54 protein-coding genes and 3 tRNA genes (2 of these 57 only partly in view) are annotated in these 56,633 nt (G+C 52.3%); 29 read left to right on the top strand and 28 right to left on the bottom strand.

All coding sequences use genetic code 11. The features are described from left to right. Positions 1 to 272: the 5' portion of a hypothetical protein gene (locus ACJJIE_RS12740; RefSeq protein WP_282931403.1), read on the bottom strand. Its footprint begins 1,090 nt before the window's first position; 272 of the gene's 1,362 nt are visible here — the first part of the coding sequence; it begins with the start codon at positions 270 to 272; its stop codon lies off the left edge, out of view. A 660-nt stretch (positions 273 to 932) separates the two neighbouring features. On the opposite strand from ACJJIE_RS12740, the gene ACJJIE_RS12735 reads away from it, so the two are divergent. After that, entirely contained in the window at positions 933 to 2,093 is a 1,161-nt protein-coding gene (locus ACJJIE_RS12735) for an NnrS family protein (RefSeq protein ID WP_444891933.1), read from the top strand. An 82-nt stretch (positions 2,094 to 2,175) separates the two neighbouring features. Here the strand turns inward: ACJJIE_RS12735 and ACJJIE_RS12730 are convergent, their stop codons facing one another. Continuing rightward, positions 2,176 to 2,598 (bottom strand): GFA family protein, encoded by a 423-nt coding sequence (locus tag ACJJIE_RS12730; protein ID WP_444891932.1) that lies wholly within the window; start codon positions 2,596 to 2,598, stop codon positions 2,176 to 2,178. 82 nt (positions 2,599 to 2,680) lie between these two features. After that, positions 2,681 to 3,472, bottom strand: a complete 792-nt coding sequence (locus ACJJIE_RS12725) for a PhzF family protein (protein ID WP_444891931.1) — start codon at positions 3,470 to 3,472, stop codon at positions 2,681 to 2,683. A gap of 195 nt (positions 3,473 to 3,667) precedes the next feature. Between ACJJIE_RS12725 and ubiM the strand changes: the two genes are divergently transcribed. The 14 genes from ubiM (at position 3,668) to ACJJIE_RS12655 (ending at position 16,955) form a co-directional block, all read left to right on the top strand. Continuing rightward, positions 3,668 to 4,834: a 5-demethoxyubiquinol-8 5-hydroxylase UbiM gene (gene ubiM / locus ACJJIE_RS12720; RefSeq protein WP_444891930.1), complete on the top strand. Its 1,167-nt coding sequence runs from the start codon at positions 3,668 to 3,670 to the stop codon at positions 4,832 to 4,834. 288 nt (positions 4,835 to 5,122) lie between these two features. Continuing rightward, positions 5,123 to 5,199: transfer RNA gene (locus ACJJIE_RS12715), tRNA-Met, on the top strand. A gap of 41 nt (positions 5,200 to 5,240) precedes the next feature. Then, positions 5,241 to 5,317 (top strand) — tRNA-Met (locus ACJJIE_RS12710). Positions 5,318 to 5,354: 37 nt separating this feature from the next. Continuing rightward, positions 5,355 to 5,431 (top strand) — tRNA-Met (locus ACJJIE_RS12705). 136 nt (positions 5,432 to 5,567) lie between these two features. Beyond that, positions 5,568 to 6,032 (top strand): ribosome maturation factor RimP, encoded by a 465-nt coding sequence (gene rimP, locus ACJJIE_RS12700; protein WP_108734364.1) that lies wholly within the window; start codon positions 5,568 to 5,570, stop codon positions 6,030 to 6,032. 42 nt (positions 6,033 to 6,074) lie between these two features. After that, positions 6,075 to 7,577 carry a transcription termination factor NusA gene (nusA, locus tag ACJJIE_RS12695; protein WP_413663186.1) on the top strand — a complete coding sequence of 501 codons (1,503 nt, stop codon included), beginning with the start codon at positions 6,075 to 6,077 and terminating at the stop codon, positions 7,575 to 7,577. A gap of 64 nt (positions 7,578 to 7,641) precedes the next feature. Further along, positions 7,642 to 10,536 carry a translation initiation factor IF-2 gene (gene infB, locus ACJJIE_RS12690; protein WP_444891929.1) on the top strand — a complete coding sequence of 965 codons (2,895 nt, stop codon included), beginning with the start codon at positions 7,642 to 7,644 and terminating at the stop codon, positions 10,534 to 10,536. 90 nt (positions 10,537 to 10,626) lie between these two features. Next, positions 10,627 to 11,025: a 30S ribosome-binding factor RbfA gene (gene rbfA / locus ACJJIE_RS12685; protein ID WP_108734361.1), complete on the top strand. Its 399-nt coding sequence runs from the start codon at positions 10,627 to 10,629 to the stop codon at positions 11,023 to 11,025. Between the two features lie 3 nt (positions 11,026 to 11,028). Further along, on the top strand, positions 11,029 to 11,970 hold the full coding sequence (gene truB, locus ACJJIE_RS12680; protein WP_444891928.1) for a tRNA pseudouridine(55) synthase TruB: 942 nt from the start codon (positions 11,029 to 11,031) through the stop codon (positions 11,968 to 11,970). 146 nt (positions 11,971 to 12,116) lie between these two features. Continuing rightward, positions 12,117 to 12,386, top strand: coding sequence for a 30S ribosomal protein S15 (rpsO, locus tag ACJJIE_RS12675; RefSeq protein WP_252083174.1), 270 nt, complete (start codon positions 12,117 to 12,119; stop codon positions 12,384 to 12,386). 263 nt (positions 12,387 to 12,649) lie between these two features. After that, positions 12,650 to 14,773, top strand: a complete 2,124-nt coding sequence (gene pnp / locus ACJJIE_RS12670; RefSeq protein ID WP_444891927.1) for a polyribonucleotide nucleotidyltransferase — start codon at positions 12,650 to 12,652, stop codon at positions 14,771 to 14,773. Positions 14,774 to 14,887: 114 nt separating this feature from the next. Next, complete coding sequence (locus tag ACJJIE_RS12665; RefSeq protein WP_444891926.1) at positions 14,888 to 15,538, top strand: hypothetical protein; 651 nt, start codon at positions 14,888 to 14,890, stop codon at positions 15,536 to 15,538. Continuing rightward, complete coding sequence (locus ACJJIE_RS12660) at positions 15,531 to 15,935, top strand: GFA family protein (RefSeq protein WP_413663182.1); 405 nt, start codon at positions 15,531 to 15,533, stop codon at positions 15,933 to 15,935. The genes ACJJIE_RS12665 and ACJJIE_RS12660 overlap by 8 nt, the downstream gene beginning before the upstream one ends. A gap of 51 nt (positions 15,936 to 15,986) precedes the next feature. Beyond that, positions 15,987 to 16,955 carry a zinc transporter ZntB gene (locus ACJJIE_RS12655; protein ID WP_444891925.1) on the top strand — a complete coding sequence of 323 codons (969 nt, stop codon included), beginning with the start codon at positions 15,987 to 15,989 and terminating at the stop codon, positions 16,953 to 16,955. 54 nt (positions 16,956 to 17,009) lie between these two features. Here ACJJIE_RS12655 and ACJJIE_RS12650 read toward each other — a convergent pair whose 3' ends face one another. The 7 genes from ACJJIE_RS12650 to pcnB all read right to left on the bottom strand — a co-directional run bounded on the left by ACJJIE_RS12650 (position 17,010) and on the right by pcnB (position 24,472). Next, a complete protein-coding gene (locus tag ACJJIE_RS12650; protein ID WP_444891924.1) occupies positions 17,010 to 18,572 on the bottom strand; it encodes a hypothetical protein in 1,563 nt (520 codons plus the stop codon). A 163-nt stretch (positions 18,573 to 18,735) separates the two neighbouring features. Then, positions 18,736 to 19,773 (bottom strand): endonuclease/exonuclease/phosphatase family protein, encoded by a 1,038-nt coding sequence (locus ACJJIE_RS12645; RefSeq protein ID WP_444891923.1) that lies wholly within the window; start codon positions 19,771 to 19,773, stop codon positions 18,736 to 18,738. A gap of 397 nt (positions 19,774 to 20,170) precedes the next feature. Next, positions 20,171 to 20,962: an acyl-CoA thioesterase gene (locus ACJJIE_RS12640; RefSeq protein WP_282931418.1), complete on the bottom strand. Its 792-nt coding sequence runs from the start codon at positions 20,960 to 20,962 to the stop codon at positions 20,171 to 20,173. A 78-nt stretch (positions 20,963 to 21,040) separates the two neighbouring features. Beyond that, on the bottom strand, positions 21,041 to 21,853 hold the full coding sequence (gene panB / locus ACJJIE_RS12635; protein ID WP_282931419.1) for a 3-methyl-2-oxobutanoate hydroxymethyltransferase: 813 nt from the start codon (positions 21,851 to 21,853) through the stop codon (positions 21,041 to 21,043). Between the two features lie 5 nt (positions 21,854 to 21,858). Beyond that, a complete protein-coding gene (locus ACJJIE_RS12630) occupies positions 21,859 to 22,545 on the bottom strand; it encodes a deoxynucleoside kinase (RefSeq protein WP_444891922.1) in 687 nt (228 codons plus the stop codon). A gap of 101 nt (positions 22,546 to 22,646) precedes the next feature. Beyond that, on the bottom strand, positions 22,647 to 23,123 hold the full coding sequence (gene folK, locus ACJJIE_RS12625; protein ID WP_282931421.1) for a 2-amino-4-hydroxy-6-hydroxymethyldihydropteridine diphosphokinase: 477 nt from the start codon (positions 23,121 to 23,123) through the stop codon (positions 22,647 to 22,649). Next, the gene (gene pcnB / locus ACJJIE_RS12620; RefSeq protein ID WP_444894766.1) at positions 23,123 to 24,472 is read right to left on the bottom strand and encodes a polynucleotide adenylyltransferase PcnB; all 1,350 of its coding nucleotides are present in this window, start codon (positions 24,470 to 24,472) and stop codon (positions 23,123 to 23,125) included. The genes folK and pcnB overlap by 1 nt, the downstream gene beginning before the upstream one ends. A 33-nt stretch (positions 24,473 to 24,505) precedes the next feature. On the opposite strand from pcnB, the gene ACJJIE_RS12615 reads away from it, so the two are divergent. Continuing rightward, positions 24,506 to 25,129: a hypothetical protein gene (locus ACJJIE_RS12615; RefSeq protein ID WP_282931422.1), complete on the top strand. Its 624-nt coding sequence runs from the start codon at positions 24,506 to 24,508 to the stop codon at positions 25,127 to 25,129. A gap of 183 nt (positions 25,130 to 25,312) precedes the next feature. Here ACJJIE_RS12615 and ACJJIE_RS12610 read toward each other — a convergent pair whose 3' ends face one another. The 5 genes from ACJJIE_RS12610 to dksA form a co-directional block, all read right to left on the bottom strand. Continuing rightward, positions 25,313 to 26,704 carry a sigma-54-dependent transcriptional regulator gene (locus ACJJIE_RS12610; protein WP_282931423.1) on the bottom strand — a complete coding sequence of 464 codons (1,392 nt, stop codon included), beginning with the start codon at positions 26,702 to 26,704 and terminating at the stop codon, positions 25,313 to 25,315. A gap of 129 nt (positions 26,705 to 26,833) precedes the next feature. Continuing rightward, positions 26,834 to 29,797 (bottom strand): ATP-binding protein, encoded by a 2,964-nt coding sequence (locus ACJJIE_RS12605; RefSeq protein ID WP_444891921.1) that lies wholly within the window; start codon positions 29,795 to 29,797, stop codon positions 26,834 to 26,836. Continuing rightward, complete coding sequence (locus ACJJIE_RS12600) at positions 29,787 to 29,963, bottom strand: hypothetical protein (RefSeq protein WP_169337099.1); 177 nt, start codon at positions 29,961 to 29,963, stop codon at positions 29,787 to 29,789. Before ACJJIE_RS12600 ends, ACJJIE_RS12605 begins: the two co-directional genes overlap by 11 nt. A gap of 142 nt (positions 29,964 to 30,105) precedes the next feature. After that, on the bottom strand, positions 30,106 to 30,978 hold the full coding sequence (gene gluQRS / locus ACJJIE_RS12595) for a tRNA glutamyl-Q(34) synthetase GluQRS (protein ID WP_444891920.1): 873 nt from the start codon (positions 30,976 to 30,978) through the stop codon (positions 30,106 to 30,108). An 80-nt stretch (positions 30,979 to 31,058) separates the two neighbouring features. Continuing rightward, a complete protein-coding gene (dksA, locus tag ACJJIE_RS12590; protein WP_108734345.1) occupies positions 31,059 to 31,496 on the bottom strand; it encodes an RNA polymerase-binding protein DksA in 438 nt (145 codons plus the stop codon). A gap of 258 nt (positions 31,497 to 31,754) precedes the next feature. Here dksA and sfsA point away from each other — a divergent pair, with 258 nt between their 5' ends. Further along, complete coding sequence (gene sfsA / locus ACJJIE_RS12585; protein WP_444891919.1) at positions 31,755 to 32,456, top strand: DNA/RNA nuclease SfsA; 702 nt, start codon at positions 31,755 to 31,757, stop codon at positions 32,454 to 32,456. Positions 32,457 to 32,474: 18 nt separating this feature from the next. On the opposite strand, the gene ACJJIE_RS12580 is transcribed toward sfsA, so the two are convergent. From ACJJIE_RS12580 to ACJJIE_RS12555, 6 genes are all read right to left on the bottom strand, one after another. Beyond that, on the bottom strand, positions 32,475 to 32,819 hold the full coding sequence (locus tag ACJJIE_RS12580) for a Rieske (2Fe-2S) protein (protein WP_444891918.1): 345 nt from the start codon (positions 32,817 to 32,819) through the stop codon (positions 32,475 to 32,477). Between the two features lie 48 nt (positions 32,820 to 32,867). Then, a complete protein-coding gene (locus ACJJIE_RS12575; RefSeq protein ID WP_444891917.1) occupies positions 32,868 to 33,923 on the bottom strand; it encodes a S1C family serine protease in 1,056 nt (351 codons plus the stop codon). Between the two features lie 371 nt (positions 33,924 to 34,294). Further along, positions 34,295 to 34,744 (bottom strand): hypothetical protein, encoded by a 450-nt coding sequence (locus ACJJIE_RS12570; RefSeq protein WP_444891916.1) that lies wholly within the window; start codon positions 34,742 to 34,744, stop codon positions 34,295 to 34,297. A gap of 7 nt (positions 34,745 to 34,751) precedes the next feature. Continuing rightward, complete coding sequence (locus tag ACJJIE_RS12565; protein WP_444891915.1) at positions 34,752 to 35,111, bottom strand: hypothetical protein; 360 nt, start codon at positions 35,109 to 35,111, stop codon at positions 34,752 to 34,754. 108 nt (positions 35,112 to 35,219) lie between these two features. After that, positions 35,220 to 36,104 (bottom strand): protease HtpX, encoded by an 885-nt coding sequence (gene htpX / locus ACJJIE_RS12560; protein ID WP_282931439.1) that lies wholly within the window; start codon positions 36,102 to 36,104, stop codon positions 35,220 to 35,222. Positions 36,105 to 36,278: 174 nt separating this feature from the next. Then, a complete protein-coding gene (locus ACJJIE_RS12555; protein WP_108735343.1) occupies positions 36,279 to 36,563 on the bottom strand; it encodes a TfoX/Sxy family protein in 285 nt (94 codons plus the stop codon). Between the two features lie 246 nt (positions 36,564 to 36,809). On the opposite strand from ACJJIE_RS12555, the gene ACJJIE_RS12550 reads away from it, so the two are divergent. The 3 genes from ACJJIE_RS12550 (at position 36,810) to ACJJIE_RS12540 (ending at position 38,987) form a co-directional block, all read left to right on the top strand. Continuing rightward, positions 36,810 to 37,529: a M15 family metallopeptidase gene (locus tag ACJJIE_RS12550; protein WP_444891914.1), complete on the top strand. Its 720-nt coding sequence runs from the start codon at positions 36,810 to 36,812 to the stop codon at positions 37,527 to 37,529. Between the two features lie 156 nt (positions 37,530 to 37,685). Beyond that, the gene (cysE, locus tag ACJJIE_RS12545) at positions 37,686 to 38,492 is read left to right on the top strand and encodes a serine O-acetyltransferase (protein ID WP_444891913.1); all 807 of its coding nucleotides are present in this window, start codon (positions 37,686 to 37,688) and stop codon (positions 38,490 to 38,492) included. 18 nt (positions 38,493 to 38,510) lie between these two features. Then, positions 38,511 to 38,987: a hypothetical protein gene (locus ACJJIE_RS12540; RefSeq protein WP_282931442.1), complete on the top strand. Its 477-nt coding sequence runs from the start codon at positions 38,511 to 38,513 to the stop codon at positions 38,985 to 38,987. Between the two features lie 81 nt (positions 38,988 to 39,068). On the opposite strand, the gene ppa is transcribed toward ACJJIE_RS12540, so the two are convergent. Then, positions 39,069 to 39,605: an inorganic diphosphatase gene (gene ppa / locus ACJJIE_RS12535; protein ID WP_282931443.1), complete on the bottom strand. Its 537-nt coding sequence runs from the start codon at positions 39,603 to 39,605 to the stop codon at positions 39,069 to 39,071. A gap of 162 nt (positions 39,606 to 39,767) precedes the next feature. On the opposite strand from ppa, the gene ACJJIE_RS12530 reads away from it, so the two are divergent. The 5 genes from ACJJIE_RS12530 (at position 39,768) to ACJJIE_RS12510 (ending at position 45,581) form a co-directional block, all read left to right on the top strand. Continuing rightward, on the top strand, positions 39,768 to 41,141 hold the full coding sequence (locus tag ACJJIE_RS12530; protein WP_444891912.1) for a glutamine synthetase family protein: 1,374 nt from the start codon (positions 39,768 to 39,770) through the stop codon (positions 41,139 to 41,141). Positions 41,142 to 41,159: 18 nt separating this feature from the next. Then, a complete protein-coding gene (locus ACJJIE_RS12525; protein ID WP_444891911.1) occupies positions 41,160 to 42,566 on the top strand; it encodes an aldehyde dehydrogenase family protein in 1,407 nt (468 codons plus the stop codon). Between the two features lie 105 nt (positions 42,567 to 42,671). Continuing rightward, complete coding sequence (locus ACJJIE_RS12520) at positions 42,672 to 43,856, top strand: iron-containing alcohol dehydrogenase (RefSeq protein WP_444891910.1); 1,185 nt, start codon at positions 42,672 to 42,674, stop codon at positions 43,854 to 43,856. Between the two features lie 62 nt (positions 43,857 to 43,918). Then, the gene (gene msrA / locus ACJJIE_RS12515; RefSeq protein ID WP_444891909.1) at positions 43,919 to 44,512 is read left to right on the top strand and encodes a peptide-methionine (S)-S-oxide reductase MsrA; all 594 of its coding nucleotides are present in this window, start codon (positions 43,919 to 43,921) and stop codon (positions 44,510 to 44,512) included. Between the two features lie 25 nt (positions 44,513 to 44,537). After that, positions 44,538 to 45,581 carry an alpha/beta fold hydrolase gene (locus ACJJIE_RS12510; protein ID WP_444891908.1) on the top strand — a complete coding sequence of 348 codons (1,044 nt, stop codon included), beginning with the start codon at positions 44,538 to 44,540 and terminating at the stop codon, positions 45,579 to 45,581. A 178-nt stretch (positions 45,582 to 45,759) separates the two neighbouring features. Here the strand turns inward: ACJJIE_RS12510 and ACJJIE_RS12505 are convergent, their stop codons facing one another. The 3 genes from ACJJIE_RS12505 to pdxR all read right to left on the bottom strand — a co-directional run bounded on the left by ACJJIE_RS12505 (position 45,760) and on the right by pdxR (position 49,417). Next, positions 45,760 to 46,692 (bottom strand): ADP-ribosylglycohydrolase family protein, encoded by a 933-nt coding sequence (locus ACJJIE_RS12505; RefSeq protein ID WP_444891907.1) that lies wholly within the window; start codon positions 46,690 to 46,692, stop codon positions 45,760 to 45,762. Between the two features lie 200 nt (positions 46,693 to 46,892). Beyond that, the gene (locus ACJJIE_RS12500; protein WP_444891906.1) at positions 46,893 to 47,702 is read right to left on the bottom strand and encodes a right-handed parallel beta-helix repeat-containing protein; all 810 of its coding nucleotides are present in this window, start codon (positions 47,700 to 47,702) and stop codon (positions 46,893 to 46,895) included. 260 nt (positions 47,703 to 47,962) lie between these two features. Next, positions 47,963 to 49,417, bottom strand: coding sequence for a MocR-like pyridoxine biosynthesis transcription factor PdxR (gene pdxR, locus ACJJIE_RS12495; protein ID WP_444891905.1), 1,455 nt, complete (start codon positions 49,415 to 49,417; stop codon positions 47,963 to 47,965). A gap of 103 nt (positions 49,418 to 49,520) precedes the next feature. Here pdxR and ACJJIE_RS12490 point away from each other — a divergent pair, with 103 nt between their 5' ends. After that, on the top strand, positions 49,521 to 50,120 hold the full coding sequence (locus ACJJIE_RS12490; protein ID WP_444891904.1) for a pyridoxamine 5'-phosphate oxidase family protein: 600 nt from the start codon (positions 49,521 to 49,523) through the stop codon (positions 50,118 to 50,120). Between the two features lie 28 nt (positions 50,121 to 50,148). Here ACJJIE_RS12490 and ACJJIE_RS12485 read toward each other — a convergent pair whose 3' ends face one another. Together ACJJIE_RS12485 and ACJJIE_RS12480 are read right to left on the bottom strand one after the other, a co-directional pair. Then, on the bottom strand, positions 50,149 to 51,123 hold the full coding sequence (locus ACJJIE_RS12485; protein WP_444891903.1) for a S41 family peptidase: 975 nt from the start codon (positions 51,121 to 51,123) through the stop codon (positions 50,149 to 50,151). Positions 51,124 to 51,125: 2 nt separating this feature from the next. Next, positions 51,126 to 51,596 carry a MarR family winged helix-turn-helix transcriptional regulator gene (locus ACJJIE_RS12480; RefSeq protein ID WP_282931454.1) on the bottom strand — a complete coding sequence of 157 codons (471 nt, stop codon included), beginning with the start codon at positions 51,594 to 51,596 and terminating at the stop codon, positions 51,126 to 51,128. A 264-nt stretch (positions 51,597 to 51,860) separates the two neighbouring features. Between ACJJIE_RS12480 and ACJJIE_RS12475 the strand changes: the two genes are divergently transcribed. The 3 genes from ACJJIE_RS12475 (at position 51,861) to ACJJIE_RS12465 (ending at position 56,198) form a co-directional block, all read left to right on the top strand. Further along, the gene (locus ACJJIE_RS12475) at positions 51,861 to 54,713 is read left to right on the top strand and encodes an ExeM/NucH family extracellular endonuclease (RefSeq protein ID WP_444891902.1); all 2,853 of its coding nucleotides are present in this window, start codon (positions 51,861 to 51,863) and stop codon (positions 54,711 to 54,713) included. A gap of 723 nt (positions 54,714 to 55,436) precedes the next feature. Further along, the gene (locus tag ACJJIE_RS12470) at positions 55,437 to 55,805 is read left to right on the top strand and encodes a hypothetical protein (protein ID WP_413663153.1); all 369 of its coding nucleotides are present in this window, start codon (positions 55,437 to 55,439) and stop codon (positions 55,803 to 55,805) included. A gap of 30 nt (positions 55,806 to 55,835) precedes the next feature. Continuing rightward, positions 55,836 to 56,198 (top strand): VOC family protein, encoded by a 363-nt coding sequence (locus ACJJIE_RS12465; protein ID WP_413663152.1) that lies wholly within the window; start codon positions 55,836 to 55,838, stop codon positions 56,196 to 56,198. A gap of 66 nt (positions 56,199 to 56,264) precedes the next feature. Here the strand turns inward: ACJJIE_RS12465 and ACJJIE_RS12460 are convergent, their stop codons facing one another. Further along, on the bottom strand, positions 56,265 to 56,633 hold the final stretch of the coding sequence (locus ACJJIE_RS12460) for a 6-phosphofructokinase (protein ID WP_444891901.1). The gene runs 894 nt beyond the window's last position; only the last 369 of its 1,263 coding nucleotides appear in the window; its start codon lies beyond the right edge, outside the window; it ends in the stop codon at positions 56,265 to 56,267.

The raw sequence follows: 56,633 nt of genomic DNA, 5'->3' as shown, positions 1-56,633 counted from the left end.
CTGGATTGGACTGACATTAGCTCGTTTGATACGCCTCTCTGCAACTGGATAATAGATCCTTCAGTATTGCCGTTGGATTGCTGAGCCACCACATTATTAAATTCACCATCTTGTGTTTGCATGATGAGATTGTTAATGATGGTTGGGTCGCTTTGGTCCCCTATAGCCCGATTGCCAATGCCCTGTTGTGACAGGATATAAGTGTTGGTTGCGAGGGCCTGGCAGCAGAATAGTAAGGTTGATGCCGCGATAAGATGGCCTGGTATGGGCATAATTCCTCCACTGCACAGGCTGGCGTAAATCTCTAACTTAGGCTGTATCTTACCGGCACTGGGCACGGTGTGATGATTGCCATATAAAATTATGGTGAAAACTTAATGGTTTGTATATGAGAGATAAGCACTGAATTACTAGGGAAATGGGTTCAAGCTTTATTCCTGGTTGAGTGTTTGTTTATTGGTGGCTCCGTGTATATTTCTGTAAATGGAAGTGCTTCCCAATCTGAGTAAACTTGTGAGATACTTCAAGTCCACTTCACCTTTGCCCAGTTTTTCCTGAAAATAGAAATAACCCTATAAAACGTGTGGTTTTTTTAGGTTAGCTACACAGAAAAAGATTCTTCACCCCAGTTAGATTAATTCACAGACTGCTCATTTTTTTGTTAACTATTTTTGTTAATTGAGTGAGAATAGGGTTCTTTCCCAATCCCTGGAAATGGAATCTCGGGCGATATCCCGCACTGATGCGGATGACTGAAAAGTCGGCGCTTTCGCTTAGGTTGCGGCGCCGCCGGACAGATAAACCCCTGTGTCCTGCTTTTTATAGGACGCCTTTGATTCTCCAAGCAAAGCAGGCCTGTCGGGGTGGTCTTGTACTGCGAATTATTTGTGTAGGGAGCCTGGTGTTCCCGTAGTTGGTAAGGAGAATGGATTTTGATACCTATCGTTGACCGCGCGCGCGCGGAGTCTATTGCACCTATTTGGCGTATGCCGTTTCGACCTTTTTTCTGGGGAGCTGCTCTGTGGAGTATGGTTGCCCTGGTTATCTGGCAGGGGCAGTTATCCGGTTGGCAGATGCCGGCTTTTCGTATGGGGGTAGTCTGGCACTCCCATGAGATGCTGTTTGGGTTCGCGGCTACCGTTGTTGTGGGTTTTCTGGGTACGGCTATGCAAACCTGGACTGGTATCCCCTCGCCAAAGGGCACTCAGCTTATTGCTTTGGTCGGCTTGTGGCTCTTAGCCCGTTTGGGCTATCTGTTGGCGGCGGTTCCTATTTGGATGCCGGTGATTGCTGAAGTGTCCTTTTTCCTGTTCTCAGCGTTCTTGCTCGGAGCCAGGGTGTTGCGAACCAAGCAGTGGCGAAATATGTTTGTATTGCCTGCGATGCTGATGTTTGCCGCATTGTCCGCTAGCCACTGGCTGCTGCCAGGGGCACAGAGTCGAATCGCCTTACTGGCTTTGCTGTTGGTGACGGCGATTATTCTGATAATCGGCGGGCGGGTTATACCCTTCTTTACGGCGCGCCGCTTCCACTTGAGCCCAAGGGATAAGATACCGGCTGTAGAGTGGGGTACCCATATTGCTGCGGTGGGCTTGTTACTGTCGGTAGCTGTTGGTTTGCCGCAAATGGTTTGGGCCTTTTTTGCGGTCTCTCTGGGTATTTTGCAGGTGATCCGGGTAGTGCGCTGGCACCCGACAAAAATATGGGCAGAACCGATGGTTTGGTCTCTGCATGTGAGCTACTGGTTGGTTATTTTGGGGTGTTTTCTCGCGGCTCTGGCCTGGAGCCAAATTGCCCCTTCCTGGCAGAGTCCCGCTTTACACGCATTTGCCGTTGGCGGTATCGGCGGATTGATCTTGTCTATGACCAGTCGCGTCAGTCTCGGCCACACAGGTCGGATATTGAAGGCGCCGCGCTTGATGCCCCTGGCTTTTATGGCTCTGGCGTTATCTGCTCTCGCACGTGTGTTTTGGGCACCCGCCCCGAGTGGTTTGCTCGCAGCAATTATTGCCTGGGTAGTCGGTTACACGCTTTTCTTACTGTATTACACCCCGGTGCTTTTCCAGCCGCGCGTTGACGGTCATCCCGGCTAATTCTCTCTATGTGACCTTCAGTTGCTGCGAGAAACCTTATCATCGCAGCAACTGTGGTCGAGTAAAGCCATCATTGACAGGTCTATTCAGAGTCCGCACTAGCCACCTGGGGTAGTTTGTCTACTTTAGGTACTGATTCCAGTTCCCGATCCCACTCGGCTTTACTGGCCATAAAGATATGGGCATTAGGCCTTACATCTATTGGGCGATCCAGACTCCCAGCGGGAACCGCTAAGAGGCCAACTTCAGGATCTTCTCGTGGCACTGCGGAACCGCATTGATTGCAAAAGCTTTTGCTGTGCCTCGTCCCTGCCAGCTTAAAGGTTTTGACTTGTTCTGCACCGGATAGCCATTCAAGTTTCGCTGATGCGAAGAATAGGTTTGCTGCATGGGCTGTACCGGTATCTTTGCGGCAGTAACTACAGTGGCAGAGAAAGAAGCCGCCAAAGTCACCTTCAATTTCGAAGTTAATAGTCCCACATAGGCACGATCCTTTTTGTTCCATTGCTCAATGCTCCTCTGTTTAGTTGTACTTATCGTAATTAGGGGAAACTGTGATTTATTTTGGAAATCCCGGCGTTGGGGTATCAAACCCGTATGGTCCCGCTCAAATAGGGTACTGCTTTGCCTGAGATAATGACCCTGTCCCCGGCGATGGTGCAATTCAGCAGGCCGCCGCGCTTGGAGGCTTGATAGGCGATCAGCTCTTTCTTATCCAGAATTTGTGACCAGTAAGGGGCGAGCCCTGTGTGAATAGAACCGGTCACCGGATCTTCGGCACCACCATTGGATGGCCAGAAGTATCGGGAGATAAAATCGTACTTGTCGGATTCTGCCGTAACGACCACATCGTAGGGGGCGAGCTTTCGCAGGCTGCTCGCATCCTGCTGCACATCCAAAACGTCTCGCTCACTATCGTAGATGGCAAAGTAAGCTTGGTTGTTAAGTAACACCTGGCTTGGTGTTATTGAAAGCCCGTCCAGTAATTCCGGCGGCATGCGATCTACGGGTTGTGGCTCCCTTCGTGGGAAGTCCATGGAAATAATTCCATTTTCCCCTCGGCTTATTGTCATTTTGTCCACGGCGGCCGCATGGAGCTGGAGTTGCTCGCATTGAGGGTTTTGAGAAAAAAGAACATGGGCTGACGCCAGGGTGGCATGACCACAAAAATCAATTTCCGTTAACGGTGAAAACCAGCGAATTCCATAACTGGTATCCGGGCGTTTTACCAGGAAAGCCGTTTCGGAAAGATTATTTTCTGCAGCGATGGACTGCATTAAATTTTCATCCAGCCAATCCTCAGTAACAACAACTCCCGCTGAATTTCCGTGAAAGACTTTGTCGGTAAAAGCGTTAATAAAATGAATTTTAAGTTCCATATTTGAACTCCATAGTGCTCCAGTTTTTTCGGAGGCGCTGGTGGCGAGCGTGATATTTTATACCCCTAAAGTTCACCAATTTATACCTCTGTAGAGCAGCTTGGGATTGGCTTTAACCTGATCTGGATCAGTTTATCCCGGATGTGAGTCTCTAGAGTGACTTGTATTTGTTGCGTGCAAATCAAGGGTGTGAAAATGACGGAGTCCGATGTAGCTATCGTAGGTGCTGGACCGGCGGGACTTTCCTTGGCGGTGATGCTCGCCCGCAAAGGGTGTCAGGTGGCAATTATTGAGCGCCAGGATAAGTCGGCGCTGTCCGCTCCCGTTGACGATGGTCGCGAGATTGCCCTGACACACAAATCCTACAAGCTGCTGCAAGAACTGGGGGCTTGGCAGAGATTATCCCCGGAAGAGATTAGCCCGCTAAATGCTGCCGAAGTAGTCGACGGCAATTCCCCTTCGACACTCCACTTTAGCCCGGGAGAGAGGGGGCCTCTGGGTTTTATTGTCTCCAACTCTGCAATCAGGCGAATCTTATATGAGACAGTTTTGGAGACCGAGAATATAACGCTGCTTGATAACTCGACCGTTACCGGGATGACATTGAGTGGTGCTGTGCGTCATCTTGAGTTGGCAGAGGGGGAGGGCGTGCGCGCTTCCCTGGTGGTTGCAGCCGACAGCCGTTTTTCTGAAGTGCGGCGCATGGCGGGCATTGGCGCCGATATGCGCGACTTTGGCCGAGTGGCGATTGTCGGCCCTGTACGCACCGAATTACCCCACGATGGTATTGCCCGGGAGTGTTTCCGCTACGGCTCGACACTGGCGCTGTTGCCTTTGCCCAAGGCAAATATTTCATCGGCCGTGGTTACTGTTCCCGCCAGTCTCTCTGCCCAGATTATGGCGATGGGTAATGAAGAGTTTGCCGGGCACGTATCCCGCGAAAGCGCGTCCCAGCTCGGCGGTGTCGAAGCTTTTGGTGAGCGCCACTGTTATCCATTGGTTGCGGTATATGCACATCACTTTTTCACTGAGCGCTTTGCCTTGGTGGGAGATGCCGCTGTGGGGATGCATCCAGTGACCGCACATGGATTTAATTTGGGCTTGGCCGGTGCGGATACTTTGGCCCGTCAACTGGATAGCGTTAGCCGTCTATATAACCCGGCCAAGCTGACTCGGGCCTTGGCCCGTTACCAGATGCTGCACCGGGTTGAATCCAAGCCGATTTACTCTGGAACTAATAGGGTGGTGGATTTGTTTACCGACGATCGCCTGCCGGCCAAGTTGCTGCGCAAAATGGTGTTGCGAGTCAGTGATCGCTTCCCTCCTATTCGAAAAGCAATAGTGCACCAGTTAACTCGCTAGCTTATTCAGAGGCGCCTTGAAAGAGTTTTACTCTTCGTTCTTTTTATAAAAAGTACATGTGCAAGAAAGAAGACGGTATATGGAAGTGGCCTGCTTGCGGGATTTTCTTCCTTTTCTATACTGATTTGCGAGATGGTAGAGACGGCTTTAACCCCCCGGTGAAAACAAATGCCAATTACGGCTTGACTCACCGGGTCAGCACCAATAGAATGCGCAGCCTCTTGAGTGGTTGGGCTGGTCCCGCCGCAGGGAAACAAAGATCAACCAGGCTTTGTTTCTTGGAGTTGTTGCGGGGTGGAGCAGCCTGGTAGCTCGTCGGGCTCATAACCCGAAGGTCGTAGGTTCAAATCCTGCCCCCGCTACCAATTTTACCTTCGGGTAAAATATTTGATTGCGCATTTGTTGTTGCGGGGTGGAGCAGCCTGGTAGCTCGTCGGGCTCATAACCCGAAGGTCGTAGGTTCAAATCCTGCCCCCGCTACCAACTTCCCTTAGGGGGACTTTGATTGCGCTTTCGTTGTTGCGGGGTGGAGCAGCCTGGTAGCTCGTCGGGCTCATAACCCGAAGGTCGTAGGTTCAAATCCTGCCCCCGCTACCAAATTTTGCATTCGTGCACACTGACTGCACGAATGTGCGGTCAAAGCCCCGTCAGGGGCTTTTTCGTATCTGCAAGAAAAGTTGCAGATATTTTTCGAAGTGGGCCGTAGGCCCATTTTTTGTATGTGGTGACGAGAATGGCGAGCAAACGCGAATTGCTGGAAGAGCTTCTGGCGCCGGTGGTGGCATCGCTGGGGTGTGAGTTGTGGGGTATTGAGTACCAAACCCACGGTCGCAACGCGCTGCTGCGCATTTATATCGACTCCGAAAACGGTATTTCCGTTGAGGATTGCGAGAAAGTGAGCCGCCAATCCAGTGCTGTACTGGATGTGGAAGATCCCATCAGTAGTAAGTACACACTTGAAGTCTCTTCCCCAGGGCTCGACCGCCCTCTTTATAAGCTGGCCCAGTACGAGCGCTTTATCGGCGCCCAGATTGAAGTTCGCCTGCGTATGCCTCTGGATGGGCAGCGTAAGTGGCGCGGACTGCTGGCCGGTGTAGAGGGTGATGAAGTGGTTCTGCGTGTAGATAGTGAAAACGAATACCTTTTGCCGATCGACAGTATCGAAAAAGCAAATATCATTCCCCAATTTACCAAATAACCTGTAGGAGCCTGAGCTCAGGCGATTTTGAGGCACAGTTGCATGAACAAAGAGATCTTGCTGGTAGCCGAGGCGGTATCCAACGAGAAGGGCGTTGACCAGGAGATTATTTTCCAGGCCATCGAAGCGGCATTGGCAACGGCCACGAAGAAGCGCTACGACGAAGATTCAACCATTGAGGTTATCATTGATCGTCGTTCAGGCGATTACGAGACTTTCCGCAGCTGGGAAGTGGTCGGTGATGAAGTCTTGGCTGAGTTGGGTACCCAGTTCACCCTGGAAGAAGCTCACGAAAAAGATGCTGACCTGAAAGCAGGTGATGTTTTCCGCGAGCAGGTGGAAAATGTAGAATTTGGCCGCATCGCTGCACAGACTGCAAAGCAGGTCATCGTACAAAAGGTACGTGAAGCCGAGCGCGCCAAGGTTGTAGACGAGTACCGCGATCGCGTCGGTGAGATGGTTAGCGGCACTGTGAAGAAGGTGACCCGCGACTTTATCGCTGTAGACCTGGGTAATAACGCCGAAGCGCGCCTGCCCCGCGATCAGCTGGTTGGTCGCGAAATTTTCCGACTCGGTGATCGCGTGCGCGCAATCCTGTTGGAAATCCAACCGGAAGCCCGCGGCCCCCAGCTGATGCTGAGCCGCTCCTGCCCGGAAATGATTGTCGAATTGTTCCGCATTGAGGTGCCGGAAATTTCCGAACAGGTAATCGAAATTAAAGGCGCGGCCCGCGATCCCGGTCTGCGTGCAAAAATCGCTGTAAATACCAACGACGGTCGCATCGACCCGGTGGGTGCCTGTGTGGGCATGCGCGGCGCGCGTGTTCAGGCGGTATCCAACGAACTGTCTGGTGAGCGTGTAGATATCGTTCTGTGGGACGAAAACCCTGCTCAGTTCGTTATCAATGCGATGGCGCCAGCAGAAATTGAATCCATCGTAGTGGACGAAGACACCGGTTCTATGGACGTAGCCGTAGCAGAGGAAAACCTCGCAATGGCTATCGGCCGCAGCGGTCAGAACGTGCGCTTGGCCTCAGAGCTGACCCAGTGGCAGATCAATGTCATGAGCAGTGATGAGTGGCAGAGCAAGCAGGAAGCCGAGTCCAGCTCCATCATGCAGGTGTTTATGGACCGCCTGGATATCGATGAAGACGTTGCCGGTGTGCTGGTTGAAGAGGGCTTTGCCTCTCTGGAAGAAGTAGCTTATGTACCCATCGAAGAGATGCTCGCAATTGAGGGCTTCGATGAGGATATCGCTGAGGAGCTGCGCGCCCGCGCCAAGGACACCCTGTTGACCCAAGCGCTGGCATCTGAAGAGAAGCTGGATGCATCTGAGCCCCAGGAAGACCTTTTGAATATGGACGGTATGGAGCGCCAGCTGGCATTCCAACTGGCCAGCCGTGGTATTTCCACAATGGAAGACCTGGCAGAGCAGGCTGTCGATGACCTGCTGGATATCGAAGGTCTCGACCAGGAGCGCGCTGCAGCGCTGATTATGAAGGCGCGTGAGCCCTGGTTTGCCGATGACAGCGGCGAAGAAGCTTAAATGCAGCGAAAAATAACTTACGTATAAGTAACCCCCTCCGACCAAGTGACTTTTAGGAGAGAGAATGGCCGAAGTAACAGTTAGTGAACTCGCCAAATCGGTTGGTGCCACCGAAGACCGTCTGCTCAAGCAGATGAAAGAAGCGGGTTTGCCTCACACTTCTGCAAACGCAGTCGTGTCAGACGAAGAAAAGCAGGTCTTGCTCAGTTTCCTGAAAAGCAGTCATGGGGAGCAGGGCGCCGCGCCGCGCAAGATCACCTTGAAGCGCAAAACCACAAGCACGCTGAAGACTGGCTCTGGCACCGGCCGCAAGACTGTGAATGTGGAAGTGCGCAAGAAGCGCACTTATGTGAAGCGCCCTCAAGCTGAGCTTGAAACCGTAGCAGCAGGCGAAGAATCGAGCAGCCCCGAGCAGGAAGCGGCAGTCGATGCCCTGCAAAATGAGCAGGAAAGACTGGAGGCCGAAGCCGAGCGCGCACGCGCAGAAGCTGAGGCAGAAGCTGCACGCCTAGCGGCGGAAGAAGAGGCGCTAGCCAAAGCCGAAGCCGAGGCGAAAGCCAAGGCTGAAGCAGAAGCGAAAGCCAAGGCCGAAGCAGAAGCGAAAGCCAAGGCTGAAGCCGAAGCGAAAGCAAAAAATGAAGTAAAAGCCGATCAAGATGCGGCTAAATCAGAGGATAAGACCGCGGAAAACGTAGTGAAAAAGGCAGAGCCCGCCGCACCAATCCGCTCAAGCTACTCCGACGATATCGAGGCAATGCGAATTGCCGCGATGGAGCGTCGCAAGCAGCAGGCTGAGCAGGAAAAGCGTGAACTTGAAGAGAAGAAAGCTAAAGTAGAAGCTGACCGACGCGCAGCCCAGGAAAAGAAAGAGAAAGCTGCACAGGCTGCACAAGCAGCCAAGGCTAAGCCAGCACCGGCAAAAAGTGCTGAGAAGACCTCTGAGGTCAAGCCAGCTCTGCGTCGCAAGCTGGAGGCAGCATCCACTGCTCCCGCTGAAGCTGATCGCTCTGAGGACGAGCCGCGCAAGCGTCGCGGTCGCCGCTCCAAGTCCGGCCCGAAAAAATCCAGCAAAACCGCTCTGTACGAACAGGCGCTGGAAGTATTTGAGGAAGACGAAGCATCCAAGCGCAGCACGCGCTCCCTGTCTCGTCCGACCTTGAAGGTTAAACCTACGCACGGCTTTAAAAGGCCCACGGAGAAACAGGTGTACGAAGTACAGTTGGGCGAAACCATCACTGTTGGCGAGCTGGCCAAACAGATGAATGTGAAAGCCGGTGACCTGATCAAGCGCCTGATGAAAATGGGCGAGATGGTTACTATCAACCAGAGCCTGGACCGTGAAACTGCACAGCTGATCATCGAAGAGATGGGCCACAAGGTGGTATTCCGCTCTGAGAGCGAGCTGGAGGAAGCGCTGGTTGCCGAGACCCAGGCCAGTGAAGGCACTGAGGTGTCCCGCGCACCGGTAGTTACCGTTATGGGTCACGTTGACCACGGTAAAACCTCCCTGCTGGACTACATCCGTAAGACCAAGGTGGCTTCCGGTGAGGCCGGTGGTATTACCCAGCACATCGGTGCATACCGTGTGAAAACCAGCCAGGGCGAGATCGCTTTCCTGGATACCCCGGGACACGCCGCCTTTACCGCAATGCGCGCCCGTGGCGCCCAGGCAACTGACGTAGTTATCCTGGTAGTGGCTGCTGACGACGGTGTGATGCCGCAGACTGAAGAAGCTGTGAACCACGCTCGCGCTGCCGGTGTACCGCTGGTTGTTGCAATCAACAAGTGCGACAAAGAAGCTGCCGATCCCGATCGTGTTAAAAACGAGCTGGCTGCGAAAGATGTAATTCCTGAAGACTGGGGCGGTGATACCCAGTTTATCAATGTGTCTGCACACACCGGTGAAGGCATCGATGACCTGCTGGAAGCGATTTCCCTGCAAGCAGAGATGCTGGAGCTGAAGGCCAAGGTCAAGGTACCGGCAACGGGTGTTGTAATCGAATCCCGCCTGGAAAAAGGTCGCGGTGTTGTGGCCACCCTGTTGGTACAGAACGGCGAGCTGAAGCGCGGCGATATCATACTGGCAGGTCAGAGCTACGGCCGTGTTCGCGCCATGACCAACGAGCTGGGCAAGCAGGTTAAAGAAGCTGGCCCCTCAACCCCGGTTGAGCTCCTGGGTCTGGACACCACACCCAACGCCGGTGACGAGTTCATGGTGGTTGCGGATGAGCGCAGAGCTCGTGAAGTAGCCGAACAGCGCGGTGACAAAGAGCGTCGCGAGCGCATGCAACGCCAGCAGGCGGCCAAGCTGGAAAACATGTTTGCGAACATGGAAGCCGGCGAGCGCAAAGTACTGCCGGTTGTTATCAAAGCGGACGTTCGCGGCTCCCTGGAAGCTATCCTGGGCGCACTGGCGGATATCGGCAACGAAGAAGTTTCTGTCAACGTCGTGTCCAGCGGTGTAGGTGGTATCGCCGAGAACGATATCAACCTGGCCCTGACCTCCGGCGCTATCGTACTGGGCTTCAACACCCGTGCTGATGTGGCTGCCCGAAAGGTTGCTGAGACAGAAGGCGTAGAGATTCGTTACTACAGCGTGATCTACAACCTGCTGGACGAAGTGAAGCAGGCGCTGTCCGGTATGCTTGATCCGGAAATACGCGAAGAAATCGTGGGTATTGCCCAGGTTCGCGATGTATTCCGCTCACCGAAGTTTGGCGCCATTGCCGGTTGTATGGTTACTGAAGGTACCGTCTACCGCAACAAGCCGATCCGCGTACTGCGCGACAACGTTGTGATCTACCAGGGCGAACTGGAATCCCTGCGTCGCTTCAAAGACGATGTGCAGGATGTGCGCAACGGCATGGAGTGTGGTATCGGGGTTAAGGACTACAACGACGTTAAGTCCGGTGACCAGATCGAAGTTTACGATATCGTTAAGGTTGCTCGCGAACTCTAAGGAGTTCCGCAGCGGATCGAGGATAAACCCGCGCGGTGCTAGCCGTGCGGGTTTTCCTGTCTTTAAACCGCCATTCTCAATAGGTAAACAATGGCAAGAGAATTTCATCGCGCAGACCGCGTCGCCGACGCCATGCGCCGCGAGCTGGCCCAGCTGATCCAACACGAGATTCGCGATCCTCGCCTGGGTATGATCAACGTCAATGATGTTGAAGTCAGCCGCGACTTAACCGTTGCTAAAGTTTTTGTCACCCTGGTGGGTGAGGATGATCGCAGCAAAATTAATACCTCTATCGAAGTGCTGAACAAAGCCGCCGGCTTTTTGCGCACGCAGCTCGCGCGCGCGATCCAGATTCGCACTATTCCCCGTTTGCACTTCCGCTACGACGAGACCTCGGTGCGCGGCCAGGCGCTGTCTGCCCTGATCGACAAGGCGGTTAAAGAAGATCGCAAACACCAAGACGACGATAGCGACTCCAACGAAGATTAATCCATGGGCCGCAGACCAAAATGGGGCCGGCCGGTTCATGGCGTGCTGTTATTGAACAAGCCCGCCGGGATTACCGCCAACGACGCCCTGCAAAAAGCCAAACGACTCTTTTTCGCCAATCGCGCCGGTCACACCGGAGCGCTGGACCCCCTGGCAACCGGTGTGTTGCCGATCTGTTTCGGCGAAGCGACCAAGTTTTCCCAGTACCTGCTCGATGCGGACAAGCGCTATCGCAGTACTTTTGTTTTCGGTATGACCACTGCTAGTGGCGATGCCGATGGCGATGTACTGGAAACTAAAGATGCTTCCGGTTTGACTGAAGAAGCCGTGCTGAAAGCGATGGAAGCCTTTCGCGGTCGCATCAAGCAAGTGCCGTCCATGTACTCGGCCCTCAAGCACAAGGGGCAGCCGCTGTATAAGTTGGCGCGCCAGGGCTTGGAGGTGGAGCGCGAGGCGCGGGAAGTAGAGATTTTTGAATTTGAACTGCTGAGCTTTACACCGGGCGCCCAGCCCCGTGCAGAAGTTGAGGTTCACTGCTCCAAGGGCACTTATATTCGCAGTATTGCCGAAGACCTGGGCCAGGCCCTGGGTGTCGGTGCCTATGTGGAAGAGTTGCACCGCAGCGCCGCCGGTCCCTACGTCGAGGCCGATTCAGTGACCCTGGATGAGCTCACAGAGGAGCGCGGTGAGGGAATGGCGGAGGAGTTGGATCACCACCTGTTATCGGTGGATTCTCCCGCCTCTTCGCTGCCCAAACTCACCCTTCCGGACGAGTCTGGTTACTATGTGCGTCAGGGGCAGCCGGTAATGGATTTGCAGGTCTACCGTATCGGTGAAGAAGGTGATATGGTGCGCCTCTTCCTGGAAAATGGCGATTTTCTGGGCGTAGGAGAAATTACTGACGACGGGTGCGTAGCGCCTCGGCGTCTGGTAAGCAGTACTTAAGCAGAAAACGCTATATTGGTGAGAGCCGATAGCGGTTGATGTGAGAGTATTGCAGTGGGCTATGTCCACAACAGTGAGTAGCTGGTCTGTAAATATGCACGGGCCAGCCGAATCTTTTAAAGCATATTACGACGAGGTTAATCGTTATGGCACTGTCTGCAGTAGAAAAAGCAGCAATCCTGAAAGAGCACGGCCAATCTGAAGGCGACACCGGTTCTCCGGAAGTCCAGGTAGCCCTGCTGACTGCCAACATCAACAAACTGCAGGGTCACTTCTCTGCGCACAAGCAGGATCACCACTCTCGCCGTGGTCTGATCCGCATGGTAAACCAGCGTCGCAAGCTGCTGGACTACCTGAAGCGCAAGGATCTGAACCGTTACGCACAGCTGATCGCTAAGCTCGGCCTGCGTCGCTAAGACCCTGGAATGCCCGCCTCTGGCGGGCTTTCTTCTTTAATGCTTGCTGAAAAGTGGCGCTGTTGTCACTTTTCGGCAGTTTCGCAACACAACCCCAGGGGCAAATATCCCGGCGGATGTGCTGCGTTTGCACCGGCCACCCGGGTCGGTAGCGGTACATCCCCGTATCGCTCTGGACTGAAGGTTTGGAACTTCTATCCAGGCAACCACTGTAGGGGTTACTGGAATGGGCCAGTAACCGTAAGGAAATAGGAAAAAAACTAGTGAATCCAGTAAGCAAAACTTTCCAATACGGACAACACCAAGTCACCATCGAGACCGGCCGTATCGCGCGCCAGGCTACCGGTGCTGCCCTGGTTAGCATGGGAGAGACTGTTGTCCTGTGTACTGTTGTCGGCGCTAAAGAAGCCAAGCCAGATCAGGGCTTCTTCCCGTTGTCCGTGCACTATCAAGAAAAAGCCTACGCGGCTGGCAAAATTCCCGGTGGTTTCTTCAAGCGTGAAGGCCGCCCGTCTGAAAAAGAAACCCTGACTTCCCGTCTGATCGATCGCCCGATCCGCCCGCTGTTCCCGAACGGCTTTATGAACGAAGTTCAGGTGATGTGTACTGTTCTCTCCGCTGAGAAGGACATGGACCCGGATATCGCTGCCATGATCGGCACTTCCGCAGCGCTGTCTGTTTCCGGTATTCCTTTCGCAGGCCCAATCGGTGCTGCGCGCGTGGGTTACACCCAGCAAGACGGCTACCTGCTGAACCCGGGCTACGAAGCTCTGAAGACCTCCGAGCTGGACATGGTCGTTGCCGGTACCAAAGACGCCGTACTGATGGTGGAGTCCGAAGCCCAGGAGCTGCCGGAAGACATCATGTTGGGTGCGGTACTCTACGCACACCAGGAAATGCAGGCCATTATCAAGGTTTGTGATGAGCTGAAAGCGGAAGCGGGCAAGCCCCAGTGGGACTGGCAGGCTCCGGCGGAAAACACCGAGCTGAAAGCTGCCCTGGACGCTCAGTTTGGCGAGAAGGTTGCCGAAGCCTACCGCATCACCAACAAGCAAGAGCGCAGCACCCGCCTGGCGGAACTGCGCAGCGAAGCCGCTGAAGCCCTGGCTAATGAAGAAATCAGCGCCGATCTGGTAAAAAGCTACTTCGGCAAGCTGGAGAAGAAGCTGGTACGCGGCGCTGTAGTGCGCGGCGAGCCCCGTATCGACGGTCGCGACAGCAAAACTGTACGTTCGATCGCTGTGGAAGTTGGCGCTCTGCCCAAGTCCCACGGCTCTGCGCTGTTCACCCGTGGTGAGACCCAGGCTCTGGTAGTGGCTACCCTCGGTTCCACTGGCGATGCACAGATCATCGACGCCCTGGAAGGTGAGCGCAAAGACTACTTTATGCTGCACTACAACTTCCCTCCCTACTCTGTAGGTGAAGCGGGTCGTGTAGGTGCTACCGGTCGCCGCGAAATCGGTCACGGCCGCCTCGCTCGTCGCGGTATCGCTGCAGTTCTGCCGAGCCCGGACAGCTTCCCCTACACTGTGCGTGTAGTTTCCGAGATCACTGAATCCAACGGTTCCAGCTCCATGGCTTCCGTATGTGGTTCCAGCCTGGCGCTGATGGATGCGGGTGTTCCGCTGAAGGCACCGGTAGCCGGTATCGCTATGGGTCTGGTGAAGGAAGAAGAAGGCTACGCGGTTCTGACCGATATCCTCGGTGACGAGGACCACCTCGGCGATATGGACTTCAAAGTAGCGGGTACCGCCTCTGGTGTGACCGCGCTGCAGATGGACATCAAGATCGAAGGTATTACCGAAGAGATCATGGAGACCGCTCTGGAGCAGGCTCTGCACGCGCGTCTGCACATCCTCGCGGAAATGAACAAGGTGATCGACTCTTCCCGTACCACCGTGAATGAGAACGCACCGCGCTACGCGACCCTGAAGATCCATCCGGACAAGATCCGCGACGTGATCGGTAAGGGCGGTGCGACTATCCGCTCCATCACTGAAGAGACCGGCGCCTCCATCGATATCGAAGATGACGGCACTATCAAAGTCTTCGGTGAAGACGGTGAGAGCCTGGAAGCGGCGGTAACCCGCATCGAGGAGATCACTGCGGAAGCTGAGATTGGCGCCATCTACGAAGGTACCGTGGTACGTATCGTAGACTTCGGTGCGTTCGTTAACTTCCTGCCGGGCAAAGACGGTCTGGTGCATATCTCCCAGATCGCTGAAGAGCGCGTAAATGCCGTAACTGATTACCTGAGTGAAGGTGAGAAGATTAAGGTTAAGGTACTCGACGTTGACCAGCGTGGACGTATCAAGCTTTCTATCAAGGAAGCCAAGGCCGATGCAGCTGCCGCTGAAGAAGCCAAGCAAGCTTCCGACGAAGCTTAAGTCTACGGACTGAAAAAACCCGGCTTTTAAGCCGGGTTTTTTTGTATCTGCCGAAGCGGAATTGTCGCTTATTACCGGTTTTCTATTAGAATTCTGGAAAAAAAGGGCAAAACATTGGACAACTTCTGGCTGATCGACATTCTCCTCACCCTCGCCGCACTGCTGATTGCCAATCAGTACTGGCGTCTTACCAATGCTCGCTTTCAATCAGCTGCACTCTTGGTGATGGCGGGCCTTCTATTTATCGCTGTCTCCGCGATTGTCGGTGCCTATCGCTACGGTATTGATCCCGGGGCAACCCAATTACACCGGGCTTTACTACAACTATCCGGGTTTAGTTCGCTGTTGCTAATTGGAATAGGGTTGGTTTGGGCACGTTTCGAGATAGGTATTGGACAGAGTACCCGGGGACCCGCTTATGTAGTGCTGGTGCTGGTATTGGCCTCGTCTATTGGCATCTCGGAAAGTGGCAGGTTATCGCCGCAGGAAGTGACAGAGGTATTTTCCGCCCTGGGGCTTCTATTGTGGTTGTGGGTTGCAATGATGGAATTGATGTCACCGCGACGACTATCGCCACCGGGTCCTTTGTTACTGGGGGCAGGGGCAGTAGTCATTGCAATGGATGGATTGTTTGTGGGTACCGGCGCTCCGCGAGTACTGGGCTTGGCGCGTACAAACTGGTTCCATCTGCTGCTGGGCCTTTCGCTGTTTTCACTGTTGGCTGCCCGCCCGTTATTTGAAAAGGAAAATAATTCAAATGAGTAAAGTTACTACTGAACTTCGCGGAGGTTGCCACTGTGGCGCTATTCGCTATCGGGCGCGGCACGAGCGCGACTCAGAGGAGAAACTGGTAGCCCATGCGTGCAATTGCTCGATGTGTGAGAAAGTGGGTTTTCTGCACGTCATTATTCCCGCTGAAAACTTTAAGCTGGAGTCTGGGGAAAAAGACCTGGATTGTTATACGTTTAATACGGGAGTGGCCAAGCACCTGTTTTGTCGCCATTGCGGCGTTAAGTCTTTTTATGTGCCGCGCTCAAACCCGGATGGCTATAGTCTTAATGCGCGCTGTTTTGATGAGAGACCCGGAGACTTGGAGGTGGAACCTTTCGATGGTCAAAACTGGGAGCAGAACGCCGCAGAGCTGGCCCATCTCAGTAAATAAGTCGCGCAAAGAAAGTAATACTCCAACCAATATCAGGTGATATGAGAGCCTATGGAAACTGGTCTGGTCTACGCTGTCTTACTCGATCGCAAAGGCTCGGGCCGGGAGCTTTCCTGGACCGAGGTGCAATCATGGCAGCCGAGCCAGGGGCTTCTCTGGTTGCACTTTGACTACGCCAATAGCAAGACCGTCGAGTGGCTCCAGCAGCACAGTGGGCTTACAACGACAGCGGTAGAGACCCTGTCAGCAAAGGCAGTTCGCCCCTGTGTAGCTACTGTGGAGGATGGGCTGATTTTGGCCATGTATGGTATTGAGAGAAAATCCAAACCTCGCTCAAAGGATATGATCGCCGTGCGAATTTGGGCTGAGAAAGACCGCATTATCAGTACTGGCCGACGAAAGTTACTTGCGGAGGATGATTTACTTTCCCGTTTGCGCAGTGGCTTTGGACCTCGTGGAACTGCAGCTCTGTTGATGTCGCTGGCTGATTTGCTGGTCTTGCGGATGTGTGAAAAAGCTGAGGATTTCGAAGAAAAAATTGATGAGTTGGAAAACCTGTTATTAGGTAAGGGGGGGGCGGAGCTATCTTCTTTATTAGTGCGTCTGCGCAAGAAAACTATCGTGTTACGGCGCTATTTATGCCTGCAAAGAGAGGTTCTGAGACGTCTACAACAGGAATCCTTACCCTGGTTTGATAAGCATAGTCACGCTCTTTTGGGTGAAGCAAATGATCGACTGCAAAGGCATATCGATGATATTGATACAGTGCGGGAGCGCGCCGCCATCGCCCAGGAAGAGTTGTTGAGCCTCACATCAGATCAGTTGAATAGCCGTATGTATGTGCTATCGGTGGTGGCTGCAGTTTTTCTGCCCCTGAGTTTTCTTACCGGGCTATTCGGGATCAATGTCGGTGGTATTCCCTGGGGGCAATCATCTCTGGGTTTTATTGCTTTTTGTATATTGCTGATCGTGGCATTGACTGGGCAGATCGCTTTTTTCTACTGGAAAAAGTGGTTGTAGTCATCTTTTCAAATATTCCAATTGAATAGTCTGTTTAAGCTAACTGGTTGCTAATCAGCCATTAAACCCTATAGACCTTACGATTCGATCAGCATTCGCCATAATGGTATAGGCGATGGTTGAACCTGCAATATCGGGAAAGTTGGCAGAATCCGTAATATGGACATTTTTAAAGTGTGCCGGCCTCCCTAAAAAGTCTGAACGGAATATTTCATGTTTTCCTCCCATCGGGAAACTGCCCCCAAGGTGGAAGCTTTTGCCTGGCGGTAGTACTGTGAGAAAGAAGGGGGGGACCATGCCAAGCCTTATCAGTGAGCGTCTTATTAAAGACTGCGTTCTTTGGGCGATTTCTCGAGCTCTCGTATTTTCAATTCCTCTTATTTCTATCGAAGAACTATCTGAGTGTTTATCGGTTAAGGTCAGCTCCAATGAATCAGAATCCTCAGAGGACATAAAACCCTGAATTACGTATAAGCGATCCAAGGCGACTTGCTTTGGGAAAAGGGTAGGAAGTAGAGATGTTAATTGTTCTTCAATAATTTGGCTTCGACCATAAAGTTGGAGGTGTATTTGTTCAGGGCTTATGTTTGGATTGTCAACTTCTAGAAAGATTTCTGCGAGGGTAAACTCAATCTCATAACGATACCCTTTGTAGAGAAAGAGGGGGAAGAAAAAATATTGGCTGTTTTTTATTTTGATTGGAGTATTTAATAGATTGAGGGATCTTGCCAGTATTGTAGTGGTGGCAAACTGGCCGGTTGCGAGAAAAACTTTCTGTGCGGTAATTTTTTTTATTTTGCTATTGGTTATATCAACTGCAATCACATCTACGCCTTGACTTGTTTCATGAATCTCCAAGACAAGAAGACCTTTATGTATGGTGAGTTTGTCTTTTTGTAGTTTTTCAAACAAGTATTTAGGGTTGAAAATAGATTGGTATGGGCATCCGTCAAAGCAGTGGCCGCAATATCTACATCCATACTCCCCCTTGCTTGCATCTACCGCTAAGCGGGCTCGACCAAATTCAATGCCATTCCTCTGGAGATTACTTTCAATAGCCTTCAATTTTTTCAATAAGAAATCTGTCGGCGCATTTCTTTTGATGGCAGTAAAGTTGTTAGGGAATAGTGGATACTTGTTGTTGAGGTTGTCTATCTCCGCACTTATAGGCATATAGCGGAGTACATTTTTGTAGGATGGCGTTAGTTCATTTAAGGAAATAGGCCAATTTGCTAGCTGACTTTCACTGTAGGGCATGATAGCTGCACCCCATACGTTCCCAAGCCCACCAAAGCCATGGGAAAATTCTGTATTACAGTTTTTTGTCGTAATGCTGAGAGGTTTTGGTACTCTGTATGGAAAGTCAGACCCAAATAGATATCTTCTTTCCAGGCCTTTTCGGGAGGCTGCTGGAGGTGGAAACAGTTTATCTTTGTCCTCCTGAGTCCATGCATCAACGTTTTTTTTGGATAAGATATTAACTTGGTATTTGATATCGTCTTCAAGGTCATATGAAACATCAACGACTTCAACTTCTTGCCCAATATCCTGCAATGCCTTGACCGTAGCGATACTCGCAGGACCACTCCCGATAACCAGATTCTTAATTCTGTCCACTGAAAGCCCTTCCCGCCAAGCATGTGTTTGTGCGTGGGTTAAAGTTCTCCTCAATAAGCAAAATTGTAGCTGGATTGTGTTTTCAGTCCGGTGTCGTTCACTTTGTCGGTAAATTGGTTAAGCCCCTTCCGATCCCCTGCGGAAGAGGCTGTGTGCCGCTCGTTTAGTGTTTAACCCATGAGAAGTCTACAAATACTGGGTCGTGGTCGCTCAGCCCTGTGTACTCTGCGGAGCCAATATAATAATTGGTTACGTCCAGCGTGTAATTGGGGTTGTTATTAATAACGACGGCATGATCGGTATCGTCCTGAAGTTCATCAGCACAGGCTTCCAAGCTGGTGTCGCTGCCAGATAGCATATATTGGCAGGCATGCTTGCCGCCGGTTTTGGCAAAAAATGCTTTCCAGGTTTGGTAGTTTGTACCGCGCCAGCCGTCGTCATTTTCATCAAACGCCATATTGAAATCACCGGCCAATATGACTGTGGCATTACTTGAGTGGGCGACGATCATATCGGCAATCTGGTCGAGTTGCTTGGCTTTGGCATTTAGGTCATCGTCTTGGTGTCCTGCATCCATATGGGTGTTGTACACATGGACATGGAAGTTTTTGGTTACTTCAACTTTTGCTACGGTAAAGCCTTTTTCGGTATCACAGTCATTACCTGCGCACTTATCAAAAGTTTCCTCCTCATAAGTGGCGAAGGTGTAGTCGTCGTCATCGCGATTATCTCGGTCAAACGGAAACTTGGAAAAGGTCAGCAGGCCATTGCCAAAGCTGGTACCAGTGCCTTTCCAGTGTTTGGAGCGATAGGGGACTGTATCGTTATCAAGCTTGTCGTTGTCGTCCAGATAGTTGGCTTTGGTTTTGCTCCAGGCCTCCTGCATCAACCAGAGGTCTTTGGGGTTGTTATCAAAAGTGTTAATAATCTGTTTGAAGTCAGATTTGCTGTTACCGCCAATACATTCCAAAAACCCATCCATGTTGTAGACGATCATGTCAAAGCTGCCTGAATTGGCATCGGCAAATTCAGTGTCACCGTATTCATAGCCGTCCAGGTCTTTTGAGCCGGTATCATCGACATCATCAATAAATTCAAACCAGTTACAGGAAGTAATTGCATCCCATACATCTTCAAAGTCTGCTGCTGCAGCGGGATAACTGAATAGAAACATGAAGGAAATAAATATTCTTTTTATCATTATTGCTCTCCAAATTTGTTATTACCGACGGTTTTGTAGTGGTGCCGAAAATTGGGGCGTTTCTCTGGCGGCCCCTTTGTTTTCGATGGAGGGGATGATGGATAGCGTAGATTACAAATTGGAGTAAAGGAGATTTTTTTTATTTTATTTTTCTGTAAGGGCGGCGCGATTTATTTTTTCATAAGGAAATAATAGAAATCACGAAAGTTGTATATTTTTATGCAGGTAATAATTGATTCGTTAGGCGGGTTAAGCAGGATCGGGAAGTATTATTTAGAGTGGTCTGAAGGCTGCAGAAAAGTTACAAAATTCTTTAGGACGGTTTAAATGGTTCCATCCGTGGAGCCAAGGTATCTAGTGAGCACAGGTAAAGGGATAGTTGATCGACGAGTGCTGGTTAACCAAAGATAGTGACCATTTGGCGGGAGAGGGCGGTTAAACGTCCATCGGCATCCCACAAGCGGGCCTGTATTACTGCGTAGCCATCCTCAGCCTGTTCCACTTCGGCCTCGTATTGCCACCAGTCAGAAGCGGTGCGCTCTGGGAGTGGCTCCATAAACTCCACTGTCCATGTTAATGAGCTGGCGGGAGCCGGCTCTTTCATCATCGGGAGTGTCGCCGGTGGCCAGGCATCGATCAGTGCGAGTAAGTGGCTGATACCAGTACGGCTCTCACTGCCATCCTTAAATCGTACCCAGCCACCTAAAACTCTCTCTTTCGCGCCGCTGAAAGGCAGGCCCCCACTAGCGATGCGGTAATCGAACTTCTGTGTGAACTCCGGCACTACACCTTCGATATAGGGCAGGGGCAGGCATTTATCCGGGGTGGGGTACTCCGGTGCTGAGGGACCTTTGGCGAGAACGGATGACTCCCTGCCGCGGCCAAAACTGGCGAGGCCCGCCAGCATAACGGCATCATCCTGATCGAGGTGCCCCTGCACCTGGGTGACAGAGCGGCCTGCGCGAAGGACATCCGCGCGGGTGTTAATCGCCCCTGGGGCAACAGGGCCTACGAATGAGGTGGTAAAAGAGCGCAAGCTGCTGTCAGAAGGCAGCTCTGAAGCCATCTGCTCATACAACATTGCGGCTACAAGGCCGCCAAATGTAGCCCGCCCCTGGGTCCAGCCTTCGGGCACAGAAGTGGCGCCATTGGTCGAGAGCCAATCCTGGATTAGTTGGTCGAAAGTCATAGTGTTACCGCTTGAGAGCGGCAGGTGGGACCTGCCGCAGAAAAATACCGGGTGAGAAGCACCCGGATGAGGGGAGTATTATTTAAATATGTGTTCCTCGCCGGGGAAAACGCCTTGTTTGACGTCCTCGGCGTATTTGCGCAGGGCCCCGGGAATATCCTCGGCCTCTACCAGGAAGTTTTTGGAAAACTTGGGGGGCTGTTGGGTGAGGCCCAGGATGTCATTGATTACCAGTACCTGGGCATCGCAGTCGCGGCCCGCGCCTATGCCGATGGTGGGCATGGATACGGCTTTGGTAATACGCTTTGCCAGGTCGGCGGGAACACATTCCAACACCAGCAGATCAGCTCCGGCTTCGTCGAGTTGTAGGGCGTCTTCGAGGATTTGCTTGGCGTGTTCTTCGTCGCGCCCCTGAACGCGATAGCCTCCCAGTTTGTGTACTGATTGAGGGGTGAGGCCCAGGTGGGCGCAAACGGGAATACCGCGATCAGTAAGGATCTTCACGGTATCGGCGAGCCAGGCGCCTCCCTCGATCTTCACCATATGTGCACCGGCCTGCATGATCCGGGTTGCATTCTGGAGTGCCTGCTCCGGGGTGGCGTAAGTCATAAACGGCATATCCCCCATAATCAGGGACTTCTTATTGCCGCGCGCGACCGCCTCGACGTGGTAAATCATTTGCTCCATCGTCACTGGCACGGTGCTGTCGTAACCGAGCACGGTCATGCCCAGGGAATCTCCGACGAGCAGTGTCTCAACCCCGGACTTTTGTGCCATCGCAGCCATAGGGGCATCGTAGAGAGCAACGGTAATAAACTTCTCACCATTCGCTTTCATTTTTCGCAGGGTTTGAACGGTTACGAGCTTTTCTAATTCAGAGGGTGCATACATAACAATTAACTTCCTGGGTTGTAATAGTGTCGGCCACTGGTGATCGTGAACAGATATTCGACCAGCTGTTGGTAGTCCTCTGGGCTATCGACAATGTCGATCTCCTCGGTATTGACGATGAGTAGAGGCGCCTCATCGTAAAAATGGAAAAAGCGGGTGTAGGCGTTGTTGAGGGTGGCGAGGTACTCATTGCTTATCGCCTGCTCAGCCGGGATTCCCCGATTGCGGATTCGGGCTTGCAGCACATCGAGGGGAGCTTGCAAATAGATCACCAGGTCCGGCTTGGGTGCTTCCAGGGTGAGATGTCTGTACACCTGCTGGTACAGGTGCAGCTCATCCTTATCCAGGGTGACCTCAGCAAACAGCTGGTCCTTTTCGATTAAAAAGTCCGACACCCGCACCGGCTCAAAGATATCGTCCTGCCGCAGTGCCTGGATTTGCTGTGATCGCTGGAGGAGAAAGTGCAGCTGGGTGGGCAGTGCGGCATTTTTGGGGTCCCGATAGAAGCGCTCCAAAAAGGGGTTCTCCTCGGGTAATTCCAACAGCGTGTCGTAATTGAATGTGGAGGCCAGCTTCTTTGCCAGTGTGGTTTTTCCCACACCAATATTGCCTTCCACCGCGATAAACTTAGGCGGTGTTTTATTAGACAGGTTGAGTTCAGCTGTGCTGGTCTCGGGTTTTTCGATAACCACTTGAGCGACTCCTCTTTGTCTGGGGTCTTCCCTGATGAGTTGCAAACGCAAAAGTACTATTGAGAGGGCCGCCCGTCGAGTAGTTGGGGAGCCTCAGTCGATCAAACCTTTTCCAGGCGGTTTTCCGGGCAGCCCTGTAAGAGTGCTGGAAGGGCTCCCAATCCGGGCAGTTCCATCGCGGGAGCCAGTTCAGAAAGGGGTAGCAGTACGAAGTTGCGCTCGGCCATGCGCGGGTGTGGGACCTGTAGGCGGGGCTCATCGATTTGAGATTCCCCAAACAACAGGATATCCAGGTCCAGGGTGCGGGCGCCCCAGCGGATGGAGCGCTCGCGCCCGTGGGACAGCTCGATAGATTGGAGCTGGTCCAGTAGTGCTAGCGGGGACAGTGCTGTTTTCAATGCTGCGACGGCATTGATGTAATCGGGTTGATCGCCGGGGCCGACCGGGGCGCTTCGGTAAAAGCTCGAACACCCCAATAATTCTGTACTGGGGATTCGTTCCATGGCCGATAGGGCGCTGCGCAGTTGTTTGCCGGGCTCTGCCAGGTTACTGCCCAGGCCGATGTATACCGTTTCCATTACTGTTCTGCTCTCGGCTTGCGACGGCGGCCGCGAGAGTTGCGGTTGCGGCGCCCACCGCTGCCTGTGCGCTGTAGCTTGCGCACCATTTGCTGGCGCTGCTCATCGTCAGCCTGTTGGAAGTCGGTCCACCATTTGCCCAGGCCCGCTTCAATCTCGCCACTTTCTTCCCGCAGCAACAGGAAGTCGTAGGCGGCGCGGAAACGGGGGTGTTCCAGCAAGCGCTGGGCCCGGCTGCCACCGCGCTGGGGCAGGCGCTGTTGCAGGTCCCAGATTTCCCGCATGGGGATTGAGAAGCGCTTGGGAATAGCGGTGTGGGCCAGCTGTGAACTGGTAACTTTTTGTGCCGCTTGGGCCAGCGCCGGCGCTGGCGGGGTACCCTTGGCAATCAGCTTTTGTTGCTCGGTGCTCACCGCAGGCCAGAGTAGGGCGGCGTAGAGGAACGCTGGGGTAACACGCATATCGGCGCGGATACGTTGGTCCGTGTTCCGCAGGGCTTGTTGGGATAGTTTCAGGGCCGCGTTGTTGGCCTCAATTTGTGCGGCGTTATCCGGGAACAGGTGTTGCCAGAGCTGGTACTGGCGCAGCAGCTCAAAGGTGCGCTCTCCGTGGCCACTCATCAGCAGCTTGAGAATCTCATCGAATAGGCGAGCCGGGGCAATATTGCGTAACAGTGGCGCCAGCTCGTGCAGGGGAGCTTCGGTCTTGCCTTCAATAGTGAAATCCAGCTTGGCGGCGAAGCGCACTGCGCGCAGCATGCGCACCGGGTCTTCCTTGTAGCGGACCTCCGGGGAGCCGATCATTCTAATCAGGCGCTTTTCAATATCCTCGACACCGCCGGTGTAGTCGTGGATTTCGAACCCTTTGGTGGTGTAGTAAAGCGCATTGACCGTGAAATCCCGACGCATGGCATCACTTTCCAGGTCGCCATAGACATTGTCACGCAGCAGCATGCCGTGTTCGGACTGCTTGGCCTCGTGGGTCTCGCCATCGCTGTGGTGACCGCGGAAGGTAGTCACTTCGATAACTTCACGGCCTATACGGGCGTGCAGGATGCGAAAGCGGCGACCGACAATGCGGGCGCCGCGAAACAGCACCTTGGCCTGCTCTGGAGTGGCGTCGGTGGCCACATCGAAATCCTTGGGGTGGCCGCCGAGCATCAGGTCGCGCACACCTCCACCTACGATATACGCCTGGTATCCGGCATCCTGAAGGCGCTTCATAACTGTTAAGGCCGCGCGGCTGATTTCTCGGCGCGAGATGCTGTGGTCGTTGCGGGCGATAACCCTGGGGCCTTTACTGGTCGGCTTGCGCCAGCGTTTGATACTACTAATCAGGTTGTTGAGCATACGGCTGTCTATGTTGACTGCTGCCATTTAGGGATGGCCGGGAAAGCCCCGCTGTGCTTGGCCACGCATTGGTTGGCGGCCTGTATAAGTGGTGGTCCCTCTGGGGAGATTCACGATGGCACTGCTGGAGCCTCTATACCTGGGCTACCCCAGGAGCGAGTCCGGAAAGGAGCCTCAGTGGCTGTTTATCCTCAGAGATCGGGACTCGCGGGCGCGATTCTAACACACGCAAAGGAATGCGCCCGCAATATGCGGGTGCCTGTAAGTTCGGGGGAAAAGAAATATGGGAATTATTATTACCAGTATGAAGGCAGCGGCTTCCTTGCGCTCTCAATTTGCTTTCAAGCAAACACCCTCTCCCAGGTACAGTTCAGTCAGTTTGCAACGCGCTTGTTGTTATTCTTATTCTTCTTGAGTTTTATTGTTATTGTTTATTGTTGTTCTTGCGGTTTTGGCCACTCATTGCTTTTATTGTCGGCCGCCCCATTATTTTTATTATGTTTCGCCCCACTTATTGTTAGTTGTTATAGGGCTTTTAACAGTCATTTATTTTTATTGTTGGCTGTTTTCAATTTTTGTACTAAGAGTAAAGCACTTAGTATGCCAACTTTTAAAAATCCTTATAAATCAATAGGTTGCGATCTTTACGAAATTTGACGGAACTTTTCCTGGAGCTATTGCGTTACGGAAGGTGCGAGATTTGTTACTTCTGGGTGGGTGTGGGTAACACTCTGGTTGGTAACCCCTGTGGGGGTGGGGTAACAAAGTAATGGAGGAGACTGGCAGGTGGGGGAGGAATGGGAGCAGGGGGCGGAAGCCCCCAGGGGATAGGGTTAGTTTTTACACTTCTGCGGCGGCGCTGCGGCGACTCTTCTTGCGGGGGATACCCAGCTTTTGGCGGCGTTCCCACAGGCATTTGCGGCTGACGCCGAGCTTCTTGGCCAGGTCCGTCTCACTCATGGTGTCCTGGTGTTCAATAACAAAGCGGGCGAAGTAGTCCTCCAGGGACAGGTCCTCGCGGGGGTCGGTGTGCAGGCTGCGTGGGCGAGGGATGCCATCGGCTTCTTCGATCGGTACCAGGTCCAGATCGATGTCCAGGGTTTTGTGGTCGATCTCACGGCTGTTCTTATCCGTCAGGATCACAGCGCGCTGAATGGCGTTTTCGAGTTCGCGCACGTTACCGGGCCAGGTGTAGGTGGTAACAGCCTGGATGGCTTCCGGTGACAAGCGCAATAAAGGACGCTCGATCTTGGTGCAGAACTTTTCCAACAGGTGCTCTGCCAGTGCTAGGACGTCTCTGCCTCGCTCGCGCAAGGGGGCAAGCGTCATTTGCACCACATTGATGCGGTAGTAGAGGTCTTCCCGAAATTTACGCTCCGCTGACAGCTGGCGCAGGTTGCGGTGGGTGGCTGTTACCAGGCGCACATCCACTTTGCGGGATTCGATCGAGCCAATTGGCCGCACTTCGCCCTCTTGCAATACACGCAGCAGGCGGGCCTGTGCCTCCAGGGGCAGCTCACCGATCTCGTCGAGGAACAGGGTTCCTCCATCGGCTGCCGCTACCAGTCCCTCGCGGGAACTCTGGGCACCGGTAAATGCGCCTTTCTCGTAGCCGAACAGCTCAGATTCAATCAGAGTGTCGGGAATTGCGGCACAGTTGACGGAGATCAGGGGTTTGTTGGCCCGGCGGCTCTCCTCGTGAATAGCCCGGGCAACCAGTTCCTTACCGGTACCGGTTTCACCGTGCACCAGGACGGTGGCGTCTGTGGGGGCAACTTTATGGATGCGACCGTAGAGCTCCCTCATCACTGGGCTGCTGCCAATCATGCCGGCAATAGTGCCGGTATTTTCTTTCTCGTTGACGGGCTGGGCGCGATTCTGCTCCGCTTTGCCTATGACCCGGCGGACGGTTGCGAGCATTTCGTCGTGATCAAAGGGCTTGGCGATATAGTCGGCGGCCCCCATACGCATGGAGTCCACCGCAGAGCGGAGGCTGGCGTAACTGGTCATGATCAGTACCGGAATATCACCGGCGTGCTTGAGCAGGTCGGTGCCCGGTGCGCCAGGCAGGCGCAGATCGGAGATAACCAGGTCAACTTCATTGAGGCGGTACTTGGTGAGCGCCTCCTTTACCGAACCCGCTTCACTGATTTTGTAGCGGTGCCGCTCTAAAAGCTTGCGCAGCGCCGTTCGGATAATGGCTTCATCTTCGACGATGAGGATGTGGCTCATATGTTACGCCTGGTTACAAAATGCTCAGTAAGCGCCTAGTTTTACCCGGGCGCCGTTTCGATGCAACTCAAAAACGGTTAATCGGGTTATTTTTGCACAAATAATGATCGATTTGGGTGTCCAACCATCTCAGTCTCCCAGGGGGAGTTGCACAATAAAGCGGGCGCCAGTCCCGGTTTCCGGGTTGGCGGGACTGACCAATTCCAGCTGGCCGCCGTGCTCCTCGACAATGCTGTAAACCATTGCCAGCCCCAGCCCCGTACCTTCGCCAGGCTCTTTCGTTGTGAAGAAGGGCTCCAGAATCCGTTCACGATGCTGAGCTGAAATTCCCGGTCCGCTGTCGGTGACAGAGACACAGGCGCTGCCGCTCTTGCGATAGCCCTCAATTACAATCTGGCCGCCATCGGGGCTGGCATCGCGGGCATTACTGAGCAGGTTGATAAACACCTGGATCAAGCGCTGGTTGTCTCCCGGGGCGATCAAGTCTTCAGGTACCCGATTCTCAAACTGGACCTCGGTCTTATCCCGTTGCAGGGACAGCAGGTTGACCGCCTCCTGTACGCAGGCATAGAGATCTACCGGGGCCCGCTCGCTGTCTTCCTGGTTGCCGCTGTGAGAGAAGTTGACCAGGGAGTGGACGATACGGCTGATGCGCTGGGTCTGGCTCAGGATCTGGTCGGCGGTTTCCAGGACTTCCGGATTGTCACAGTCGTACTGGAGGTTTTGCGCCAGGCAGGCGATCCCCGTGACCGGATTACCCACTTCGTGGGCTACGCCGGCGGCTAGGCGGCCCACAGAGGCCAGGCGCTCGCTGTGGATAAGTTCCTGTTCCAAGACCTGCGTTTCGGTAATGTCCTCCAGCAACAACATTTGTGCATCGCCGCGCTCGTCGCGGGAGCGGTCGCTGCGGCTGCGTTTTTGCCGCGCCTTGTGCAGGTTGAGCCAGTGGCTATTGCCGTCGAGGCTCACCTGTTGCTTAAAGCGGCTGGCATCGGTGGATAGGGCGAATTCCCCCAGCAGGCTGCGCCAGGGCTCCGCCAAGTATTCCAGTTTCGAGCCGATTACCTCGCTGGCACTGATACCGGTGAGGTCCTGCATGGCGTAATTCCACAGCAGGACTTCTCCGTCGCGCCCCAGGGAGCAAGCGGCCATCGGCAGCTCTTCCAGCATTTGGCGGTGATACAGACGCAGGTTATTGAGTTCTGCGGCCAAGCCGGTGAGCTGGTGCTTATAACGGCCCAATCGGGTCTCGATCAGGTGAATGTCTTTGTTTGCCGGCTGATCGCTGTTCTGGAACGGGAAGTGTCGATCAATAATTTGCACCGCCAGAACACGCCCCAGCAGGCCGGAGAGATTGGACTCCAACTTGTTGCGCAGTTGACGCAGGGCGTAGGGGCGGCGCTCGTTGTCCGGCAGATTGAGGGCGGCGAGAGCGCGTTTAACTTCTTTATTCGCAGTAGCGGCTCCGAGGCTTTCAGCCAAGCGCAGGCGAAAATCTGCGGCGGATTCCACATCCAGTCCCAGGCGCAGAGCCTGGGCGATGGTGTCGTCGCTACACAGGTCAGCGGCGTACTGCTCCAGGCTGCTGGTGCGGGTGAACAGAGATAGGCCGACAAATAACAGGACATTGACCCCCAGTGACAGGGTGGTGATCTGTGTCCAGATAGACATTCCCAGGGGAATTTGGAGGGAAGTGCCGGGCAGGGTGATGCCGGTAATCCCAAAAATTGACGGAATTAACAGGCCGCCCCCCCAAAGTAACATGCCCGCCAGCAGACCACCGACAAATCCGCGTCGATTGCCTCGCGGCCAGTGGATTACAGCAAAAATCCCAGGCAGGAACTGGAGTGATCCGATAAATGCCAGCAGGGCCAGATCCGACAGGGAGAGTCGGTTGTTGAGTAACAGGTAAAAGGCAAAGCCGGCAATAAATAGAGCGGCGATCAGCGCGCGGCGCAGCCACACCAGCTGCCGGTACATATTGTCCTCAGAATGCCAGCGGGTGCCGGGCAGCAGCCAGTGGTTCATCACCATGGTGGCGAGGGCCAGGGTGATCATGATTAGCGCGCCAGTGGCTGCTGACAGGCCGCCGATAAAGGCCAGGGTGGTGAGCAGTGCCGAGCCACTGGCGCGGGGTACCGCCAGCGAGAAGTACTGCACCGGGCCGGCCACATCCAGGGCAAAGCCCGCCCACATGATGGGGAAGATGGGCAGGGCCATCAGCAGCAGGAACAGGGGGAAGCCCCAGCTGGCGGTGCGCATTGCCTGTCCGGTAGGGCGCTCGGCAATACTCAGGTAAAAAATATGTGGCATAGCCACGGCAGTGGCGATAAACACCAGTAGCAGGGTATGGGATGAGCCCTGCTTGATGGGGGTGTAGAGCAGCTGGTGCATATCGGGGTTCTTCAGCAGCCACTCATCCAGGCCGGAAAACCCACCGAAGACGCCGTAAATGGCATAGCCGCCCACAGCGGTGAGAGCCACCAGTTTTACCAGGGACTCCAGGGCCATGGCACTGGCCAGGCCCTCGCCACGCTCGCGGGTGGCGCCGTACATGCTGGTGAATACCGCTAGCAATACGCAGTAGAAAAATGCGATTAAATTTTTGCTCGATACACCGCTGTCCGGCAGTGCCAGGGCAGCCACACTATCCCGCGATAAAAGGGCCAGGGTCTCAGATACTGCCTGGATTTGCAGGGCGATCAGGGGGAGCAGCGCCAACAGCATAAACAGGGTGGCGAGAGTCCCCGCCTGGCGGCTGTGATAGCGGAACACCAGAAGATCTGCCGGGGAGTACAGCTGGTAGCGCTGTGCCAGGCGCGCCAGTGGTTCCAGGGCTACTGGCGCAAACAGGAACATGGCGCCGGTGCCCAGATAGTAGGCGAGTACCCCGTAACCATATTGCCAGGCCAGGTCGACGATACCGTAGAAGGTCCAGGCCGATAACGATACGCCCAGGGAGAGCACATAAACCAGTGGATGCCGCACCCAGCGGGAAGGCAGCCAGCCCTTGGAGGTGGCGAAGGCGACAAAAAACAGGGTGGCGATATAGGCCACTCCCACCAGGGCAATGTGGGCAATATCAAAGCTCATTCGATTTGCGCCTCCACTGGATAAAAATCGCCAGCAGGATCAGCACGAACCAGAGGATAAAAGGCCGGTACCAGGCGCCGACGGGATTGATCATCCAGGTGAAGATGGTGGGGGAGAATACATAACCCACCAACACCAGCAGAATTAATAGTGTGCGGTTACTCATAGATCGCCTTGAAAACCCGCTAGAGAAATTTGTTGCCCGCGCACTGTACCGGTGAGAAGTCATCCCTGTGTAATCGTCAACGCGGGTTATCAGCCGGACCCCTAAGGGCGGCTGGCGCGGAAATGGTAAGTGCAGCTTGGAATCAGTGCAATTGGCGGTTGCGCATATCTATCTGGTGGCGGCGCCAGCGTGCGGTAGCCCACTTGAGAATATGCTCGGGGGATTCTGTTGGGGCAGTGTTTGGCAGTTTGAAGCCGAGGAACTGTAAAGCCTTACAGAGGTTACCGGAAGCCATGTTGTCGTCGATAGCCGGCGCGTGATTTTGTTTGCTGAGTTTTTGCCTGTCGTCAGGGCCCATCACCAGCGGCAGATGGCCGAACTGGGGGGGAGTGGCGCCGAGGATTTTATGCAAGCGCTGTTGTGCACCGGTGGTATCCAATAGGTCTGAGCCGCGCACCACCTGGTTGACCTGTTGGTCGATATCGTCGACAACGACTGCCAGTTGGTAGGCATAGAGGCCGTCGCGGCGCTTGAGAATCGTGTCTTCGCGGATGAGCTGCCGTTGCTCTCCATGCCAAATATCCACAAAGCCTTCCTCGCCGCCTGCGCATTGCAACCGCAGCGCTGAGGGTTCGCTCACATCGTATTTAAGGCGACAGAAGTCGTTCGCATGTCCACCATTTTTCTTAATCTGGCTGCGTGAGCAGTCGCAGGGGTAAATAAGTTGCCGTTGGCGCAGTGTGGACAGGGTTTCCTCGTAGAGTGCGTAGCGCTTGCTCTGCCATTCGACGGGGCCGTGCCAGTGCAGTCCGTGGGCTTCCAGGGATTTCAGGATGCGGGTTGCCGCGCCGGGCTCTTCCCGGGGAGGGTCGAGGTCTTCCATGCGCAGGAGCCAGTGTCCACCATGGGCGAGGGCGTCGAGGTAGCTGCCGACGGCGCACACCAGTGAGCCGAAGTGGAGCGGTCCACTCGGGGAGGGTGCGAAGCGACCAATATAGGGAGTTGAGCTGTTCAAAATGAATAGGGGCGATACATTGATCGCCCCCTCCGAGCAGGGCGATCGCAAGCGAACGCCGTGCCGCTATCGGTTGTGGATCAGCCGGAGATCTGCCGTTCCTTGATTTCCGCGAGGGTTTTGCAGTCCACGCACAGAGTGGCGGTTGGACGGGCTTCCAGGCGGCGAATGCCGATATCAACACCACAGGCTTCGCAGAAACCGTAGTCATCCTGGTCGATAAGCTCCAGGGTGGCATCGATCTTCTTGATCAGCTTGCGCTCGCGATCGCGGGTGCGCAATTCCAGGCTAAATTCTTCTTCCTGGCTGGCGCGGTCTGCGGGATCGGGGAAGTTTGCGGCCTCGTCTTTCATGTGGGAAACGGTGCGGTCCACTTCCGCCATCAGCTCGGCCTTCCAGGCCAACAGCAAGTTGCGGAAATGCTCCTGCTGCTTCTCATTCATGTACTCTTCGCCCTGCGTCTCCTTGTAGGGCTCAAAGCCGTGCAGAGATTCGGTGCTCGCAGCAGTTTTGGGCATAGTCGTTGCCTCTCTTTCTATACGGGCCCCCCTTTATGGGGGCGATACCACCAAATTCAATCTAGCCTAGACCGGAATCTTTCTAAGTGATGCTTTTTTCACCTATCAAATTCGCTGCGGTGTCAGGCTAATCCTGTTCTCGGTACCGATACCCCTGGCGACCGAGAGCGAGGAAGCTATCAAATCTGCGCGATTCGCGCCACAAATAGTTGTCTGCTATTTTGTGGCGCCTGAAGTTACAGCCAAGTGGTCCAGCCCGTGAAATTTACCCCCCCGTTGCAAAAGGCAACACTTTTGCGCCGATACAAGCGCTTTCTCGCCGATGTGGAATCTGCCAGTGGCGAAGTGTTTACCATCCACTGCCCAAATACGGGGTCTATGAAGAATTGTTGGGTGGAGGGGGGAGACTGCTGGTACTCCGATTCTGGCAACCCTAAGCGCAAGTATCGCCACACCCTGGAAATCTGTACGACCCCGGATGGAGCCCTGGCGGGGGTTAATACAGGCCGCGCCAATGCTCTGGTTGAAGAAGCCATTCTGTCCGGCGTAGTCAGCGAGTTGCAGGGCTATGAATCCCTGCGCAGGGAAGTGCGCTATGGCGAGGAAAACAGCCGTATCGATCTGTTGTTGTCCGGCGCCGATGGGGACTGCTACGTAGAAGTGAAAAATGTGACCCTGGCAGATGGGGCGCAGGGTTACTTTCCCGATGCGGTAAGTACCCGGGGCGCCAAGCACCTGCGCGAACTGCAAAAGCTGGCTGAGAGCGGTGTGCGGGCGGTACTTTTTTACTGCGTCCAACACAGCGGTATTGAGACGGTGCAGGCGGCGCGGGAAATTGATCCCGCTTATGCTGAGGCCCTGGATTCCGCTGTCGATGCTGGTGTGCAAGTGCTTGCATACCGCGCGAAGCTCGGTGCTGAAGGTGTCGAGCTAGAGGAGGCCCTGCCTTTTCTCCCGTGAGGGAAAGGCAGGGGGCTGTCAGTCGGCCAGTAATGCGTAGAGACCGTCCTGTGCATATTCCAGCGGTACTGGGGTCAGGGCATCACCAGTGCAGGGCCCGGCGATACACTCCCCAGATTCAATCAGAAATAGCGCGCCGTGGGAGGCGCACTGAATAAGTGCGCCATCGGGATCGAGGAACTGGTCTTCCTGCCAGTCCAGATTGATGCCCCGGTGAGGGCAGGTGTTTTTGTAGGCGTAGACCTCGCCATCTTTCATCACAGCAAACACATTGTCAGTGCCGGCGGCAGTGTCTCCGAGGGAGAACCCTTTGGATTGACCTTCGCTTAATTCGTCATAGCGACACAGGAAGTACTTCTGCATAGATTATCGGCTCCCGGCCTAATTCTTGTTCAGGGCGCAAGCGCCTGCTTATTCGGGTGCCGCGAGTCTAATGGACGTGTAGCGAATTGTCCCGTCACGCAGTATGCCGATAGTGATTTCGTCACCGGCTCTGTGTTTTTCCAGGGCATTGAGCAGATCGTCGTAGCTGCGAATCGGCTGCTGTTCTATTTCTACAATCACATCGCCCAATTCCCAGCCCCCACCCCGGGTGCGGTGGATACCGCGCAAGCCGGCTTTCTCTGCGGGAAGCCCGGGAGCGGTACGCAATACGGCGACCCCTTCAAAGCCGTAGCGGCTACTCCACTGGTCCGGGGCGGATTCGATACCAATAATCGGGCGTACCAGGCGGCCGTGATTGATCAGTTCCGGCACAATTTTTTTGACCGTATCCACTGGAATCGCAAAGCCAATACCGACACTGGCGCCACTGGGACTGTAAATAGCGGTGTTGACCCCGATTAAACGCGCTTGGGAATCCAGCAACGGGCCGCCGGAGTTACCTGGATTAATAGCCGCATCTGTTTGGATAACATTGCGAATGGTGCGGTTGTTGGCGGCTTCAATTTCCCGCCCCAGGGCGCTGACCACCCCGGTGGTGAGAGTGGTATCCAGGCCGAACGGGTTGCCGATAGCCAGTACTTTGCGGCCTACCGCGAGATTGCTGGAGGTGCCCACAACCAGGGGTTTTAGCAACTCCCTGGGAGCGTTAATTTTCAGAACTGCCAGATCCTTTTCCGGTGCAGATCCCACCAATTCGGCCGGCCACTCGCTGCGATCCTGCAAAGTAATAGTGATTTGCCGCGCACCCTCAATGACGTGGAAATTGGTGACAATATGGCCCTGAGTGTCCCAGATAAATCCGCTGCCGGCGCCTTTGGGCACTGAGTGGAGGCGCAGGGTCCTGCGATCCCGCACCAGGGTTTCATTGGTGACATAGACCACTGACGGACTGGCAAAATTGAACACCTGCATGGTGTTGCGCTCGTCGTCGGTGGCAAAGGTTTCCGCCTGTGCAGATATTGCTGGCGTAAGCAGTAAAAAGACTGAGATTAAGCTGGTGCGTAGAGTTTTAAGTAGAGTCATTAATACAATCCTCCCTTTGAACTACCGGATTGGAAGAGACGTCTGTAACTGTCGTCTTCCTTTTTGTTTGTTGCTGTTTTGAAAGTGTATCTTGTTTGCAATCGTTATGCGGTGTTGGCTGTTTATTGGGGGCTGCTGGCGAGATTTAAAGCTGGGGGCTATGGATCTCGGAACTCACTTTGGCTGAGCGTCGCCGACTGCTGCTGGAGCAATGAAATTTCTGCGGTGGGATTAATGATGACATATGCGCTAGTTTTGTCTCGTAGTACAAAACCTGTTTCGGCCTGTCAGGTTGCCTCTCCATAGGCCTGGAGATTAAAAAACAGTACCAGATTCCGGACCGTTGTTACCTTGCCGTAATAGGGATTGCTTTAATAGTTCTCAAGACTTCGCTCGGTTCTTTGTGCAATTTCCTCAATAATTAAGTCCAGATCGAAATCATCTTCATCCAGTTTCAGGGTATTAAAGAAATCATCTGATGCTTGAATTGGGATCTGCTTTTTGGTGGGAAGTGCTGCTTGTACTTGCTCATACACCGCTCTAATAATCCATGTGTCTACAATTTTGCGATCAAACTCCCGGGCAAATTCACAAATGGATAAACCTTTGCGGTTGTTACATAGTCGTTGGAAATGCCTGTCAATTTTGCGCTGTTCGACAGTGCCCCAAATTATGGCCAATAATGCTAAGCCAGCTAAAGATAAAAAGAACATTGGCTGGTAAATAAGGAGAGCTAGCACTGCTGCGAGAAAAACAAACAACGTAGCTTTACTTGCTTTTTCAGTTTTGTATTTAGGCATAAATCTTGATGCTTTTCTCATGTTTTTATTATTGCTCCAGTTTTGGTAGTTTTAGCTTTTGTTCCAATTGAACAAAGGTTTTTTCTGTGTAGGGGCCAAAAACAAACTCGGAAGAATCTGCAAATTTGTGGTCTTGAAGTCGATCTATGTAATAGTAAGCGCAGGCACCCTCAGGGCAAGCGTAGACTGAGACGAACATCTCGTTTGCACTGATATGCTGTGGCTTATCGATACGGCGGATGTAGGCATCGTCCCCCAAATTAAAACCAAGGGCTTTTTCGCCATCTATCCAATAAATCTCGTAAGGGCCATCACTCCATGAAGGAGAACACCCAATTAAAAATATGGCAAAGAGCAGTGGGATGTACTTCAGGACACTTCTTTGCATAAATGCTTTTACTTTGCATCCGTCCACATAGAAAGTAACTACGTTTTAGTGGCAGCTCTGTGAGAAATTGAAACTACAGCTCTGATCACTTATCTATCCAATTAGACACTAATTACGGAAGTTTTGCAGGGCGAGAATACGATCATCCAGTGGTGGGTGCGTAGCCATAAGCGCTCCCATGCTACCGAATATACCGAAGGCTTTCATATTGCCGGGTAGGGGTTCCTCGTGGCCGCGATCGGACTCCACCTTGAGCCGTTGTAGTGCGGCAATCATGGATTGAGGACTGGCCAGTGTGGCACCGGCATGGTCGGCTCGATATTCACGGCGGCGACTGAACCAGGCGACAATCATCATGGCGAAGAAGCCGAATATGATGTCCATAACAATAGATGTGACAAAATAGCCGATGCCCAATCCCTCTTCGTTGCGCAAGATAACCCGGTCTACGAAGAACCCAACCAAGCGGGCGAGGAACATCACAAAGGTATTTACCACGCCCTGGATCAGTGCCAGCGTCACCATATCGCCATTGGCCACGTGACCAATTTCATGGCCAATAACGGCGCGGGCTTCCTCTCGGCTGAAGCGCTGCAACAGACCGGCACTGACAGAGACCAGGGCGCTGTTGCGATTCCAACCGGTGGCGAAGGCATTCGCCTGGGGCATTGGAAATATCCCCACATCTGGCATACCGATGCCCGCTTTGCGGGAGAGTTCCCGTACGGTTTCTACCAACCACTGTTCATCGGCACTGCGGGGCTGCTCGATAATTTGTGTGCGGGTACTGACCCGTGCGATGGTTTTCGATAAGAGCAGGGAAATAAAAGACCCGCCAAAACCAAAAATTGCGCACATCAGCAACAAGGCGCCGAGGTTGAGATCGACACCGTTTGCCTGAAGAATTCCCCCAATTCCAAAAATATTGAAAATAATGCCAACCAATACAAGGACAGCAAGGTTGGTCAGCAGGAATAGCCCAATGCGCAACATCGGATCTCTCCTTTGAGTGAGTGTCTTTACGGAATTATTCCGTGGCTCCACCGGTAAGTTTAGATAGGGTTGGCGCAACTTGCCTTACTGTAGACCGGCACAGCTTGGCCTGCTGTGCCGAGTCCGTCGAGTGCGTGTGTCTGCGACTCTTTCCGCGGTGTTTGAGGGGAATTGCTAGTCAGAGTTTTGGGTGGCAAGGAGGCGGTCGACCTCGCTGGTGAGGTGTTGTTTCAGCTCCGGCTCCAGGTCGTTCCAGTGCACATCCATCAGGGCGCCCTGAAGAGCGTAGAGCATTACTTTGGAGGCGTTAATCCCCCGGTTGCGAATACTGATAAAGGCCTCGACAGGCCCAACCCTGCGCAGATCATCGTGGGAGCGAATGCCAATAGAGTGGAGAATATTGACCGAGGCCAGGCCCAGGTTTTTTAGTTTTAATAGTTCTGATTGACTCGGGTGCATTCGGTTTTCCCTACCAGTTTGAGCGTCCGTTGTCGCAGCCAACCCCTCGACTGCGGCTTTGAACTTAACATAAATTAACAGGTGGCTAACAAACATTACCGCCAGATTATTGTGCGGCGCGCCTGCTTTTGGTGCCCCTGCTTTGGTGCCATAGTTAAGGGCGACTATCTGCGCTCTGTTAAAGTAGGCATAGCCTGTTGAATAATTTAGCCTGCCCTTTGGAGTTAGCCTAATAATGAGATGCAAATGTTATCGACACCGCTGAAGCGTATGTTGTTTGGACTCGGCGATGAGCATGTCATTGTCGACCCAGCTTCTGACCAGCTTTTACACCCCGAAGCCTTGATCGCCTTCCAGCGCTTGAGGCGGGATGCCCGTGAAGAGGGGTTTGCCCCTAAAATCGTTTCCGGTTTTCGCGCCTTTGACCGACAACTGTTGATTTGGAATGCCAAAGCACAAGGTCACCGCCCGGTTCTTGATAGTCACGGTACTCCCCTGGATATTGAACAGTTAAGCGAGCGGGGGCTGATCTTCGCCATTCTGCGCTGGTCCGCATTGCCGGGAGCATCCCGTCACCACTGGGGTACCGATTTCGATATTATCGATGCGGCGGCAGTCCCCGCTGACTATGCAGTCCAGCTCACTCCCCAGGAGGTGGCGGACGACGGAGTTTTTGGCGCCTTCCACCGCTGGCTGGATAACCAAATCAGCACGGGTAATAGTTATGGGCTGTTCCGGCCCTATGCAGAGGATCGCGGCGGAGTCGCACCGGAACGCTGGCACCTGAGCTATGCCCCCAGGGCCCGAGAGCTTCAGGAACTTCTCAGCGTGGAGCGCCTGTCCGAGTTGCTACAAGAGTCAGAACTATCCCTGGGCACTGCGGTTTGCGAGCACCTTCAGGAAATCTATACGCGCTATATCTGGGTTCCGGATCACTGCTACCCCCCATTTAATGGGCAACTATAGCGGCCTGTTGAGATAGGTTGGTTACAGTTTATTACCACCTCAATGGGGGGTGGCAAGAAAGCTACTTTGCAATGGAGGCTTCCTCTTGAAAGGGGCTAGTGATCCTGCCAAGCTGCGCCGCAGTGAATGCCCTGGGAAATATAAGGGAGATGAATTATGGGTGAGGAAGCGGCCGTTCAAGGGCAGCGGGATATTTGGCAGGCGATGCGGGCTGAAGCCTCAGAGGCGGCTGCTGGCGAAGCTATCCTGGCAAGTTATTTCCACAATACCATTTTGCGCCACAAGTCTCTGGGTGATGCTATGGCGGATCACCTGGCTTCGGTGTTGGAGCACAATGCCCTCACGGCAACCGCACTTCAGGAAGTGATTGCCACGGCTCTGGCTAATGATCCGAGTATTTCCCACTGTATGAGCGAGGATATTTGCGCTTGGTATGACCGGGACCCGGCTTGCGACCAGTACCTGACGCCTTTCCTGTATTTTAAGGGTTTTCACGCCCTGCAATCCCACCGGATAGCGCACTGGTTGTGGAATCAAGGCCGCCATACCTTGGCGCTCTATTTCCAGAGCCAGGTATCGGAACAGTTCTCGGTGGATATCCACCCAGCAGCGCGATTTGGCTGCGGGATTATGATCGATCACGCCACTGGATTAGTGGTGGGGGAGACCTGTGTGGTTGAGGACAATGTCTCGATTCTCCACTCGGTGACATTGGGCGGCAGTGGCAGCGGCAGCGGCGATCGTCATCCGAAAATTGGCCCCGGAGTGATGATTGGCGCCGGTGCTAAAGTATTGGGTCCGGTTAAGGTGGGAGAGGACGTCAAAATTGCCGCCGGTAGCCTGGTCTTGCACGATGTGCCGGCCCATACAACCGTCGCCGGTGTTCCCGCCCGCCAGGTAGGAGGGCGTGTAGAAGGGGCTCCGGCTTATACCATGGACCAGACTCTGGATTCGGAAGAGTAACTCAGGGAAATATTATTGATGTCGCAATCTGCCTACAGTTTGGTTTTTCGCGGTGATTTGGTGGCGGGTTTTACCGCCGGTGATGTAAAGGCCAGTATGGTGCGCCTGTTTAAAAGCAATCCCCAGGCGATAGAGAAATTATTCAGTGGGCGCCCGCTGGTACTGAAGAAAGGGTTATCTCTGCCCCAGGCACAGAAGTTTCGTGCAAACCTGGCCAAAATAGGCGCACAGGTCACTATTAAGGACGAAAGCAGCGGCGCAGCTGTTGCTGAGCAAACCAAGCCCAAGATGGAAGCTGCGGCTAGCCCGAAGTGGACCTTGGCGCCCATGGAGGGAAACTTGGTTAAGGAGCACGAACGCAAGTCGGTGGAACCGGTCAGCGTTGAGGTAGAGCACCTCAGTTTACGTGCAGCGGAAGGCCAGCTTCTGGATGAGAGTGAGCGCAAAGGGGAGGAGCTATCTCCTGTCTCTGTTCCCAATTGGGAAGTTAACTGACAGGGTCTCTCCTAACAGGCAATAAAAAACCGGCACTAGGCCGGTTTTTTATTGCTCAGAGTCTGCTGAAAGAAGAGGGGATTAGCCTTCTTCTTTCAGGTAGCGCTCGCGGGAAGCCATAACTTCTTTGCGTGCAGCTTCGGCGTCAGCCCAGCCTTCTACTTTAACCCACTTGCCCGCTTCCAGGGCTTTGTAGTTTTCGAAGTAGTGCTCGATCTGCTTGATCAGCAGCTCGGGCAGGTCGCTGATTTCTTCAACGTGATCGTACAGCTTGGTCAGCTTGGTGTGCGGTACGGCCAGCAGTTTGGCATCAACACCGGATTCGTCGGTCATGTTCAGAACGCCAACAACACGAGAGCGGATTACAGAACCAACCATTACCGGGTAAGGCGCTACAACCAGCACGTCCAGGGGGTCACCGTCTTCAGACAGAGTCTGGGGCACGTAGCCGTAGTTTGCTGGGTAGAACATCGGAGTGGCAACGAAGCGATCCACAAATACTGCGTCAGAGTCCTTGTCCACTTCGTACTTGATCGGGTCGTGGTTGGCAGGGATCTCGATGATTACGTTGATATCGTTGGGCAGTTCTTTACCTGCCGGGATCTTTTCGAAGCTCATTGCTGGTCCTGAATGAATAGATAACTGAAAATCTGGAGCGCGGATTATATATGCTGAGGGGCTCGGCTGAAAGTCACGCCTGCGCCGGGTTTATGGCGTCGAAGCTCGTCTGGCGGGTCTATCCTGTAACTCGGAGATAACAACAACGGGGCAGGACCAGTCATGGTAAAGGCACGGGAGGTAAAAACCGCTCAGGAGGCCCGCGCAATTGTCGAAGAACGAGGCCTCAGTCATGTCAAAGTGGGCTTATTCGATACCGATGGTGTAATGCGTGGCAAATATATGAGCCGCGCCAAGTTCCTCTCATCCCTGGAAAAGGGCTTCTCGTTTTGCGATGTGGTCCTGGGCTGGGATGTTAAGGATCAGCTCTACGACAATACCCGCTATACCGGTTGGCACACCGGATATCCAGACGCTCCGGTCCGCATTCTTCCAGAAAGTTGCCGGGATGTACCTTTTGAAGATGACATGCTGCTATTTCTCGCCGAGTTTGACGGTCGCGCCCAGGCGTTGTGTCCCCGCGCAGTTCTGCGCAGGGTAATTGAGCGCTGCCGCTCACTGGGATTTGATCCCTATGCCGCCCTGGAGTACGAATTTTTCCTGTTTGATGAAACGCCCGAGTCAGTGCGGAGCAAGGGTTTCCGCAACCTCAAGCCTTTTACCCCTGATGTGTTTGGTTATTCCATACTGCGAAATTCTGTCCACGGTGAGCTGTACCGGGAAATCCTGGAACTGAGTGAGCGCATGGACTTCCCCTTGGAGGGCTTACACACAGAAACAGGTCCGGGAGTTTTAGAGGCGGCTATTGCAGTGGATGGTGTTGAGGCCGCTGGAGACAAAGCTGCCTTGTTTAAAACCTTTATAAAAGTATTGGCACAGCGAATGGGCTTGATGGCCACTTTCATGTCCCGCTGGTCCAGTGAGTACCCGGGGCAAAGCGGGCATATTCATTTATCACTGCGCAATAGTGGCAGCGGTGATTCGGCTTTTTTCGATTCGGGCCAGCCAGACGGTATCAGCCAGGTAATGCGTCAGTTTATTGCTGGGCAGCAAAGGTTGATGCCGCAATTCCTTGCCCTGATGGCGCCGACTGTCAACAGTTATCGCCGCTTGGTACCAGGGTATTGGGCGCCAACAGGAGCCAGCTGGGGAGTGGAAAACCGCACAACGGCTCTGCGCGCTATCCCGGGTGGCGATACTTCCCAGCGCATCGAATACCGCTTGGGGGCCGCCGACGCCAATCCCTATTTAGCACTGGCAGCAGCTTTGGGCTCGGGTCTTTACGGTGTTATGCAGCAATGGCATCCCGGTGAGCCTGTCACCGGCAATGCTTATTCGCTGGAGTTGGAAGGCGAGCAGGTTCTGCCGGGCACACTGTGGGAATCCACTCAGCAATTTAAGGCGTCAGAAGCAGCACAGGAACTATTTGGCAGCGACTTTGTTGAACACTTTTCTGCCAGTCGCGAGTGGGAGGAGCGGGAATATCGCCGCCATGTGAGTGACTGGGAGTTGGAGCGGTACTTCGAAATTATTTAATTGGGAGTATCGACGCCGATGAAGACTACAAAAATCATGCACCACCTTCAGTGTATTTCTCCTATTGATAACAGTGTTTATGTAGAGCGCGCTCTGGCGGGAGAGGTGGAAATCCGTGTAGTGCTGGATAGGGCCAGTAAAGCACAAAAAGCATGGAGGCGAACTCCCCTCAATGAGCGCATCGCTATTATCGAGCGGGCTGTGGAAATATTTGCCGTTAAGAAAGAGCGTTTGGGGCGGGAGCTGTGTTGGATGATGGGGCGCCCAATCCGTTATGCAGGAGGGGAAATTAGCGGGTTTATGGATCGTGCGCAAACCATGGCACAGCTTGCTACTGAAGCCCTTGCTGACATTCAATTACCCGAGAAGCCGGGTTTTACCCGGTTTATGCGCCGCGAGCCCTTAGGGGTCTCCCTGGTAATTGCCCCGTGGAATTACCCTTACCTAACGGCGGTTAATGCAGTGGTACCGGCACTGCTATCGGGCAATGCAGTTATTTTAAAACACTCGGCACAGACGCCGCTGTGTGCTGAGCGAATGGTGGAGATTTTTCGCGAGGCGGGACTGCCCTACGGTGTTTTTCAGTTTCTTCATTTAAATCATGCTTATACCCAGCGATTAGCTTGTGCAGGGGAAATCCAGCATGTTGCCTTCACCGGCTCGGTTGGCGCTGGCGCGAATCTAGAACGCACAGTTGCCGGTCGATTTATTCAAGTGGGACTTGAACTGGGGGGAAAAGATCCAGCCTATGTTCGCGCCGACGCCGATATTAACCAGGCTGTGGCAGCGGTAGTCGACGGCGCCTATTTTAATTCCGGGCAGTCCTGTTGCGGTATTGAGCGGGCCTATGTGCATGAAGATATTTTTTCTGAGTTTATTTCCCAAACGGTCGACTTACTGCGCGACTATCGACTGGGGCGCCCGGATCAAGTGGAGACCACTTTGGGGCCTTTGGTGCGTGCGGAAGCTGCCGATCGGGTTCGCGCGCAGGTGGATGAAGCGATAGCGGAGGGCGCGAAGGTCCACTTGGATGTGAGTGAATTCCCAATGGACAAGCGGGGCACCCAATATATGGCACCGCAACTGTTAACCCGGGTGCGACACCATATGCGAGTGATGCGCGAGGAGACTTTTGGGCCGGTGCTGGGGGTGCAGAAAGTGCATGATGATGGCGAAGCTCTAGAATTTATGAATAACAGCCCATTTGGTCTTACTGCGGCTATTTTTACCCGCGATGAAGATGTAGCAATGGAGATGGGAGGGTATTTAGAGGCCGGCACTGTTTTTTTAAATCGTTGTGATTACCTGGATCCGGAATTGGCCTGGACGGGTGTTAAGCAATCTGGTCGTGGATGTACGCTTTCTAAAATTGGATTTGAGAATTTAACCCGCCCCAAGTCATTTCATTTTAAACATGATGGTTAGCGGGAACGGTTGCCGGATGCAGAAAGTGAAATTGTCTGCCTGTTTTCCGAAAGGTCACAGCCTATTTTGAATATGCAAAAGTGACAGAACGTCAGAGAGGAAATTGTGGATAAATACCATGTCAATTGGAATTATCCCACGACCGTTTGGGTTGGTCCCGGTCGCATTACTGAATTGGCTGAAGCTTGCCTGGAGCTGAATATTCACAAGCCTCTGTTAGTTACTGATCCTACAGTCGCCGCATTGCCACTGATCGATAGTGCGGTTAACCCATGCCAACAGGTGGGTCTGGAAGTTAGCGTTTTTTCCAAAATCAAAGGTAATCCCAATGAGATAAATATCGCCGATGGGGTGGCCAAGCTGCGTGAGCAGAAGTGCGATGGGGTCATTGCCTTGGGCGGGGGCTCGGCCCTGGATGCGGGCAAAGCCATTGCCCTTATGGCGGGACAGCAGCACAGTATTTGGGATTTTGAGGATATAGGCGACAACTACAGGCGTGTGGACCCAGAGGGTATTTTACCGCTGATTGCCATTCCCACGACGGCTGGCACAGGTTCTGAAGTTGGCCGGGTTGCGGTAATTACCGATGAGAAAGCACAGGTTAAGAGGCTGATTTTCCATCCGCGCATGATGCCGGACATCGTTATTCTCGATGCTCAATTGACTATGGGGTTGCCGCCAGACCTCACCGCAGCGACGGGAATGGATGCGCTGTCACACAATCTGGAGTCTTTTTACTCCCCTCAATACCATCCTATGGCCGAGGGAATTGCTCTGGAGGGGATGCGCCTGATCAAGGAGTATTTGCCTCGAGCTTATGCTATAGGCGCAGAACTCGAGGCGCGCCAGCAAATGTTGGTAGCGTCCTGTATGGGGGCTACAGCTTTCCAGCGGGGCTTAGGCGCTATCCACGCCCTGGCACATCCACTGGGAGCCCTGTATGACAAGCACCACGGTTTGTTAAATGCGATATTGATGCCCTACGTCCTGATCGCCAACCGTCCAGCCATCCAGGTGCCTATGGGGCATCTGGCACTTTATCTACAACTGGCCGGTAATGAAATGTTTGATAGCGGATTTGATGCGGTACTCAACTGGTTGCTCGGATTGCGCAAGCAGCTGGGGATTCCCCACAGCCTGTCGGAGATTGGAATTGATGACACTGATGCCGACAGAGTTGGGAAAATGGCATCGGTAGAGCCTTCCGCTAGTACTAACCCGATGCGTTTTAATGGGATAGAGTATCGGGATATTTTCTTGCGCGCCTGTGAGGGTACCGTCACTCTGTAATAAATTCCTGCGAATAGACGACAGAAGAGAATGTGTTTCATCGACAATCGGTAAAGGACTGAATGATGCGCAGTATTATTGCTCTCTTGTTCCTCTCATTGGCCAGTATTTCCCTGGCTCAGGATTCATCGAATATTCGCACGGCTATTTTTGCAGGAGGGTGTTTCTGGTGCATGGAGCCGCCATTCGACAAGGTCGATGGCGTCCTGGAAACCACCTCAGGGTACAGCGGTGGCCATGTCAAAAACCCGACCTATGAACAGGTGTCTTCCGGTGGTACGGGGCATGCGGAAGTTGTTCAGGTAAAGTACGATGCGAATAAAGTCAGCTATTCCGACTTACTGAATATTTTTTGGCACAATGTTGACCCTTTTGATTCCGGTGGTCAATTTTGCGACCGCGGTGACCAGTACCGAGCTGAGATTTTTTACGGCAATCAAGAAGAAAAGGTGTTAGCAGAGGAGAGCAAGAAAAAGGTAGAAGCGGAGTTGGGTAAAAAGGTGGTGACACAAATAAAACCCGCTGCAACCTTTTATCCCGCAGAGGCCTACCATCAGGACTATTACCAACGTAATCCCCTGCGTTACAAGTATTATCGCTACCGCTGTGGGCGTGATAAGCGCTTAGAGGAGGTCTGGGGGAAAGCGCCAAGTTAACGGATTGCCTCTCCGCAGGGTGAATATGGCACCGAGTCCCACTTTGTTTGATGGGGAAGTCCTGGAAACAATCAATGATTTTCCAGCGCTTTACCGTTATATACCGGCGGTTAGTACCAATCCGCTAATGGTATTTATTCCAGGCACAGCACATCTAGCGCGTATTTTCTACGGCTATCCCGGTGGCCGCCCAGATGATTTTATAAGTCACTGGGTCAATCGAGCGGGTTTTCCCTTCCTTGCTATTTCTTACCCTATGGAAAATGCGGTTTTTTGCAGTACTCACCCGGAGTTTACAATTCAAGATTGGGGAGATCAGGCTGCAGAAATTATTGCCAAGATTTTGTCTGAATATAACCTTCCAAATTCGGTAGTGGTGTGCGGCTGGAGTATGGGAGGGAAAATCGCTGGGGCTCTAGCGAGGGCGGCCAAAGCCTTGAATTTTTCGATTGAATGCTTTGTGGCTATGGCCGCAGAACCCGCGTTGCCGGGCTTTCTTCCCGAAGCTAATGCCAAGGCCATCGAAATGACAGTTGATGGAATGGCCAGTCGAAAGGGCATATATCCTGCCTTTTTGGCCGCGCTTGATGAGCAAAATGCCTTAAACCAACACACAATTATCCCCAAAGGTATCTATCGGGAGGCGTTCCTTGGAGCAATTCCCATCGCGCTTATTGGCACTGGGTTAATGTATGATGGGCAAGGGTTTAAGGAAGATCTTTCCAGGGCATTGAAAACGGCAAACACCTTTGACTTCTTGGACTATCCAATTCCCGTTGTTATTCAGAGTGATTCAATGGGGGATTTGGAAAACGTGCTGTGCAATATTGATGATTGGGCATTTATTCGCAATCGAGTTCTTGCCAGTAAACTTTTAGGAGGTGTATCTCCAGAGCAGATTCCAAGGGAAAGGTGGGAGCTAGTACAGCTTATTATCCGCTCGTCTTCCGCTTATTTTTCACAGACCGTTACAGGTAACCATTTCTTCTTTGTTGGCGCTATTGGGGCGCGCACTACTGTTGAAAGTATCGAAAAGCTTTTGGCCAGGGTGAGAAGTATCCAGTCCTAATAAAGCACTTCTTAATAGCCTCATGGTGCTCTGGTTAAGCTGTCAGAGATTTTTAAATTAACATTTTGGTTGTTTTACGATCCGCTCTACTTGTTTAAGGCTTACTACTGGGGTGGAAGAAAAGAATCACCATAGGGTCCAAGCGCGGTGTATTCTTCCCTTCTCCATTTTTAGTAGGCTATGCAGGTTGTAAGGCTTGTTCATGCTGATATTGGGTGAAATAGAGTTTCTCAGAAAGCTCGGTAATAAAATCGATGTTTTCGACCTTGTCGGCCATGCTTTCCATTCGGTCTTCTCCATTTAATGCCCCCCAGATGCTAGCGGCCATAGCACCCAAGGTATCTGTGTCACCATCTAGGGAAAAAATATTAGCTAATACAGACGTTAAAGGAGAGTTTCGATACTTAAGTCCAAAGTAAATGGCGGTGATACAGGACTCTGGCGCGGTAATGCCATTACCTAGCCATTGCTTGATTTGCTGCGGATGTGGGATTTTCTGGTTAAACAGTAGAGTCGCACACTTTTCTAGTTTGTAGCGATATATTTCGGACTTACAACTTACTTCCAGTTTGTTCAATATCTCTCTGTTTGAACGATCTTGCAGGGATTCACAGATGGCGATAGCGATCAAGTATGCTCCCTCGACAGCAACTGGATGGGCGTGGGTGATTTCAGACACCGATTGTACATATTGCTTGAGGCGATAGTCATTTTGGGGGTGGCAGAGGGCAATAATAGGTGCTCTCATGGCGGCCCCATTGCCGATAGAACCGAGCTTAAATTTTTTTCGGTTTAAATCTTGCCAGCGTTTACCATCCCTGACTCCTTTGAGTAGTTTCGCTGCACTGGGACCATACCCTCTACTCCAGCGATAACTTTGGGCAAACTTTTTGGCTATGTGGTCCTGATCAAGGTAATTATGCTCAAGAAAGGAGGTCGCAATATCAATAGACATCTGCGTGTCATCGGTGTAGCGCTTTTTGCCCTGTTCGGTTTTCCCAATAATTTTCCAGAGTTGTCTTTCTAGAACGCCACCCTCGTATGGGGCGCCAAATGAATCGCCGATGGCTATTCCTTTAAAGCAACCTCTGTATTTACTGAGCTTTATCATTCTTTGATTTCTATACCTTATTCTCAGGGGAAGTCGCTACTAGCTATAAGGATCACTATTAATTGCTGTTATAAGTAACAATTTTATTCTAGAAAACATCTGTTGGTAGTTAATGGCTCGCGAGTGGAAGGATTTTATTTTAGGTGAGAGCGAGCCGATATTTAAAACTAATCGGCTCGCCACTAAAGTCGCTATATTATTTAATTAATACAGGCATCGTTAGCACTTCCAAAAGTATTTCTAATCCATACATTGCCAGTGCAAGCAGGGTGGTTGTGGTCAGCAAGATCTGCACCGGCATTATTTTCTGCGGTATTGCCAATGATCAAGTATCCGACTTGACCCAATCCCAACATCATAATGCCGTTAACGCCGTTATTATCTGATAGATTATTGGCAACAATGCCGCCATCCCCACTATCAATTACAATCCCACTCGATGTATTGAGAATCGTCTCATTGAATCTGATGAGAGTATTGTCACCAACGATCTTTATTCCTTGGAGACCGTTACTTGATGCATAAGAGTATCTCACACGATTACCGTCACCCATAACGCGTATACCCATTCCCCCATTGCCGCTAGCATCGGTGGCTTCAACTGTATTACCTGAACTCCAAAGTGCGATTCCTGCAATAGAGTTTGATGAAGCAGTGATATCAAAGATTTGATGGCTGCCATCACCTTCGGCTGATACGCCATTGTTACAGTTTGTGATAGTGCTTCCACCAACAGTATCCTCAAGGACTCTATCACTGTCTTTCAATTGAATGCCAATTCCGCTGCCATCGCAACTGAGGTGGTAACCCGCCATATCGAGTGATCCGCCAGCATCTATCACGAGTGCAGGATGGCTTGCGCAGCCAAGAATATCGCCGGTGAGTACTTCTGCTGTTGTAATGGTATCTCCACAGCTGACAGCTGAAGCGACGGCGGAGAGCGATAGTGCGGCAATACCGGATACAGCGAGTAATGATGCTTTTATAGAATTCATATTTCTATTTTTCATATCAAATTTCCCTAATTATCTGAGTAATTAAAAAAGAGAGTGAACACCCAAAGCCATGGAGATTGTGACCTAGGTTTGAGAAAGAGCCATAGGAAATTTTTCCTAATTTATTGGGTTTTATTTGATATTTTGGTGATAATAGATTGTTTTTATTCTATTAAAATATTTACTTTTTTATTTTAGGTGGAGGCGCTTAATGCTAGTGCGAAGAATGAAGAAACCTGCATTATAAAAATAAGTTTCGTTTGGGTTTGTTATGGCTACTTTTTCAGGGTTTTTGCGAGAATCTTTGCGCAATCTGCCCTCTGTTCGAAAGTTGTGTTGGCAAACCCGAGCACCAATCCTGGATCTTCAGTTTTATTGGAATAGAAGAGCGATAGTGGTGTGCTGCCAAATCCGTATTCGCGTATTTTTTTTGAAAGGGTGATGTCGTCGTGTCCCGGTGTAGATATTACCAAGTGCATACCGGCACTACTGGCAATTAGTCCGGCTGGAGGTGGTATTTCTTCTCGAATAAACTGACAGAAATGTTCCCATTTCTTCATATAACTAGCGCGCATTTTGCGAAGATGTCGCACAAAATGCCCCTCATCGAGAAAGTCTGCCACGACAGCTTGTGTGACTAAGGGGGAGTGGCCAGATAACATTTCTTTTGCTTGGGTAAATGCCGCTACTGTAGATTTAGGCACCACTAAATAGCCCAATCGTAGGCTGGGTAGCAAGGTCTTACTAAAGCTCCCCATGTAGAGTACAGGTGTATTTTCTCCCATCCCCTGGAGTGCTGCGATGGGTTTGTGTTGGAATGAAAATTCACTGTCGTAATCATCTTCAATTATCCAGCAGCTTGCCTGTGTCGCCCAATCCAATAATTTGATTCGTTCACCAGCAGGCATAACACCACCCATTGGGTACTGATGTGTTGGCGTGGTAAAAAGTAACTTGGCTTCGGTTGCACTACTGACCAGCTTATCCACATCCAAGTGCTTATCTTTCAGGTTCGCTGGTACGAGCTTTGCTCCAACAGCTTGGAAAGCTGCTCGAGCACGGCGATATCCCGGATTTTCTATATAAACCTTGTCTCCCTGGTTAATCGCGACTAGTGCACATAGATTCAGGGCCTCCTGAGCTCCATTGGTAATAATAATTTGTTCAGCGTTACAGCGAACTCCCCGGGAGTTGCGCAAGTATTCAGTAAGTGCCATACGCAAAGGTAAATAACCTTGGCTTTGCCCGTAACCTGCAAGAGCTAACCTGGATTGGTGGCGGCGGTATAATTTATTCCAAATAATGAATGGAAATGCGCTTAGATCCGGTAGGCCGGGGGTGAAGGGGAGAGATTGATCTTCACTTTTCTCACCCCAAGATAATGTCTGTGCAAAATCACCATAGTGAGAAAGTGATGGCAGGTACCTATTCCTCTGTGCTTGCCAACCTTGCCTGTGTGTTTTCTTTGTGTAGGCCGGCAATTCGGGAGATACAAATACGCCTTTCCCAGGATGGCTGGTAAGGAAGCCCTCCGCTTTCAGCTGGTCCAGAACTAATGTCACTGTATTGCGGCTGATAGAGAGGGATTCTGCCAATCGGCGCGAGGAGGGGAGCTTGGTACCAGCAGCCAGCCGGCCGTTGCAGATCCAATCTACCAATTGCCGATACAATTGTTCCTGTAGCGGCTGGCCTGATTCGAGAGTTAGGTCTGTAAGTTCGGCGGCACTCAAAACTGGCACCATAAAATAATTAAAACTGGCGCTTATCAGCGTACCAGTAAGATCCTACATTGGCGATATCTATTTCATACCAGAATGAATTAAAGGAGGTTTTATGAATTTACATTCGCCAATCTCTGATGAATTGCCAACCTCAGCGAAGAGTCGTGTACGTCGTGCTCCCAAGCGTGCCAGTTATCGGCGAGAGGATGTTTATAAGCTTGTCGACGAGCTAAAACTGGGCCATGTCGGATTTATTGAAGACGGTGAAGCCATCATTATTCCTTTAACCGTTTGGCGCCTGGGGGAGTTTTTGTATTTTCACCTGGCTAACAAGAGTCGGCTACAAAAACTATTGGAGGCAGGAGAGCAGGTCTGTATTTCATTTGCCCGTTATGATGAGTGGGTACTGGCCAAGTCAGCCTTTCATCACAGTGCTAATTATCGCTCTGCGGTATTGTTTTGCCGAGGTGAGAGGGTCAAAGAGCAGCGGGAATTTGATGCGGTTTTTAAAGCGATTATTGATGATATAGAGCCGGAGCGCTGGGATCAGGTGCGCCTCCCCAGCCTACAGGAGCGCAAGGGAACAGCTTTGATGCGCCTGACTATAGAGGAGGGGGCTTTCAAAAGCCGAACTGGCGCGCCATCCGATAATAAAGAGGATTCGGCTCTGCCTGTGTGGAGCGGGGTCAAGCCTGTGTGCCCGTTTCGCTAGTGTTCAATTTAGCAAAGTAAAGGGAGCCTTATAGGGCCTCTGCCACTACTTTTAATGCGATTTGAATGATCTCCTGTTGGCCGGCTTCAATATCGGGGATCACACCCTGTCCTTCCCAGTTGGGGCGGCTGCCGGCAATCGTAGAAACCGGGCGTTTATCTGGGATACCGATTTCAAAGCCATAGGGGAGGGATTGAGGAGACTCCATCATATGTGCCCCACCGGCGCTGGCATTACCGACAATCGTGGCTCGGCCCAGCTGTTGTAGTGCGAAGGCGGTACTCTCAGATGCAGAGAAGGATCTCCCATCAATCAGAATGACCATTGGTCTGTCACTCCCATAGCTGGGCCAGGGTTGAGGTGAAATACGTTTCGGTATTTCTCTCCCCTTGCGGCTTTCAATAACAAAGGGAAAGGGAGAATGGGGGTCAATAAATGACTGCAGAACAGCATTGGCGGTTTCTTCGTCTCCGCCGCCATTACTGCGTAAATCGAGTATTAGGCCCTCGCTGTGGCGAAGCAGGGTGAAAGCCGCAGCGAGGGTTTGGTGGGCATTTTTATAGGTGTGGAAAGAAGAGAGGGAAAGGTAGCCAATGTTACCGGGAAGAATCTCAATTTTCTTAACGCCGTAGTTATTGCTGGGCGCTTCAGCCTGCCACTGTTCAATCCAATTGTGGGCTTCTTTTTGGTTATCTATATGCTCTATATAGAAATGCTTATCACCGGAAAGGGTGCGAATTTCTTTGGTAAGTGCGCTGGCTAATTGTTGGTAGTCACTACAAAGATGATTAAAGTGTTTGGATTCTGCCAGGCTATTGAGTTGAGCAGATAGCGCCTGTCCTTTTTCCTCCAATATATAGTACTTCTGAATAGCTACTGCAGCAGCTTTAATAACCGGGCCTGTCTCAAACTGGCAGGAACTCATTGCGCCGGAACTTGCCGCGAGAGACATGGAAAAAAAACTGATTAATACCGCTAAACTCATCTTGAGTTGGCGTTTCATATTTATGTAGCCTCTATTGATAGATTTTCTTTTATCCGCTCTAAATAAGAGCGTTTCTCTAAAGCTTGAATTGTTTGATTGAGCAGCTCTGATAGTTCTGTCGGTAATTCGCTATTGAGGGACTGCTCAGCTTCCAGAGTTGCTATCCACTGCTGTTTTAGCTTGGGTATCAACGCACTGCCTTTGCGGGTCAAGCGTATTTTGCGCTGGCGAGCATCTTCTCCAGAAGAGGTCTGTACCAGCCCTTGTTTAATCATGTCTTTTACAGTTTGACTCACTGCGGGCTGGGAAATATGGGTGCTCGCTACCACCTCACTAATGGTGATATCTCTCTTGTGGATAAGTGCACGCATTATCGGGGTGTAGCGGGGTTTGTAATTCTCCAGGCCACAGGCCCTATAGCTCTCTGCTACATCGCCATCCAGTAATTCCAGAATGTGACGAAGCTGAGTCCCCAGTTGGCTGTATTTCATAAAAGCTGCTCCATAAGCACTTATATAAGTGACTATATAATTTTTGGCGAACTTTTCAAGCTTCTTTGCCGCTATTCATCACCCCGTACAAATTCTTTGGCGCTTTTTTTGCATTGTGTGGCGAGTTTGGCGGGTTCTGTGTGAAATGGATTTTTGAACAAAGAGCTGAAATTTAAATTTCATATTTCATTCATCGAACTTTAGGAATTAACCGCCAATCTTTGCGCCGCGTGATCTGTGTCAGGTACGAGTGAAGAGAACATTATGAAAGAGATTGGCTTGGCTGCCCTTGCAGCCCTGGGGTTACCATTTTTGGCTGAAGAGGTCCAAGCCAGCGACCTCATTATTTCTGAATATATCGAGGGCAGTAGTAACAATAAGGCCCTTGAAATTTACAATGGCACGGGTGCAGCGGTTGACCTCAGTAGCTACAGCATTGAACTTTACTTCAATGGCTCCTCTGCGGCGGCTTCAATCATCGCCCTAAGTGGCAGCTTGGCAGACGGCGATGTTTACGTATTCGCCCACGCCAGTGCTGACTCCTCAATCCTGTCAGTAGCCGATCAGATTTATACCAGCGGCCTGTTTAATGGGGATGATGCGGTTGCCCTGAGTGGCCCCAATGGATATGTGGATGTTATCGGCCAGATCGGTGTTGATCCCGGTAGCCAATGGGGCGATAGCAGTCTGGGTACCCAGAACCAAACCTTAACTCGCAACTGGAGTGTGAGTGAAGGTCGTGTTGATGGCAGCACGGATTTTGACCCTGCTGCGCAGTGGTCCAGCTTGGGCCAGGACGACTTTTCCAACCTCGGTTGGCACAGTGAAGACGGCACTGGTGGCGGAGATGACGGCGGTGATGACGATGTTGTTCTCGGCGATTGCGGAGATATTTCTACGTCAATCAGCCAGGTTCAGGGTGATGAGTTTGAAAGCGCTCTGGAGAATGAGCGCCACGAAATTGAAGCGGTTGTTGTTGGTGATTTCCAAGATACCAGCACTGGCCTTTCCGGCTTCTTCCTGCAAGAGGAAGACAGTGACCAGGATGGCCAGATAAATACCTCTGAGGGGCTGTTTGTACACGACAAAGGCTTCGGTGTAGATGTGCAAGTCGGGGACTTGGTTCGCGTCGGTGGTGTGGTTACTGAATACTATGACTTTACCGAATTAGACGGGGTTGATGGCGTTACGGTTTGTGGTAGCGGCTTCAGTGTGACTGCCGAGGAAGTCACACTGCCGTTTAGTTCTGCCGAAGAGCAGGAGCAATACGAGGGGATGTTGGTTGAGTTCCCGCAAGCCCTGATGGTGAATGACCACTATAACCTGGGGCGCTATGGTGAAGTCACCCTGGCAAATGGCCGCCTCTATATCCCCACCCACAACAATGAGCCTGGGGTTGCAGCTGTAGCACAGGAAAGCGCTAATGATCTGAACAGGATTGTGTTGGACGATGGTTCCAGCGTGCAGAACCCGGAAGCGGTGCCGTACCCGGTCTCCGGTCTCAGTGCCAGTAATACCTTACGCAATGGCGACACGGTAGAGGGACTGCGCGGTGTAATGGGGTATAGCTACAGCGCCTACCGAGTACATCCCGTGGAGGCGCCAGAATTTGTTGCTGCCAACCTGCGTGAAAGCGCTCCACAATTACCGGGTAAGGGCGGTTTAAAGATCGCCAGCTTTAATGTTCTGAATTATTTTAATGGCGATGGTTATGGCGGCGGTTTCCCTACTTCCCGTGGGGCTGATACTGAAGAAGAATTCCTGCGCCAGAGAAATAAAATTATCTCCGCTATTTTAGACCTGGATGCCGATGTAGTTGGCTTAATGGAAATTGAGAACGATGGCTACGGTTCAGAAAGTGCTATTCAGGATTTAATTAATGGCCTTAACACGGCTACTGGCAGTGAAATCTATCAATTTATTAATCCAGACCTGACTCAACTGGGCACCGATGAAATTTCTGTGGGGCTGATTTATCGCAGCGATCGGGTAATGCCTGTAGGCGCTGCTGCGACAACTGATAGCTATCCCTTTGATGACGGTAACCGCCAACCACTGCTACAAGCTTTTGCCGAACTATCAAGTGGTGAAGAGCTGGCCGTGGTGGTCAATCACTTTAAATCAAAGGGAAGTTGTCCTGACGATGGCAGTTTGAACGATGATCTGGGTGATGGACAGGGCTGCTGGAACTCGCTGCGCACCGAAGCCGCAGATGCCCTGGTTTCATGGATTGATTCTGACCCGACAGGTAGCGGCACCGATCGTGTTCTGGTGCTCGGTGACCTCAATAGCTACGCCCGTGAAAACCCAATTAGCACTCTAAAGGACGCTGGTTACGCTGATTTGTTGGAGGTTTTCGGTGAAGGAGAAGCTTACTCCTATGTCTACAGCGGTGAGTCCGGCTACTTGGATCACGCCCTCGCCAGTGAATCACTGGCTCCTTTGGTAACAGGTGCGGCCGATTGGCATATCAATGCCGACGAGCCTCGGGTGCTGGATTACAACATCGAGAATAAAACCGATGAGCAGGTGGAGAGTTTCTACTCGACTGATGCATTCCGCGCTTCAGATCACGATCCGCTTGTGGTTGAACTGGATCTGGGGGCAGATAACCAGGAGCCGGTTGCTGGGTTTGAGTGGGGTGTTGAAGGCTTCGAAGTGAACTACTTCGACAGCAGCATCGATACCGATGGCACTATCGTTAGCTGGGCCTGGGATTTTGGTGATGGCACTACCAGTACTGAGCAAAACCCCAGTCATAGCTACGATGCAGCAGGCACTTATTCAGTAATCCTCCAGGTTGAGGACGATAGGGGAGCGATCTCCACTGTTGAGCAGCTTGTACCACTTGAAGAAGTTGTTGATCTTCGGGCTGATTTTAAAGTCCACACCTTCCTGCGCTGGGTGTGGGTTGAAGAGCGCAGTAATTACGATGGCGACGGTAACCTGAGCTACAAGTGGGACTTTGGCGATGGCACCAGCCGCTCCGGTCCCATGGCACTGCACCGCTATGCCACCGGTGGTAGTTATGAAATTACCCTGACTGTGAAAGACGATCTGGGTAATGAAGATAAAGCCTACCGTGAAATTGAGATTCGCAAGCCGTTTTGGCACTGAGATGGATATCAACAACAATAAATAATTAAGGAGCCTCTGAATAACTCCATGATACCTCTGGCATGCAGAGCGGTTCACAATCAAGGCGCGGCTTCGCAGGAATGTCTAGACCTTTCAAGAAGTCGCAACGCGGAGTGTGAATCGCTCTGCAAGCCCCGAAGGGCGGGCCTTGAAGGCCACAGCTGCTGCGTTGCAGCTCTTGCAAAGGGCTACGGCCATTCGCGGCGAGCTACGCCTAACATCTGCAGCCTTCAAGACCCGCAGAGGCATTACGGAGTTATTCAGAGGCTCCTTAACTCCACATATTGAACGGTCGGATATTAAGGCAAGAGATATTCGGCCGTTTTCTTTCCTCCCCGCGTTAATTACGTCTTTTTCATCTTTACCTCCTTGGGCATATGCCCGAGTGTTTCACTTCCTCGTTTTCATATTGGTAGCCCGGCAAGACTCCATTGCGAGCCATTAAAATCTTTATTATATGGATTATTGGAGGGGAAAGTGTTTGTGCGTGCCCGATCCCTGAATTGGAAAAATACTTAAGTAAAGTGCCTAATGTGTCTTTCTGGAGTGTCGAGATATCATTGGGGCCTATCGGAGACGTATCAAAATAGATAAATATTTAATGCAAGGAGTGTCGTTTTCAGTCAGCGTGTGTTTTATTGCTTCAGGTAAATCAGTTACTAGTGATCAGCGAAGCTATTAAACCACTGGGGGAGACATAGTTTGCAGGCATTTAAGACATTGGAAGGTTTAAGCCTGGAATGGACCGGCACACACTATTCAAAACAAGGTGATTTCCCCGACCTTTCTACCCACACGGTAACCTATGAAACCGCGACACATTGTTACGTTACGGCGTCAGGAAAGTTAGTTGGGGAAGCTTCATATACCTATGAAGCCATGGACGATAGGATGGCGGCGTTGATTTATCGGCCTGATATATATCAGGGGCGAAAAGGTGTGGTGCTTTATGCGATGCTCGATTTTGTACAGATGATGGATCGCGCCATTATTCTCTATCAGGATCGGCCACTAGCGCTGGCAAATGGCAGTTTTCAGGTGGTGAATACTCCGGTGCGACCTACAGCCTGAAAATTGAAAAATAAGGAAAATGGTGAGCTTATGAGAGAGTGCGAGAAAATTAATTATATTGAGTTGCCCTCCAGGGATTTGGGTAAGACAAAAGCATTCTTTACCGAGGCTTTTAATTGGACTTTTACCGATTACGGTCCGGAGTACACCGCTTTTTCAAATGCGGGATTGGACGGTGGCTTTTTCAAGGCAGAGCTGCAGAGCACTACTGAAAATGGATCTGCATTAGTGGTGTTATACAGCCGCGACCTGGAGGGTACCCTGGAGAAGGTCACGCGATGCGGAGCCGAAATAGCCAAGCCAATTTTCCCGTTTCCCGGTGGCAGGCGCTTCCATTTTAGGGAACCTTGCGGCAATGAATTTGCGGTTTGGTCTGATGTGGAGTCTGCGTAGAGGCGTTTACAGAAAAAAGCCCCCGATTTTACTCGGAGGCTTTTGGGAGACTGGCAACCGTTTCTATTAAGCTTCGAAATCGGTACCCAGCTTCTTTTCCACCAGCTGCTTTTTCAGGGTGGCGTACTGGGGAATGCCATTTTTGTAGGGAGGGTAATCCTCGCCTTGAATTAATGGCAGCAGGTACTTGCGTCCCTCTTCAGTAATTCCAAAGCCATCTTCGCTGATATATTCGCGCGGCATAAATTTTTCTACGTTGGCGACTTCAGACAGCGGCGCCTCTGCGATGGACCAGCTGTACTCTTCACTTTCTGCGCGAATAATGGCTGGCATAATGGCATTTTTGCCTGCTACAGCCATTTCCACTGCGGCGCGACCTACGGCGTAGGCTTGCTCAACGTCAGTAGCAGAAGCGATATGGCGGGCGGCGCGCTG

The sequence above is a fragment of the Microbulbifer maximicatervae (SeqCode) genome, assembly GCF_052467325.1.
The sequence above is the reverse complement of the archived record's forward strand: the minus strand, read 5'-3'. Positions and strand labels throughout refer to the sequence as shown.

Bases quoted from the DNA above. Each gene is read 5' to 3' on its own strand.
- ACJJIE_RS12730 (WP_444891932.1), bottom strand. From the start codon at position 2,598: ATGGAACAAAAAGGATCGTGCCTATGTGGGACTATTAACTTCGAAATT.
- ACJJIE_RS12725 (WP_444891931.1), bottom strand. From the start codon at position 3,472: ATGGAACTTAAAATTCATTTTATTAACGCTTTTACCGACAAAGTCTTT.
- ubiM (WP_444891930.1), top strand. From the start codon at position 3,668: ATGACGGAGTCCGATGTAGCTATCGTAGGTGCTGGACCGGCGGGACTT.
- rimP (WP_108734364.1), top strand. From the start codon at position 5,568: ATGGCGAGCAAACGCGAATTGCTGGAAGAGCTTCTGGCGCCGGTGGTG.
- nusA (WP_413663186.1), top strand. From the start codon at position 6,075: ATGAACAAAGAGATCTTGCTGGTAGCCGAGGCGGTATCCAACGAGAAG.
- infB (WP_444891929.1), top strand. From the start codon at position 7,642: ATGGCCGAAGTAACAGTTAGTGAACTCGCCAAATCGGTTGGTGCCACC.
- rbfA (WP_108734361.1), top strand. From the start codon at position 10,627: ATGGCAAGAGAATTTCATCGCGCAGACCGCGTCGCCGACGCCATGCGC.
- truB (WP_444891928.1), top strand. From the start codon at position 11,029: ATGGGCCGCAGACCAAAATGGGGCCGGCCGGTTCATGGCGTGCTGTTA.
- rpsO (WP_252083174.1), top strand. From the start codon at position 12,117: ATGGCACTGTCTGCAGTAGAAAAAGCAGCAATCCTGAAAGAGCACGGC.
- ACJJIE_RS12660 (WP_413663182.1), top strand. From the start codon at position 15,531: ATGAGTAAAGTTACTACTGAACTTCGCGGAGGTTGCCACTGTGGCGCT.
- ACJJIE_RS12655 (WP_444891925.1), top strand. From the start codon at position 15,987: ATGGAAACTGGTCTGGTCTACGCTGTCTTACTCGATCGCAAAGGCTCG.
- ACJJIE_RS12645 (WP_444891923.1), bottom strand. From the start codon at position 19,773: ATGATAAAAAGAATATTTATTTCCTTCATGTTTCTATTCAGTTATCCC.
- ACJJIE_RS12640 (WP_282931418.1), bottom strand. From the start codon at position 20,962: ATGACTTTCGACCAACTAATCCAGGATTGGCTCTCGACCAATGGCGCC.
- panB (WP_282931419.1), bottom strand. From the start codon at position 21,853: ATGTATGCACCCTCTGAATTAGAAAAGCTCGTAACCGTTCAAACCCTG.
- folK (WP_282931421.1), bottom strand. From the start codon at position 23,123: ATGGAAACGGTATACATCGGCCTGGGCAGTAACCTGGCAGAGCCCGGC.
- pcnB (WP_444894766.1), bottom strand. From the start codon at position 24,472: ATGCTCAACAACCTGATTAGTAGTATCAAACGCTGGCGCAAGCCGACC.
- ACJJIE_RS12615 (WP_282931422.1), top strand. From the start codon at position 24,506: ATGGCCGGGAAAGCCCCGCTGTGCTTGGCCACGCATTGGTTGGCGGCC.
- ACJJIE_RS12610 (WP_282931423.1), bottom strand. From the start codon at position 26,704: ATGAGCCACATCCTCATCGTCGAAGATGAAGCCATTATCCGAACGGCG.
- ACJJIE_RS12605 (WP_444891921.1), bottom strand. From the start codon at position 29,797: ATGAGCTTTGATATTGCCCACATTGCCCTGGTGGGAGTGGCCTATATC.
- ACJJIE_RS12600 (WP_169337099.1), bottom strand. From the start codon at position 29,963: ATGAGTAACCGCACACTATTAATTCTGCTGGTGTTGGTGGGTTATGTA.
- dksA (WP_108734345.1), bottom strand. From the start codon at position 31,496: ATGCCCAAAACTGCTGCGAGCACCGAATCTCTGCACGGCTTTGAGCCC.
- ACJJIE_RS12580 (WP_444891918.1), bottom strand. From the start codon at position 32,819: ATGCAGAAGTACTTCCTGTGTCGCTATGACGAATTAAGCGAAGGTCAA.
- ACJJIE_RS12575 (WP_444891917.1), bottom strand. From the start codon at position 33,923: ATGACTCTACTTAAAACTCTACGCACCAGCTTAATCTCAGTCTTTTTA.
- ACJJIE_RS12570 (WP_444891916.1), bottom strand. From the start codon at position 34,744: ATGAGAAAAGCATCAAGATTTATGCCTAAATACAAAACTGAAAAAGCA.
- ACJJIE_RS12565 (WP_444891915.1), bottom strand. From the start codon at position 35,111: ATGCAAAGAAGTGTCCTGAAGTACATCCCACTGCTCTTTGCCATATTT.
- htpX (WP_282931439.1), bottom strand. From the start codon at position 36,104: ATGTTGCGCATTGGGCTATTCCTGCTGACCAACCTTGCTGTCCTTGTA.
- ACJJIE_RS12555 (WP_108735343.1), bottom strand. From the start codon at position 36,563: ATGCACCCGAGTCAATCAGAACTATTAAAACTAAAAAACCTGGGCCTG.
- ACJJIE_RS12550 (WP_444891914.1), top strand. From the start codon at position 36,810: ATGTTATCGACACCGCTGAAGCGTATGTTGTTTGGACTCGGCGATGAG.
- cysE (WP_444891913.1), top strand. From the start codon at position 37,686: ATGGGTGAGGAAGCGGCCGTTCAAGGGCAGCGGGATATTTGGCAGGCG.
- ACJJIE_RS12540 (WP_282931442.1), top strand. From the start codon at position 38,511: ATGTCGCAATCTGCCTACAGTTTGGTTTTTCGCGGTGATTTGGTGGCG.
- ppa (WP_282931443.1), bottom strand. From the start codon at position 39,605: ATGAGCTTCGAAAAGATCCCGGCAGGTAAAGAACTGCCCAACGATATC.
- ACJJIE_RS12530 (WP_444891912.1), top strand. From the start codon at position 39,768: ATGGTAAAGGCACGGGAGGTAAAAACCGCTCAGGAGGCCCGCGCAATT.
- ACJJIE_RS12525 (WP_444891911.1), top strand. From the start codon at position 41,160: ATGAAGACTACAAAAATCATGCACCACCTTCAGTGTATTTCTCCTATT.
- msrA (WP_444891909.1), top strand. From the start codon at position 43,919: ATGATGCGCAGTATTATTGCTCTCTTGTTCCTCTCATTGGCCAGTATT.
- ACJJIE_RS12510 (WP_444891908.1), top strand. From the start codon at position 44,538: ATGGCACCGAGTCCCACTTTGTTTGATGGGGAAGTCCTGGAAACAATC.
- ACJJIE_RS12505 (WP_444891907.1), bottom strand. From the start codon at position 46,692: ATGATAAAGCTCAGTAAATACAGAGGTTGCTTTAAAGGAATAGCCATC.
- ACJJIE_RS12500 (WP_444891906.1), bottom strand. From the start codon at position 47,702: ATGAAAAATAGAAATATGAATTCTATAAAAGCATCATTACTCGCTGTA.
- ACJJIE_RS12490 (WP_444891904.1), top strand. From the start codon at position 49,521: ATGAATTTACATTCGCCAATCTCTGATGAATTGCCAACCTCAGCGAAG.
- ACJJIE_RS12485 (WP_444891903.1), bottom strand. From the start codon at position 51,123: ATGAAACGCCAACTCAAGATGAGTTTAGCGGTATTAATCAGTTTTTTT.
- ACJJIE_RS12480 (WP_282931454.1), bottom strand. From the start codon at position 51,596: ATGAAATACAGCCAACTGGGGACTCAGCTTCGTCACATTCTGGAATTA.
- ACJJIE_RS12475 (WP_444891902.1), top strand. From the start codon at position 51,861: ATGAAAGAGATTGGCTTGGCTGCCCTTGCAGCCCTGGGGTTACCATTT.
- ACJJIE_RS12465 (WP_413663152.1), top strand. From the start codon at position 55,836: ATGAGAGAGTGCGAGAAAATTAATTATATTGAGTTGCCCTCCAGGGAT.